Raw genomic sequence first — 57,671 nt, 5'->3', positions numbered from 1 at the left:
TACAGTTGTATTAAAAGATGCTGGAGCTTCTAAATTAGGAGTTGTTAAAGCAGTTAAAGAATTAACTGGTTTAGGTCTTAAAGAAGCAAAAGATTTAGTAGATGCTGCTCCAACTAATGTTAAAGAAGGAGTTTCTAAAGATGAGGCTGAAGGTCTTAAGAAAGCATTAGAAGAGGCTGGAGCTGTAGTTGAGCTTAAATAAGCTATAACTAAGGTCTAAAAGCTAGGTTTAGGTCTTGAGATTCGCTCTCAAAGACCTAAACCCTTTTTCGTATAAGAAAATTAATATTTTATTTATTTTCACATACAACTTAATCAATACGAAGAAAAAAATTAAACTGTCTTTCCTGGTTTATTTTAAAGATGTATTGGTTATTAAAAAAGGAAGTATTGTTACAACGGTGTATTTACACAAAAAATTACTTTTTTTAAATCAAAATTTTATCCATTGATGATTGCTAATCAGACTGAAAGATTAAATTTTGCTTCAACAAAAAACATTCCACAATATCCAGATTTTCTAGATATTCAAGTGAAATCGTTTAAAGATTTTTTTCAACTAGAAACAAAATCTGATGAAAGAGGCAACGAAGGACTGTATAATACCTTCATGGAAAATTTTCCAATAACTGATACAAGAAATAATTTTGTGTTGGAGTTTCTTGATTACTTTGTTGATCCACCTCGATATACTATCGAAGAGTGTATTGATAGAGGTCTAACACACAGTGTCCCTTTAAAGGCTAGGCTTAAGTTATATTGTACAGATCCAGAACATGAAGATTTTGAAACTATAGTACAAGATGTTTATTTAGGCACAATACCATATATGACTCCAAGCGGTACTTTTGTTATCAATGGAGCTGAACGTGTTGTTGTATCTCAATTGCATAGATCGCCAGGGGTATTCTTTGGACAATCTTTTCATGCTAATGGTACTAAACTATATTCTGCTAGAATTATTCCTTTTAAAGGATCATGGATTGAATTTGCTACCGATATCAATAACGTAATGTATGCGTATATCGATAGAAAGAAAAAATTACCTGTTACCACTTTATTTAGAGCTATCGGATTTGAAAGAGATAAAGATATCTTGGAAATTTTTGACCTTGCTGAAGAAATTAAAGTATCTAAAACGGGTATCAAAAAATATGCTGGAAGAAGACTTGCTGCACGTGTTTTAAACACTTGGCATGAAGATTTCGTTGATGAAGATACTGGTGAAGTGGTTTCAATTGAACGTAATGAAATTATCCTTGATAGAGATACAATTCTTGACAAAGATAATATCGAAGAAATAATTGAAGCAGACGTTAAAACAATTCTTTTACACAAAGAAGACAATAACGCTACTGACTATACGATTATCCACAATACGTTACAAAAAGATCCAACAAACTCTGAAAAAGAGGCTGTTGAACATATTTACAGACAATTACGTAACGCGGAACCGCCTGATGAGGAAACGGCTCGTGGTATTATAGATAAATTATTCTTTTCTGATCAGCGTTATAACTTAGGTGAAGTTGGTCGTTACAGAATGAACAAAAAGTTAAACCTTGATATTCCTATGGAAAAACAAGTTTTAACAAAAGAAGATATCATTACTATTGTTAAATATTTGATTGAATTAATCAACTCAAAAGCTGAGATTGATGATATTGATCACTTATCAAACCGTCGTGTTAGAACCGTTGGTGAGCAGTTATCAGCACAATTTGGTGTTGGTTTAGCTCGTATGGCTAGAACAATTCGTGAGCGAATGAATGTTCGTGATAACGAGGTGTTTACACCTATTGATTTGATTAATGCTAAGACATTATCATCGGTTATTAATTCTTTCTTTGGAACCAATCAGTTATCACAGTTTATGGATCAAACGAATCCATTGGCTGAGATAACACACAAACGTCGTTTATCTGCCCTTGGTCCTGGAGGTTTATCTAGAGAGCGAGCTGGTTTCGAGGTTCGTGACGTTCATTATACGCACTACGGAAGACTTTGTCCTATTGAAACCCCTGAAGGGCCAAACATTGGTTTGATTTCATCTTTAGGAGTATATGCTAAAGTTAACGGTATGGGATTCATTGAAACACCTTACCGTAAGGTAACCAATGGTGTGGTAGATTTAGAGTCAACTCCTGTTTATTTGAGTGCTGAGGAGGAAGAAGGAAAAATGATTGCTCAGGCTAATATTGAAATGGACGCTACTGGTAAAATTACCGCAAGTAATGTTATTGCTCGTGAGGAAGGAGACTTCCCTGTAGTTGAGCCAACCGTAGTTCATTATACCGATGTTGCTCCAAATCAGATTGCTTCTATTTCAGCTTCTTTGATTCCTTTCTTGGAGCATGATGATGCGAACCGTGCATTGATGGGATCAAACATGATGCGTCAGGCTGTTCCATTGTTACGTCCAGAGGCTCCAATTGTTGGAACAGGACTAGAAAGACAAGTTGCTTCTGATTCAAGAGTATTAATTAATGCTGAAGGTAGTGGAACTGTTGAATATGTTGATGCTGATAAAATCACTATCAAATATGACAGAACTGAGGAAGAGCGTATGGTTAGTTTTGAATCAGACGAAAAAACGTATCAATTAATCAAGTATAGAAAAACCAATCAAAGTACTTGTATCAACTTAAAACCAATCGTTAGAAAAGGGGATAGAGTTGAAAAAGGACAAGTATTGTGTGAAGGGTATGCTACTCAAAATGGCGAATTGGCTATCGGAAGAAACTTGAAAGTGGCATTTATGCCATGGAAAGGATATAACTTCGAGGATGCGATCGTAATATCTGAAAAAGTAGTTCGTGATGATATTTTTACTTCATTGCACATTGATGATTATACATTAGAAGTTCGTGATACTAAATTAGGTAACGAAGAGTTAACAAATGATATTCCAAACGTTTCTGAAGAAGCTACAAAAGATTTAGATGAAAACGGAATGATTAGAATAGGAGCAGAGGTTAAGCCTGGCGATATTTTAATTGGAAAGATTACACCAAAAGGAGAGTCAGATCCTACACCAGAAGAAAAGCTTTTAAGAGCTATCTTTGGGGATAAAGCAGGAGATGTCAAGGATGCTTCATTAAAAGCTTCTCCATCGTTACATGGTGTGGTTTTGGATAAAAAATTATTTGCGAAAGCTGTAAAAGATAAGAGAAAACGTTCGAAAGATAAAGAAGACGTTGATAAATTAGAGAACGAGTTTGAAGTTAAATACAATGAATTAAAAGACAAATTAATTGAAAAGTTATTTGTTATCATTGACGGAAAAACTTCACAAGGCGTTATGAATGATTTAGGTGAAGAAGTATTGCCAAAAGGTAAAAAGTTCACTAAAAAAATGTTACAAGCTGTTGAAGATTTTGCTCATTTAACAAAGGGGCAATGGTCTACAGATGATCATACTAATGCTATGGTAAATGACTTAATTCACAACTATAAAATCAAATTAAATGATTTACAAGGTTGGTTAAGAAGAGAGAAGTTTACTATTACTGTGGGAGACGAATTACCATCAGGTATTTTGAAACTTGCTAAAGTTTACATCGCTAAGAAACGTAAGTTGAAAGTGGGTGATAAAATGGCTGGACGTCACGGAAATAAAGGTATTGTAGCAAAAATCGTTCGTCATGAAGATATGCCATTCTTAGAAGACGGAACACCAGTAGATATCGTATTGAATCCACTTGGAGTACCATCTCGTATGAATATTGGTCAGATTTATGAAACTGTATTAGGATGGGCTGGACAAAAATTAGGTCAAAAATATGCAACACCAATTTTTGATGGAGCTACGATTGATCAAATTAATGCACTAACAGACGAAGCAGGAATTCCGAGATTTGGTCATACTTATTTGTATGATGGAGGAACAGGAGAACGTTTCCATCAAGCAGCAACAGTGGGTGTTATCTATATGTTGAAATTAGGACACATGATTGATGATAAAATGCACGCACGTTCTATTGGTCCATATTCATTAATTACGCAACAACCTTTAGGAGGTAAAGCGCAATTTGGAGGTCAACGTTTTGGAGAGATGGAGGTTTGGGCACTTGAAGCTTATGGAGCATCAAGTACGCTAAGAGAAATCTTGACTGTTAAATCGGATGACGTTATTGGTAGAGCTAAAACTTACGAAGCAATCGTTAAAGGAGAAACTATGCCAGAGCCAGGATTACCAGAATCATTCAATGTATTGATGCATGAATTAAAGGGACTTGGATTAGACATCAGATTAGAAGAATAAATTTATCCCGGGAGCGGCTTTGGTTGCTCCCTTTATAACGCTTTTCATAAATCGAAAGTATTCATATCATGACAAGATTAAAAGATAAAAATACCGTTAAAAGATTTAACAAAATCACGATAGGACTAGCTTCGCCAGAATCTATTTTGGCAGAATCTAGAGGTGAGGTTTTAAAACCAGAAACCATTAACTATCGTACCCACAAACCAGAAAGAGATGGTCTTTTCTGCGAAAGAATTTTCGGTCCAGTAAAAGATTATGAGTGTGCTTGTGGAAAATATAAAAGAATTCGCTACAAAGGCATTGTTTGTGATCGCTGTGGTGTTGAAGTAACAGAGAAGAAAGTGCGAAGAGATAGAGTAGGACACATCAATTTGGTTGTGCCAATTGCTCATATCTGGTATTTCCGTTCGTTGCCAAACAAAATTGGTTATATTTTGGGCTTACCTTCTAAGAAATTAGATATGATTATTTACTACGAAAGATACGTAGTAATTCAAGCTGGTATCGCTAAAAATGCTGATGGTGAGTCTTTACAAAAATTAGATTTCTTAACAGAAGAGGAGTATCTAAATATTTTAGATTCACTTCCAATGGAGAATCAATATTTAGATGATAATGATCCAAATAAATTCATCGCTAAAATGGGTGCTGAGTGTATTATGGATTTATTAGCTCGTACTGATTTAGACGAACTTTCTTACAGTCTTCGTCATGCAGCTAATAATGAAACGTCAAAACAACGTAAGACAGAAGCATTAAAGCGTTTAAATGTTGTAGAATCATTCCGTGAGTCTAACAATAATAGAGAAAACCGTCCTGAATGGATGATTTTGAAAGTTATTCCAGTTATTCCACCAGAATTACGTCCGTTAGTGCCACTTGATGGAGGTCGTTTTGCAACTTCCGATTTAAATGATTTATACAGAAGAGTTATCATTCGTAATAACCGTTTAAAAAGATTAATGGAGATTAAAGCTCCAGAAGTTATCTTAAGAAATGAGAAACGTATGTTACAAGAGTCTGTTGACTCGTTGTTTGATAACACGCGTAAAGCTTCTGCTGTTAAAACAGAATCAAACAGACCATTAAAATCTTTATCAGATTCATTAAAAGGTAAGCAAGGTCGTTTCCGTCAAAACTTATTAGGTAAACGTGTGGATTATTCTGCTCGTTCTGTAATTGTTGTTGGACCAGAAATGAAATTGTTTGAATGTGGTTTGCCAAAAGATATGGCAGCTGAACTCTACAAACCATTCGTTATTCGTAAGTTAATCGAAAGAGGAATTGTTAAAACAGTTAAGTCTGCTAAGAAAATTATCGACAAAAAAGAGCCAGTTGTATGGGATATTCTTGAAAATGTAATTAAAGGACATCCTGTATTATTGAACCGTGCTCCTACGTTACACCGTTTAGGTATTCAAGCATTTCAACCTAAGTTAATTGAAGGAAAAGCTATCCAATTACACCCATTAGTATGTACGGCATTCAACGCCGATTTCGATGGTGACCAGATGGCGGTTCACTTACCATTAGGACCAGAAGCTATTTTAGAGGCACAATTATTAATGTTGGCTTCTCATAATATTTTGAATCCAGCAAATGGAGCTCCTATTACAGTACCTTCTCAGGACATGGTACTTGGTCTATATTATATGACCAAAGAACGTTTATCAACTCCAGAGAAGAAAATTTTAGGTCAAGATTTGACTTTCTATTCTGCTGAAGAGGTTAACATTGCGTTGAATGAAGGGAAATTAGAATTGAATGCTCGTGTGAAAGTACGCGCTAAAGATTTTAATGAAAATGGCGAATTGGTTTATAAAATTATTCAAACTACAGCGGGTAGAGTACTGTTTAATGAGGTAGTACCTGAAGCTGCAGGATATATTAATGAGGTATTAACTAAGAAATCATTACGAGATATTATTGGTAAAATCTTAGCGGTAACTGATGTTCCTACTACAGCAGCTTTCTTGGATAACATGAAAGATATGGGATATAAGTTTGCATTCCGTGGAGGATTATCATTCTCATTAGGAGATATTAGAATTCCTGAACAAAAAGAGAAATTAATCGCTGATGCACGTGAGCAAGTAGAGGGAATTTCTATGAACTATAGTATGGGTCTTATTACCAATAACGAACGTTACAACCAAGTTATTGATATTTGGACATCTGCTAATGCTCAATTAACAGAACTTGCGATGAAAAATATCCGTGAAGACCAACAAGGTTTCAACTCGGTATATATGATGCTTGATTCTGGAGCAAGGGGTTCTAAAGAACAGATACGTCAGTTAACTGGTATGCGTGGTTTGATGGCTAAGCCTAAAAAATCGACTGCTGGTGGTGGTGAAATTATTGAAAACCCTATTCTTTCTAATTTTAAAGAAGGTCTTTCGATTTTAGAGTACTTTATTTCAACTCACGGTGCACGTAAAGGTCTTGCGGATACGGCTCTTAAGACTGCCGATGCAGGTTACTTAACACGTAGATTACATGACGTATCTCAAGACGTTATCGTAAATTCTGTTGATTGTGGTACATTGAGAGGTATTGAAGTTTCTGCTTTAAAGAAAAACGAGGAAATTGTTGAAACTTTAGGAGAGAGAATTTTAGGACGTGTTGCTTTACAAGATGTAGTTAACCCATTAGATTTAGAAGTTTTAGTTCATGCAGGTGAGCAAATTACTGAAGCTATTGTTAAGAAAATTGAAGCGTCTCCAATCGAAAGAGTAGAAGTACGTTCTCCATTAACATGTGAAGCTACAAAAGGTATTTGTGCGAAGTGTTATGGAAGAAACTTGGCTACAGGTAAGATGACTCAGAAAGGTGAAGCTGTTGGAGTTATTGCAGCACAATCAATTGGTGAGCCAGGTACACAGTTAACACTACGTACATTCCACGTTGGAGGTGTTGCTGGAGGTATTTCTGAAGAGTCTAGTATTATTACTCGTTTTGCAGGTAGATTAGAAATAGAAGATTTAAAAACAGTTAAGGGTGAAGATGCTGATGGAAACACTGTTGATATTGTAATTTCTCGTTCTACTGAGTTAAAATTAGTTGATGCTAAAACAGGAATCTTATTAAATACACACTATATTCCTTACGGTTCAAGTATTTTTGTTAAAGACGGTGACGTTGTTGAAAAAGGTACGACAATCTGTAAATGGGATCCTTATAATGGAGTTATTGTTTCTGAATTTACTGGAAAAATTGCTTATGAAGATTTAGAGCAAGGACAATCGTTCTTAGTTGAAATCGATGAACAAACTGGTTTCCAAGAGAAAGTAATTTCTGAAGGTAGAAATAAAAAATTAGTTCCAACTTTATTGATTTATGGTAAAGATGGCGAATTAATTCGTTCATACAACTTGCCAGTAGGGGCTCACCTTATGGTAGATGATGGAGAAAAAATTAAGGCAGGTAAGATTTTAGTTAAGATCCCACGTCGTTCTTCTAAAGCGGGAGATATTACAGGAGGTTTACCAAGAATTACGGAGTTGTTAGAGGCTCGTAATCCTTCAAACCCGGCAGTAGTTTCTGAAATTGATGGCGTTGTAACTTTTGGAAAAATTAAGAGAGGTAATCGTGAAATCGCTATCGAGTCTAAATTTGGTGAAGTGAAGAAATACTTAGTAAAACTTTCGAACCAAATCTTAGTTCAAGAAAACGATTACGTTAAAGCAGGAACTCCACTTTCTGACGGAGCAATTACTCCAGAAGATATCTTAAGAATTCAAGGCCCATCAGCTGTTCAACAGTATTTGGTAAATGAAATTCAAGAGGTATACCGTTTACAAGGGGTAAAAATCAATGACAAACACTTTGAGGTGGTTATTCGTCAAATGATGCGTAAAGTAAGAATTGTTGATCCAGGAGATACTTTATTCTTAGAAGATCAATTAGCTCATACTAGCGATTTCCTTGTTGAAAACGACAAATTATATGGAATGAAAGTGGTAGAGGATGCAGGTGACTCGGAAAATTTAAAACCAGGTCAAATTATTTCTCCACGTCAGTTAAGAGATGAAAATTCGTTATTAAAACGTAATGATAAAAACTTAGTAGAGGCTCGTGATGTTATTACAGCAACTGCTACTCCAGTACTTCAAGGTATTACGAGAGCATCGTTACAAACGAAATCATTCATTTCTGCGGCATCGTTCCAGGAGACAACTAAGGTATTAAACGAGGCTGCAGTTGCAGGAAAAGTAGATACTTTAGAAGGATTAAAAGAAAATGTTATTGTAGGTCACAGAATCCCAGCTGGTACAGGTATGAGAGACTACGACAATACAATAGTAGGTTCTAAAGAAGAATACAATGAATTAATGGCTACTAAAGAAGAGTTTAACTACTAATTAGTTTCCTTATTTGAATACTAAGCCTAACAGATTTTTCTGTTAGGCTTTTTTTTTACCCAAATTATACTTATTCTTGTAAAAGAATTTTAGACACTGTCTATATAAAGTAAATAATAACATGATATAAGTTTGATAAAGGTTTTAAAACTTTAGCTACTTATATGTTTTAAAAATTTGAAAAACACATGGAAAATAATAATCAACAGGGGCAAATAAACATTGAGTTAGATGAGCAAACAGCTGAAGGAATCTATTCCAACCTAGCAATTATAAACCATTCTAATTCTGAGTTTGTGGTAGATTTCGTAACGATTATGCCTGGAGTACCAAAAGCGAAAGTGAAATCGAGAATTATTTTAACGCCTCAACACGCAAAACGTTTGTTGAAAGCATTAGGAGAAAATATTCATCGTTTTGAAAGTGCTCATGGAAAAATTGAAGAAGGAGAACAACCTCCAATTCCTTTAAATTTTGGCCCAACAGGGCAAGCTTAATAACCAAAAGTCTCGTATATTGCGAGACTTTTTTAGTTAATTACCTATGAAATTAGTAAAAGCAAATACCGAACATATTCCAATTGTTATCGACTTAACCAAGAAAATTTGGCCTGTAGCTTATGGCGAAATCTTGTCAATAGCACAATTAGATTACATGATAGAAAAGTTCTACAACGAAACTGCTTTGCAAGAATTAATGCGAAAAGGTCACGTTTTTTATTTGGCACAAGATGATAAGGATAAGTACTTAGGTTTTCTTTCCTATGAAATTAACTGCGAACCACAAAAAACAAAAATCCATAAAATTTATGTCTTACCTGAAACACAGGGAACAGGTTTAGGCAGACAGTTTTTTGAATTGGTAAAAGATAAAGCCATAAAAAACCATCAAAACGCTATTTTCTTAAACGTAAACAAATATAACAAAGCTGTAAACTTTTATACCAAATTAGGCTTCTCAAAAGTAAAAGACGAAGTAATTGATATAGGAAATGGTTATGTGATGGATGACTATGTGATGGAGATAATAATTTAAATTTATAAGATTATGGATTTTCGTATTTTGGATTTTCGTATTTTGGATTGAGACGGGTTTATTTATTAAATTGCTTAACTGGTACAGTTTGTATAATAAAGGTTTTTTTTGATATTTTTATCATATAGCTTACCTTTCGCTAACTTATATTGATAAAAATATTTCCTTTCACTTAAGGGTGCTTCAAGTTCTGAATTAAATTGCGAAAAAGAAATACGAATATCTTGTTCGTCCTAACTTTTTAAATCAAATTTCTCTAACGATTTCGCTCCCCATAATTTCTCTTCCCAGTAAACTTACTTTTATTATTTGGTAAACTTGCTTCTTCCGTTTTGCTTGACGGAGCAATCAATTGGTTTAATTCGGTAATTTCTTTATCGGATAATTCACGGTATTTGCCTACAGGTACATCTAATGAAATATTAATGATACGCGTTCGTTTTAAAGCGGTTACTTCGTAATCTAAATATTCACACATTCTGCGAATTTGTCTGTTCAAACCTTGCGTTAAAATAATGCGGAAAACGTATTTACTAATTTGTTCTACTTTACATTTCTTGGTAATCGTTTCCAAAATCGGAATTCCGTTTGCCATTCGGTCGATAAAACGATCCGTAATTGGTTTGTTTACGGTTACGATATATTCTTTTTCGTGGTTGTTTCTCGCACGTAGAATTTTGTTTACAATATCGCCATCATTCGTCATAAAAATCAAACCCTCGCTGGCTTTATCTAAACGACCAATAGGAAAAATACGCTCTGGATAATTGATGAAATCAACAATGTTGTCACGCACGCTTAAATTAGTCGTACATTCAATTCCAGCGGGTTTGTAAAACGCTAAATAAATAGGTTTCTCATTTTTCTGTTGTACTAATTCACCATTCACACGAACTTCATCACCAGGAGCAACTTTAGTGCCCATTTCTGGAACTTTTCCATTAATAGTCACTCTTCCTTGCTCAATTAATCGATCGGCTTCTCTACGAGAACAAAAACCTGTTTCTGATAAATATTTGTTGATGCGTATCGTGTTTTCTTCCATGTGGCAAAGATAGTACTTTTAGAGAATAGAAGAAAATACGTTTTCCTAATATCTAAGGTGTTTTGTTTAAAGGAATAGTTTGAATTTAGATGATATTTACTTCGGCTTCAATTGCAATACCAAATCTATCTAAAACGGTTTGTTGGATGTTTTTTGCTAATCCAACGATTTCTTTTCCTGTTGCGGTTCCATAGTTAACCAGGACTAGTGCTTGATTTTTATGAACTCCAGCATCACCAAAACGTTTTCCTTTAAAGCCTGCTTGTTCAATTAGCCAACCTGCAGGAACTTTGACTTCGGTTTGTGATACTGCATAGTGAGGCATTTCGGGGTGAAGAGCTTTTGCTTTCTCATAAGCTTCTTTTGTAATAATAGGATTCTTGAAGAAACTTCCACTATTCCCTAATTCTTTTGGATTAGGTAATTTACTTTGTCTAATTGCAATCACAGCATTACTAACGTCTTTTAATGTGGGGTTTTGTACGTTTTGCTGTTGTAATTCCGTTTCGATAGCGCCATAGGTTGTAGAAACTTTGTGATTTTTTTTAGTTAGTTTAAAACAAACGGAAGTAATAATGAATTGATTTTTCAATTCGTTTTTGAAAATGCTTTCTCGATATTCAAACTTACATTGTTCGTTAGTAAAAGTTTTAATTTCTAACGTTTTTAAGTTTAAAGCTTCGCAGGAGTACATTGTATCTTTAATTTCTACACCATAAGCACCAATATTTTGAATTGGAGTTGTGCCGACATTTCCAGGTATTAATGACAAATTTTCAATTCCGCCGAAATTTTGATCAATGCACCACAATACAAACTCGTGCCAGTTTTCTCCAGCTTGCGCTTTTACAATAACAAAATCATCGTTTTCTTCAACAATATCTCTTCCTTTTAAATTAACGTGAACTACTAATTTTTCGATGTCTTGCGTTAATAACATATTGCTTCCGCCACCCAAAATAAAAATATCGTTGTTAGCCGTCAACACTTCTTTTAATTCGTCAATAGAACTTGCAGATACAAATTGCTTCGCTTTAGCGTCAATCCCGAAAGTGTTATAATTTTTTAGAGAGAAATTGGTTTGAATATTCATGGTAGAATAATTTTTTTTCAAATGTAGTATTATGAACTTTAAATCGGAAATATTTTATAGGATTGATGTGTTTCTTTAATAATCAGCTCCGTTCTTTCGGCATGCGTATCTGAGATAAAAATTTGGCCAAAGACAGCATCATTAACCATGGTTACAATTTTTTGCACACGTGTTTCATCTAGTTTATCGAAGATATCATCGAAAAGGAGAATAGGTAATTCGCCACTTTGCTTTTTTATGAACTCGAATTGTGCCAGTTTTAATGCAATCAAGAATGATTTTTGTTGGCCCTGCGAACCAAATTTCTTTATAGGAAAACCGTCTATTTCAAAGAATAGATCGTCTTTATGAATTCCAACGCTAGTATATTGCATTATTCGGTCTTTTTGGATTGCCTTTACTAAGAGATCCATCAAATCGTTTTCAAATAATTGACTATCGTATTTTAGAGCAACTTTTTCATTTCCACCTGAAATATTAGAGTGGTGTTTTTCAAAAATCGGAATAAAATCGTTTAAAAATTGTTTTCTTTTTTTGAAAATTAATTGTCCAATCTCGCTTAATTGTTCGTTGTAAATGGATAAATTATCTCCATCAAAAGTTTGATTAAGAGCGAAGTATTTCAAGAGTGCATTTCGTTGGGCTATAGTTTTTTGGTATTGGATCAACAGCTGTAAGTATTGGGTGTCTAAAGTTCCAATGACACTATCAATAAATTTTCTACGTGTTTCACTTCCTTCAACTATTAAATCGGTATCCGAAGGTGAAATAATTACTAAAGGAATTAGACCTAAGTGTTCTGAGAGTTTTTCATAGATCTTACCGTTACGCTTGATGGTTTTTTTTTGTCCTTTTTTTAAACTGCAAACAATTTTTTCTTCTTTCTTGTTCTTTTCTAATAAAGCATCAATTACAAAAAAATCTTCACCATGTTTGATATTTTGAACGGCTAGTGGGTTGAAGTAGCTTTTGCCATACGCTAAATGATAAATAGCATCTAAAATATTGGTTTTTCCTACCCCATTTTTTCCAACAAAACAATTGATTTTACTATCAAATTCGAATTCGATTTGACTTAAATTTTTATAGTTAAGTAAAGATAACTGTTTTAAAAACACAATAAAAAGAGTTGTGAAATGACTAAAAATAAGACTTCTTGCAAAAGTAAATTGAAATTCTTAAAAATATATACAAAAATGGTTTTTAATTTTAATAAAAATTATATTTTTGCACCACATTAAATTTAAAATAAATGGCAACATATAACAAAAGAGGATACAAAGCTCCAAAACCAGAAGAAGCGAAAGTTGAAAATGAATTTGAAGAAGTGATTGATGCTAAGGATAGTACAACAGCTGAAGTTTTCAATGCATTAGATGAAACAGCTTCAAAAACTGAGGATTGGGTAGCTAAGAATCAGAAAATCATTTTAGGAGTAGTAGGTGCAATTGCCATTTCTACTTTAGGGTATTTGTTATACAACCGTTTTGTTGCTGAACCAAAAGAAGAAAAAGCGGCTAATGAAATTTTTCAAGCACAACAATATTTTCAACAAGCGGTTGATGCAACTGCTAAGCCAGACTCATTGTATAATTTAGCTTTGAAAGGCGGGGAAGGTAAACTAGGTTTTGTTGGTGTTGCTGAGCAATATGCTGGTACAGATGCAGGAAATTTGGCTAATTACTACGCGGGTATTTCTTATTTGAACTTGGGTGATTTTAAAAATGCGATCACTTATTTAGAGAATTTTAAATCGGACGATGCAATTTTACAACCTTTAGCACTTGGTGCAATTGGAGATGCTTTGTCTGAAACGAATAAAGTTGAAGATGCTATTGCTTATTACATGAAGGCAGCTGAAGCAAATGAAAATGATTTTTCGACACCAAGATATTTATTTAAAGCGGCACAATTATTAGTAACTTCTGGAAAAAAAGCAGAAGCGCATAAATTGTTTGTAACGATTAAAGAGAAATATGAGACTTCCAAAGAAGGAATGAATATTGATGCTTTCATTGCAATGACAGAATAAGAATGGCAACAGAGAATAAAAATTTATCCAATTACGATAAAAACACAATCCCAAGCGCGAAAGATTTTCGGTTTGGGATTGTTGTTTCAGAATGGAATGAGCAAGTAACTGAAGGTTTGTATAATGGAGCTTTCGCTGCTTTAACAGATTGTGGTGCATTACCGGAAAACATTATTCGTTGGAATGTGCCTGGAAGTTTCGAATTGATTTTTGGAGCTCGTCAAATGCATGAAAAATTGGAGCTAGATGCTGTAATTGTAATTGGTTGTGTAATTAAAGGGGAAACCATGCATTTTGAGTTTGTATGTGAGGGTGTTACGCAAGGTATGAAAGATTTAAATCTTTTATATGATGTGCCAACTATCTTTTGTGTTTTGACCGATAACAATATGCAACAATCATTGGATAGAAGTGGTGGAAAACACGGAAACAAAGGGGTTGAGGCTGCTATTGCTGCAATTAAGATGGTAGATTTGAATAGAAAATAAAAGGATTTCCTTTAAAATCAATATATTAATCCCGATTAGCCATCGGGATTTTTTTGTTAACAAAAATTTGGAGATTAAACCCATAAAAATCCCTAAATTTGAAAAAAATAATGTGTTATGTTTAAGTTTGGAAGAGGGTCATTTAAATTGCCACAAAATAAGAGGTTTAACTATACGCCGCGCCATTATCAGGGCAAGGAAGTAGAAAACCCTTTTGATTTCGATTCAGCGATAAGAAGAGATCGAGAATCGGTTAATTACAATGATTTTAGAGCACATTGGAGTGAGGCAAGAAATAACAGTCGACATAGAGGCAATCGTCAATTTAACATGCGAATTTTAATTATTGTATTGGTATTATTATTAATCTTCATGTATATTATTGATTTTGATTTGTCTATTTTTAGAAGAAAATAATGGCAGCAAGTATAATTCAACTTTTACCTGATCATGTTGCCAATCAAATTGCAGCTGGTGAAGTGGTACAACGTCCAGCTTCTGTTGTGAAAGAGTTGTTGGAAAATGCTGTTGATGCTAAATCCTCCGACATTAAATTAATTGTTAAAGAAGCCGGAAAAACCTTAGTTCAAGTAATTGATAATGGTTTGGGAATGAATACGACCGATGCGCGTTTGTGTTTCGAGCGTCATGCTACCTCTAAAATTCGAAAAGCAGAAGATTTATTTGATTTGCATACCAAAGGTTTTCGTGGTGAAGCATTAGCGTCTATTGCTGCGATTGCGCATGTGGAATTAAAAACAAAGCAAGATCAAGAAGAGCTAGGAACACATATTGTAATTGAAGGAAGTAAATTGGTTACTCAAGATGTTGCGGTTTTACCAAAAGGAACTTCGTTTGCGGTTAAAAATTTATTTTTCAATATACCAGCCCGAAGAAATTTTTTAAAATCGGAGACGGTAGAATTTCGTCATGTGATGGATGAATTTCAACGTGTTGCAATGGCACATCCTTCGATTTCGTTTACTTTGATTCATAATGGAAGTGAATTATACAATTTACCGAGTTCCAATTACCGTCAACGAATTGTGAATATTTTCGGCGGAAAGACTAATGAAAAGTTAGTGCCAGTTTCGGAAGAAACCGAATTGATTACTATCTCCGGATTTGTAGGAAAACCCGAATTTGCCAAAAAAAGTAGAGGAGAGCAGTTTTTCTTTGTAAATGACAGATATATCAAAAGTGCTTACTTGCATCATGCGATTATGAGTGCTTATGACGGTTTGTTAAAAGAAGGCAATCAACCTAGTTATTTCTTGTATTTGCAAGTACCGCCTCATACAATAGATATTAACATACATCCGACAAAAACGGAAATTAAATTTGATGATGAACATTCGTTATATGCGATTTTGCGTTCGGCTGTGAAACATAGTTTAGGGCAGTTTAATGTTGCTCCCGTTTTAGATTTTGAACGCGATGCTAATTTAGACACACCTTACGAATACAAAAACAGAGAAGCGGATTTTCCGACTATTCAAGTGGATTCCAATTTCAATCCATTTGCTACTGAAAAGTCAAGTTCGAAACCTTTGTCTTCTTTTGGAAGTTATAAAAAGGAAACCACTACGGCTAGTTGGGAAAGTTTGTATGTTGGGCTAAAGCAAGACACACAAGAAATAGAGAGTTTTTCATTTGAAAGCGAAGAAGTTACGAGTAAATTATTTGATGATGATGTAATAGAAACTAAAACTACTTCTACCTATCAAATTCATAAAAAGTATATTGTTAGTGCTATAAAATCGGGAATGTTGGTCATTGATCAAGGTAGAGCACACCAACGTGTTTTATACGAACAATTTCTGACTAATATTACGGTTCAAAAAGCTTCGAGTCAGCAATTATTATTCCCATTGGAATTGTATTTTTCCTCAGATGAGATGATTTTATTAAAAGAATTGCAATCCTCTTTAGAAAATACAGGATTTGTTTTTGATGCTTTCAATGCTGATTCGATTCAAGTTTCGGGATTGCCTATTGGAATGGCAGAAAGCGAAGTTTCTATAGTTTTAGAAGAGTTGATTGGGAATCTACAAAATGAAATTCCAGAAAGTAGTTTTTCGCAAAGTGATAGCATTGCTAAATCCATGGCAAAAAGTATGGCTGTAAAAACTGGAACGTATTTAACCGAAAAGGAACAAGAAAATTTAGTAAATTCGTTATTTGCATGTAAAGAACCTAATGTTTCGCCTTTTCAAAAACCAACTTTCATTACCTTAACGGTAGAAGATTTAGATAAAAAATTTGCGATATGATGAATAATATGACCGATACTGTTAAGCAGTTATTGATAATTAATGTTTTGTGTTTTATTGGGGCTTATGTTGTACCACAATCAAGCGACTTATTGGCTCTGTATTATTTTGAGAGTGATAAATTTCAATTTTGGCAGCCTATTACGCATATGTTTATGCATGGAAGTTTGATGCATATTTTCTTTAATATGTTTGCTTTGATTTCTTTTGGAAGTGCATTAGAGCATTTTTGGGGAGCTAAGAAATTTTTATTTTTTTACTTTTCTTGCGGAATTGGAGCAGCTTTAATTCATTCAGGAGTAAATTACTATGAAATTCATTCCTTATTAAATCAATTGCAAAATACGGTAATTACACCCACAGACATTCATTTGATTTTAAATACGGACTTTGTTAGCGGAACTCAATTCCAAGGGCAATTGTTGTATGAAAATGCACAGGCTACTTTTGATAAATTAAATTTAAATGGCGACGATTTTAGAATTCTTTTTGATGCTGCTATAAAAAATCAAACAGCAGCTGTTGGAGCCTCAGGAGCAATATACGGTTTGTTAGTGGCATTTGCCTTTATGTTTCCTAATGCGGAGTTGATGATGATGTTTATTCCAGTTCCTATCAAAGCCAAATATTTTGTACCTGTAATTGTATTATTAGATTTGTTTTCTGGAGTAACTGGATTTAGTCTTTTTGGTGGTAATATTGCCCATTTTGCTCACGTTGGTGGTGCTTTAATTGGTTTTATTATGATGTGGTATTGGAAGAAAAATCAGTTTAATCAGAACCGTTGGGATAGATGATAGTATTCCGTTTGCAGTCGCAGTGTTCCGTTCCTCTTGTTGCACTTTAGTATCATCTTAGCTTTATTATTACACAGAGACTCAAGTTTTGAACTTGAACTTGATTTGAAAATTTAGATTATGAACATTTTAGACGATTTAAAACTACAATATAGAACAGGTGGCATGTTGCAAAAGTTAATTTTTTGGAACATCGGTTGCTTCTTGTTATCGTTAGTGTTATTTTATAGTTTTTCAATAGGGAAATTTGAAATTCCGTATTGGATTGCCTTATCGTCTGATTTAGGAACGTTTATTAAAACACCTTGGACATTAATTACGTTTAATTTTTTTCACTACGGATTTTTTCATTTGATTTTTAATTTGCTTGTACTTCATTTTTCAGGGCGATTGTTTTCAACTTATTTCACAGATAAACAATTGCTTGGTGTTTATGTTTTAGGTGGTGTTTTTTCTGGAATTACCTTTGTGCTTTCGTATATTATTGTTGGGAGAGCAGGTTTGTTAGTTGGAGCCAGCGGTGCTATTATGGCGATTTTGCTAAGTGCCACCACTTACGCTCCTTTTATGTTGTTACGTATTCCTTTGTTTGGAATTGTAAAACTTTGGCATGTAACTTTTGTAATTTTATTACTTGATTTAATTCAATTGCCGTTAGACAACACTGGTGGTCATATAGCGCATTTGGGTGGTGCACTTTTTGGTTTTCTTTATATCAAGTTGTTACAATCGGGAACCGATTTGAGTAAAGCAATTTCGATGATTTTAGATTTTTTTGTGAATGTTTCCAAACCTAAGAAAAAAACTCCTTTCAAAAAGGTACATCGCAATACTGCAAAAAAAGCTGTAAATTCGTTTCAAGACAATAAAGACCTAACGCAAAAACAGATTGATGATATTTTAGATAAAATTAGTAAATCGGGTTATGATAGTTTAACGAAAGAAGAAAAGGAATTTCTCTTTAAAGCTGGAAAATAAATGCGCGAACAAACTTGGTTAAGTAAAATAATGTTCTTTTTTAATATAGTATTAACTGTATTGACTTTTCTTGCTTATTTGTTGCCATTTTTAGCTCCTAAAGCTTTTCCATTCTTAAGTGTTTTAACACTTATTTTGCCTTTGTTTTTGATTCTAAACTTTTTCTTTTTTATCTATTGGTTATTGCAGTTTAAACGATATATGTTGCTGTCGGGATTGGTTTTGTTATTAGGAATTACTTTTATTAATCGTTTTTACAAATTTTCGGAAACCAATCTACCAAAAGAAGAAAGTGATTTTACTCTGATGAGTTATAATGTTCGTCTTTTTAATTTGTATGAATGGCTTCCTAAAGCGGATGTACCCGAACAAATTTCAAAATTGATTGATGAGAAAAATCCAGATATATTATGTTTACAGGAATTTTCTCCAAATGAGCGTGTAAATACTTCTATGTTTCCACATAGTTTTGTGAAGTTGTATGGTGGAAAAAACAAGTATGGTCAGGCGATTTATTCCAATTTTAAGATTATAAATAAAGGAGAAATTCAATTTCCAAATTCGAGTAACAATGTTATTTTTGTTGATTTGTTGAAAAATCAGGATACGTTACGTGTATATAGTATGCATTTGCAGTCTATTAAAATTAGTACAGACATACATGAAAAATTAGATGAAGAAAAATCTAAGTTTATTTTTAAACGTATAAGTGAGGCTTTTGCCATACAACAGCAACAAGCTGAAATGATTAAAGCCCATTTTGACACTTGTGATTATCCAAAAATTATTTGTGGAGATTTGAATAATAGTGCATTTTCATATGTGTATAGAACCATAAAAGGAGATATGAAAGATGCTTTTGAAGACGCTGGAACAGGATTTGGTAAATCGTATAACTTTAAATATTATCCAGCTCGAATAGATTATGTTTTTGTAGAAAAATCAATAGAAGTGAAACAATTTAAGACTTTTGATACCTTTTTTCAGAGTGATCATTTTCCTCAAACTACGCGACTTAATTTAATAGAAAAGGCAGAGAAATAATTTAAAGTTTTTGATTTTTTAAATATTCAATGGCATATCGCCCTTCATTAAAAAGTAAATCTAAAATGCTAAGGTTATTGATGAAACCATGTTTTTCTTCAAAAACTTGTGTGTATTCTTCTAGTTTGGTTGTGTCTTTTTTTCCGTTAGTCAAATGTCTAAAATCGATATAATTTGGAACTTCGTGAAAATATTCTGTTGTTTTTTCTGTTGCTATTTTAATTCCCAAACTATCATTTACCAATTCGAAAATTTCTAAATTTAAATCCATTAGAAATTCTTGTTTTTTCTCAAATAGTGGGCGAAAATCATCTTCAAAATATTCAAAGAAAGGGGAGGTTCTATAAGCTGCTTCTAAAGATTTGAAATGGTTTTTTTGCCATCCAAAATCATTTTCAATGCGTACGTCTTTATATTTCTGATGTCTATCGTTTGTGTGTTTGATAGGAATATTTAACAACTGAACTCCGTTAGGGCTGTAGATATACATCCTATTTCTGTTGGTTTGTTTTTGAAAATTATCTTCCATTTCAAACGTAACCGAATCTGCTTGAAGCATTGCAATATAATGGCTGATTGATGGGAAATAAGTGGGATGTATAAGTATGTTTTTCATGATGCGATATTCGTTCTTTTAAAAACACGAATTTCACTAACAACACGAATTGATTTGTGTAAATTAGTGAAATTCGAGTGATAATTTGGATTAAGCTTCTTGTTTCTTCTTTTTCTTATTTCTAAAATAATCAAATGCGAAATAAACTCCCAAAGCAATTAAGAAATATTGGAAATATGATTTTGGTTGACCATCTCCTCCAACAGTTGTGAACAGTCTGTCCCAACGGATTTTATTTGCAATTCCTTTTCCATTAGAATCCCAACTCATCCAAATAAAAACAGGCTTTCCTACTATGTGATTTTCGGGTGTATAGCCATAATATCTTGCGTCTAAAGAATTATGACGATTGTCTCCCATCATCCAATAATAATTTTGTTTGAATGTGTATGAAGTAGCTATTTGTCCATTAATTCTAATTTCATTACCATTTACTTTTAAATCATTTCCTTCATATTCAGAAATTATTTTTTTGTAAAAGGGTAGCGATTTTCTATCTAATTTTACTGTAGCACCAGCTTTTGGAATGTAAATTGGCCCAAAATTATCACTATTCCACTTGTTTGTTGTTGCTATTCTACCATCTTTGAAGTCAGGGAAAATACCATCTTCGGCTTCTTGATTAATCTTTCGTTCAATAGAAGCCACTCTTGCATCCTCTTTTAGTTTTTCATATTTGTCAAAAGTTAAATTCCCATAAAAAAATGACAATGAGTAATTTAGCTCTAGTTTTCGGTATAGATCTTGGTCTATATTACCCAATACATATGATTTTAAACTATCTCTAGAAAATTCTTGAAAAGCGTAATTCTTTGTTAACTCTTCTTTTATCTGAGGTTTGTCCCAGATTTCATTTTTAATTTCAAATACTGAAGAACTTTCTCTGATATCATATTCGGTTATGATTTCTTCTGCACTATTTGCTTTTAATTTAATTTTATATAAATATTGAGGTTTCGCTCTTTCTGGGAGTATTAACTCTTTGCCATTTATAAAAACGATTCCGTCTTTAATTTGTAAAGAATCGCCCGCTATTCCCACGCATCGTTTTACATAATTGGTTTTTTTATCAATAGGTTTATTTACTCTTATATTGCTTGGATTGTACATATTGTCTAGAGTATCGCTTGGCCAATTGAAAACTACGATATCATTGTTTTTTATTTCTTGAAATTTTGGAAATCTAAAATAAGGAATCTGTGGTTTTGGGAGATAAGATAAGGTTCCGACTAGAGGAATTGAATCATGAACCATTGGTGCAGCAATTGGTGTCATTGGAGTTCTAGCTCCATAATGAAATTTACTAACAAATAAGAAATCTCCAATTAATAATGATTTTTCTAATGAAGATGTTGGAATAACAAAAGGCTGAATAAAATAGGTGTGAACTAAAGTAGCTACAACAATAGCAAAAGAAAGCGATCCTAAGGTGTCCATGGTTTTATTAGGCGCTTTCAAGTCACGATTGGCATGATATGTTGTCACTTGGGTATAATTTACATATGCTATATAAAGTCCTAGTGTAACAACCCCAAGTATCATGTCTGTAGTAGATTTTTTACCAAAGGTTCGTAAGGTTTCAATCCAAATGATTGGAAACATAAATAAGTTAATCACAGGAATGAATAATAGTAATATCCACCATTTTGGGCGGTTAATAAGCTGCATTAATACAATTCCATTGTATACAGGGACAAATGCTTCCCATGCTTTTCTATCCGCTTTTACATATAATTTCCAAGTTCCAATTCCATGAATTACTTGAACTAATAAGATAAAGAGTAACCAACCTGATATTTCCATTTTTAATATCGTTTACTTGTTAAATTGTATAATTTTTTATTTAGGATAAACCTAAAACATCTTTCATAGTGAAAACACCTTCTTTACCTACTAACCATTCAGCAGCGACAACAGCACCTAAAGCAAAACCTTCTCTGCTATGTGCAGTGTGTTTTATTTCTATTTGATCTACATTACTATCATAGAATATGCTGTGAGTACCAGGTACGTTTTCGATGCGTTTTGCTTCAATATGGATTTCATTACTAATTGGAGTTTCTAATGTCCAATTAGAATAATCTGTATGCTTGATAACGCCTTCAGCTAATGTTATTGCTGTTCCGCTTGGTGCGTCTAATTTTTGAGTATGGTGAATTTCTTCCATTGAAACATTGTATTGTTTCAAATTTGCCATCATTTTTGCTAAATATTCATTTAATTCAAAAAAGATATTTACACCTAAACTAAAGTTAGAGCCATAAATGAAACTTCCCTTTTTTTCTGTGCATAAGTCAACCATTTTTGGATAATCAGCAAGCCAACCTGTTGTTCCTGAGATTACTGGAATTCCAATGTTTAGACACGCTGAAATATTGTTAACGGCACTATCGGGAACGCTAAAGTCAATGGCTACGTCTGCACTTGATAAACCTTCAAAAGTACTGCTTTGATCTTTTTTCAATACAATTTCATGGCCACGTTCTAAAGCTATTCTTTCAATAACTTTTCCCATTTTTCCATATCCTAATAATGCTATTTTCATGAATTTTATTTGGTTTTAAACGCTAAAATGAATTTATTTCAATTTATTAGTTTTTATTGTGTTGTAAAAGTTACCAAATTATTTGTTAAAAGTATAGGTTAAAGTCATGCCATAATTAAATTTAAAGTCAATTTGATTTTGGTTAACTTCTGGTTTCAAAGATAAATTGTCATTTACGTTGAATTGCGTGAGATGTGCATCAACATTAGCATCAATAATATTTAGAATATAAATGCCTGCAGTAATAAGTGCCGATAAATCTCTATTTCTTTGATGAAATTGTTGTGCTCTTATTAGACGATCATTGTCTAGATTTCCATATATTGGATGTGGGTTAGAGGGATCGTAAGTGCCGTCGAGCCTTCTTTTGTATTCATCTCTATACTCATGATACTTTTTTTGGTTCCATGTATAGGAATAAATTCCAATCCCCATTCCAATGTACACAATAGGCATTTTCCAATATTTTTTATTGTATGCTTGACCTAATCCGGGAACTAACGCAGAAAAAAAAGCTGCTTTTGCTGGAGCATTTGGGTTCAGAACACTTCTAGTTGTATCGGCTGGGCGCAACGACAGCACTTCTTGCGAATTACCTTCAAAACACAAAAAAATAAAGCAAAATGATATTATAAAGCGTAAGGTATTCACTAAGAGTTGATTAATTTTAAAATGCGATTAAAATCTTCTTCTGAATGAAATGGAATTGTAATTTTTCCTTTACCATTTCCAGCTACTTTAACCTCTACTTTAGTACCAAAATAGTTAGCGAAAACTTTTTTGTCTTCTTCATCAATATCGAAAGAATTGGCTTTTGAAGGATTAGCAGTTTTTGGTTTTAAGCTGTCTTGATAATTTTTAACTAAAGCTTCTGTTTCTCTAACAGAAAGATTTTGAGAAACTACTTTTTGATAAATGTCACTCTGAATGTCCTGGTTTTCAATGTTGATTAATGCTCTACCATGTCCCATTGAAATAAAACCATCTCTCATACCTGTTTGAATGATTGGATCTAGTTTTAACAAACGTAGATAATTCGTAATGGTAGAACGTTTTTTACCAACACGTTCGCTAAGTTCTTCTTGTGTTAAATTAATCTCTTCAATTAATCTTTGATAAGAAATAGCAACTTCAATTGGATCTAAATCATGACGTTGGATGTTTTCTACCAAAGCCATAACTAATGATTCATTGTCATTAGCCAATCGTATGTATGCTGGAATTGTTTTAAGGCCTATTAGTTTAGAAGCACGTAAACGACGTTCTCCAGATATCAATTGGAACGTATTAAAGTCGAGTTTTCTAACTGTAATAGGTTGGATTACACCAAGTTCTTTTATAGATTTTGCTAATTCTTGTAGGGTTTCTTCATTGAAATTTGTTCTCGGTTGAAACGGATTAATTTCAATCGATTCAATATCTAATTCAATAATATTTCCTACAACTTTATCTGCATTTTTATCCTCAACTGATTTAATGTCATTTTCAGGATCTTTCAATAAAGCCGATAATCCTCTTCCTAAGGCCTGTTTTTTTATCGCTTTTGTCATCTTCTATATTATTGATTTTTTTTAATAATTTCTTCGGCTAGATTAATGTAGTTAGTTGCTCCTTTGCTAGTAGCATCGTAATTGATGATACTTTCACCAAAGCTAGGTGCTTCACTAAGTTTAATGTTTCGCTGAATTACGGTTTCAAAAACCATATCATTGAAGTGTTTCTGAACTTCTTCAACAACTTGATTAGACAAACGAAGGCGAGAGTCATACATGGTTAAAAGTAATCCTTCAATATCTAGGTTAGGATTATGAATTTTTTGTACACTTTTAATTGTGTTTAGCAATTTCCCAAGTCCCTCTAAAGCAAAATATTCACATTGAATAGGAATGACAACGCTGTCAGCAGCTGTTAAGGCATTTAAAGTTAATAATCCTAACGAAGGTGCACAGTCTATTAAAATATAATCGTATTTATCTTTTACTTTTTCCAATGCTGTTTTTAGCATGTACTCTCGATTTTCCTTATCAACCAATTCAATTTCAATAGCAACCAGATCAATGTGAGCAGGAATTACCCAAACATTAGGTGCCGAACAAGAAATTGTAGCTTCTTCAGGAGTTGCACTGTGTTCTAGTACTTGGTAAGAACCAATTTCTACACTTTCTACATCGATTCCAAGACCTGAACTAGCATTTGCTTGTGGATCAGCATCAATTAAAAGTACTTTTTTTTCTAGTACACCAAGAGAAGCGGCTAGATTAACAGACGTGGTTGTTTTTCCCACTCCGCCTTTTTGATTGGCAATTGCAATGATTTTACCCATTTGATATTTAAAAAATTTAAGTCGTAAAAATACAATTATTTATGGTTTTTTCAAGGCTAATTTGTTAACATTGGGTTAAAGTGTGTTATAACTGATTTATAGCCAGAAAAATAAGGAAATAAAAATGTTTTTGAAATGAAAAAAATGTACTGTTTGCTATTCTTTAGTAATTATTTTTATGATATTTTTCTTACTATTTTTTTTATTTTTATTTTTGGACGAATACCTGTTTTTTTCTCATCAATTACACTTTATTTTGTTTCTTTTAAAGCTTTTTTAGTGTTCTGAAATTTCGCTATAGTGGGTGCCTTCTAGCATGATTTTAGTAATATTTTTATTTCAGTTTTGAAGTATTTTTTCTTATTTGGAATCTTAGAATGAAATCAAATTTGATTCAATTTGTTTGCTGCAGCAATTAATGTTTCATCGGTTTTAGCGAAACAAAAACGAAGCATGTGTCTATCCGTATTATCATTATAAAAAACCGAAATCGGGATGGAAGCAACACCATGATTTACAATTAATTCTTTAGCAAAATCCACATCGTTTTTGTTCGAAATTTGATTGTAGTTTACCACTTGAAAATAAGTGCCATCACAAGGCATTAATTTAAAACGACTGTTTTCTATTAGATTTTGAAATAAATCGCGTTTGCGCTGGTACATTTTGGAAACTTCACTAAAATCAACCACATCTAAGTATTCCGAAATAGCATGTTGCGAAAAACTATTTACACTGAACACTAAAAATTGATGCACTTTCTTCATTTCGAACATTAAATGTTCAGGAGCAATTAAATAGCCCACTTTCCAACCCGTAACATGCAACGATTTTCCAAAAGAAGAAGCTATAATGGTTCGTTCTACTAATTTTGGACGCATATTAAATGAAATATGCGGTTGCGAAAACGTAATATATTCATAAACTTCGTCTCCCAAAATAAGAATTTGAGGATGTTTTTCTAAAATGGTTTCTAAAGTTTCAAAATCTTGTTCCGTCCAAATTCTACCTGTAGGATTGTGTGGATTATTGATGACAATCATTTTCGTTTTAACCGAAATCGCGCTTTCAATTCGGTTGAAATTGGGCGTGTAATCATCGTTTAATGAAACACGAACGGGTTTTCCACCGGCAACTAAAACCGAAGGCTCGTAACTGTCATAACTTGGATCTAAAATCAATGCTTCATCACCCTGATTTACAAACGTGTTAATCGCAGTAAAAACGCCTTGTGTAGCGCCAGCGGTAATCAACATTTCAGTTGCGGTATTGACTTCTCTACCGTATTGTTTTAAGGTTTGATTCGCAATTTTTTTCAATAACGAAGGCAAACCCGCCATTGGCGTATATTGGTGAATATTGTCTCGAATAATACGTTCCGAAATTTGCAACAAACGTTCGTCTTCAGGGAAATTGGGAAATCCTTGCGATAAATTTATAGCACCGTGCTGGTTCGCTAATTGCGACATAACGGAAAAAATACTAGTGGTGATGTTAGGTAGTTTTGACATGAAACAAAAATATAAAAAATATACACGCTCTAATTTCTTCAAATTACTTTATTTTGTGATTTAATTCTGAGATTTTGAAGATAAACATCCTAACACCGATGGAAATTGAGCGAGAAAAAGTCCTAAACGCTTTAGCTCGAATTCCTAATTTGAAGCATACGTACGAAGTAATCGTTTCTGGAATTGGTCGTGAAAGTACAGCTAAGGCAATGATGCAATTGCCAACACACGATATTTGTGTGTTAATGGGTTTTGCTGCCATTGTTGGAAAACAAACCAACTTACCCGATGATTTGCACTTAGGAAGGCCGGTCGAAATTACAAATGCATCATTATACGGCTATGAAGGCGGTTTGTTTGAAAATGGAAAACCTATTATCACAGATCCAAAATTAAATTTACCGTGCTTATCCTCTTTAACTTCCGATAAGTTTGTAAGAACAACCAATTTAGCCGAAAAAACGGTTGTAAATATGGAAGATTACACTTTTATGTATTTGAAGAAACATCAAGACTTTATCGTGCGTATCATCTCCGATTTTTTACCTCACGAAACCGAAATTGACTTTTTTGAGGAAGTAAAAAGTATTGATTTTTTAGAAGGAGTAGAAGCCTTAGAAAGTTTAGTTATTCAAAAATAGTTGTTTGTTTTTAAATTAACATAATAGTACGATTTTTGTGACTTTGGTTCATTATTTTTGCAAAAAAAATAGCATTTATGATACGTACTTTTTTAACTTTTTTGCTTTTAGCTCAAATTACTTTTAGTTTAGGACAAGCTAAATTGCATCGAATTGCATTTGATAGTAATTCAGATTTCAAAAGCTTTTTTCAAGCAACATCTAATTTCTATCCTTTGGTAAGTGCACATCGAGGAGGACCAACAACTTTCTTTCCTGAAAATTGCATTGCTACTTTCGAGAATACAATTCGTAAGGTACCAGCTGTTATTGAAACCGATATCGCATTAACTAAAGATTCAATTTTAGTAATGATGCATGATAATACTTTAGACCGAACTACAACAGGAACTGGACCAATTAATTCATATACCTACAAGGAATTACAAAGTTTATTTCTAAAAGATAATGAGGGAAATGTAACGTCCTATAAAATTGAAACGTTAGATGAAGTTTTAAAATGGGGTAAAGGAAAAGTGGTTTATACTTTAGATGTAAAAAGAGGGGTGCCATTTAAAATGATTGTTGATGCGGTAAGAAGAAATAAAGCGGAAAATTATTCCATAATCATAACGTATAATGCCAATCAAGCAGCTGAGGTAGCTAATTTAGCTCCTGATTTACTACTATCTGTATCAGCAAGAGGTAAAGATGACATAGAACGTTTACAAAACATGGGGGTCAAAACTGAAAATATGCTTGCTTTTGTAGGTACTTCTTTCCCAAAAACAGAAGTTTTAACTTACATGAAAACGCAAGGAATTACCTGTATTTCAGGAACTATGGGTAACATAGATAAAAGTGCAATTGCAAATGGTAATCATGTTTATTTAGACATTGTAAAAGCCGGTGTAATGATTATTTCAAGTGATAGACCAGTAGAGGTAGCGCAACAAATGGAAATTTATATCAAGGAAGAGAATTTGAATACGCCATTTATTAACTTGAATTAATTATTGCTATTGTTTTTTTCTTTGTGTGCGTTACATACTAATTTTTAGTTTTTTTAATAAAAAATTAAATTTATTTGGATTTTTGAAAAATTTAACGAAATCTTTGCATCAGAAAATTAATAACCTTTTAAAACGAAGAAAAATGTTTGTATTCAAATCATTACCTCAAAGCAATTCATCAGTAGGAACTGGTGTGGCTCTTCTTCGTGGCTTAACGCAATCATAGATAAAAACAACATATATGAAAAAGCCCGAAGACATTTAGTTTCGGGCTTTTTTTTGTTTATTCTAGAACCTTCAAAAAATTTTCCCGAAACGTTTTCAAAATTTTGCAATGTGCTAAGTATGCCTATTTGGTTTACTGCAGTTCATTGTTATGAATCATTTTTAAAATTATCATGGGAAATAAACTATCTGGGAAAGACTTAATTAAATTAGGCTTCCCAAAAAATAATGCAATAAATATTGCCTTAGGGCAAATTAATAGATATCGAAAAAGAGAAAAAAAGGAAAGTATTTTAACCGAAGCGAAACAAGTATTACTTCATCCAGAACAATTCAAAGGAGATGGTACTTGGGGAAAAGTAGCGGAAGGTTTAATCAATCCGGTTCAAGTAAAGTTTAACGAATTAAAAACTACTCGAGTGCCTTTTTCCATCTTTGGAGAAAACGAAATTGACGAACAAGCAAAGTTTCAATTGTACGATGCTTTAAAATTACCAATTGCAGTTAAAGGTGCCTTAATGCCCGATGCACATTCTGGTTATGGATTGCCAATTGGTGGCGTTTTAGCAACCGAAAATGCAGTGATTCCGTATGGAGTTGGAGTAGATATTGGTTGTAGAATGAGTTTGTCGATTTTCGATTTACCAGCGTCTTTTTTCAAAGGAAAAGACCATCAATTACAAGCCATTTTGAAAGATAATACCAAATTTGGAATGAGTGAAACGCATAAAACGAAAGCAGATCACGAAGTATTTTATCGAGACGAATTCAAAACCATTCCATTGCTTAAGCAACTGTTAGACAAAGCTTACAAGCAGTTAGGTTCATCTGGAGGAGGAAACCATTTTGTGGAATTCGGTATTGTGAAATTAGACAATCCATTACCAGAATGGAAATTGGAAGCCAAAGAGTACGTTGCGGTTTTATCGCACAGTGGTTCAAGAGGATTGGGTGCCAATATTGCCAAGCATTATACGTATTTGGCAAGTAAGCAATGTCCGTTACCAAAGAATGTGCAACATTTAGCTTGGTTGGATTTGAACACGCATGATGGTCAAGAATATTGGATGGCTATGAATTTAGCTGGAGACTATGCTAAAGCGTGTCACGAAGATATTCATAGAAGATTGGCTAAAGCATTAGGAAAACGTATTGTGGTAACTATTGAAAATCATCACAATTTTGCTTGGAAAGAACTAGTAGATGGTAAAGAATGTATCGTGCATCGAAAAGGGGCAACTCCAGCGGCCAAAGGACAATTGGGAATTATTCCCGGTTCGATGACTGCACCAGGATTTATTGTAATGGGTAAAGGAAATGAAGATAGTTTGCAATCGGCTTCACATGGGGCGGGTCGTTTGTTTTCGAGAGCGAAATGTAAAGCTACTTTTACGCAAAGTCAGATTAAAAAAGTCTTGGCGGATAATGATGTGACGTTGATTGGCGGAAATATTGATGAAGCGCCGATGGCATACAAGAATATTCATACTGTCATGAATTTACAAACCGAATTAGTAGAGGTGTTAGGGACTTTCACACCGAAAATTGTTAGAATGGACCGATAAGATGGAGAAGATCATTCAAATTACCTCAGGGAGAGGGTCTGCAGAATGTACTTGGGTAGTAGCACAAGTATTGAAAAAAGTGTTGCAAGAAGCAGAAGCACTTGGCTTAGTAGCGACTGTCTTGCAACGCGAAGCAGGTTCGGAAAATGGGACGGTAGCTTCGGCTATGGTTCAAATTACAGGAAATGAAGCGGAAGAGTTTGTAGCTTCATGGGTAGGAACCATTCAGTGGATTGGAAAAAGTACGTTTCGAAAGTTTCACAAGCGAAGCAATTGGTTTATTGGAATCTTTGAAGGGGATACAATTCAATCGAATACTTTTTCTGAAAAGGATATTCAATATCAAGCTATACGAAGTTCGGGAGCGGGTGGACAGCATGTGAATAAAGTGAGTTCGGCGATTCGAGCGACACATGTGCCAACAGGAATTAGTGTGGTGAGTATGGATTCACGTTCGCAACATCAGAACAAGAAATTAGCGACTGAACGTTTGTTACTCAAACTAAATGAAGCTCAATTGAATCTTTTGAAACAACAATTTCAAACTCAATGGACAAATCAATTAGCGGTAGAACGAGGAAATCCGATACGAACTTTTGAAGGTTCTGATTTTAAGAAACTCAAAGTAGAAAAGAAATTTAAAGCTGTGCGACAGCAATTAAAAAACGAATTAAAAAATGAAAAATATAGATAAATACTTGTTTCAGGCTTTGGATAACTATCCTTATTCCTTGGAAGAAACCATTGAGTCTTTAGATTATGCCATGTCATACGATTCTAAAAATACAACAGCATTATGTTTGTATGGAAGAATTCAAACAGAGCAATTGCAAAATTATGAGGAAGCAAAACGTTATTTTCAAGAAGTTTTGGCAATTAATATGGATGCCGTAGCAGTATATCCTTATTATATTGAAACCTTACTTTTAAATGAGGATTATGAAGAAGCTTCTAAGTTAATTGACTTTGCTTTAACCGTGAAAGGGATTAATAGGATGGTAATTCTTCTCAAGAAAGTCCAATTATTAGAGCGTCAAGCAACTATTAAAGCAGCTTTAAAATTAATAGATGAGGTTAAATGGAATACATTTACCAATGAAACATACGAAATCGATGAGGTTGAAAAACGTCTAAGAGCAAAAAAAGAACTTTTGAAACCAAAGAAAAAAGAGAAGTCTGAGAAATCTAAAAAGAAAAGAAAAATAAGAAACTAATTTTTAAGGATAAAATATTTTGATTATTCGAATGTAAGTTTTTACCTTTAAATTTAATATCTAAACATTACACAATGAATATCTTAAAAACCATTTCCTTCTTCGCGATATTGAGTTTGGGATCTTGTGCTTCAAACAAAGAGCAGGTTGATTTAGTAGTCAAAAATGCCAAGGTTTATACTGTAAATGATTCTTTTGAAATAGTTGAGGCTATTGCTATTCTGGATGGGAAAATTATTTTTACGGGCACAACTCAAGATTTAGACAGTAAGTTTGAAGCCAAAGAAACAATTGATGCTAAAAATCAATTTGTTTATCCGGGTTTTTATGATGCCCATGCCCATTTGTATCGTTTTGGACTCGATATGCAAATTGTGGATTTAAAAAACACCAAAAGTTTTGATGAAATTATTGAACGTATTGTAGCGTTTCAAAAGGAAAAGAAAACAGCCTTTATTCAGGGTAGAGGATGGGATCAGAATGATTGGTCAATTAAGGAGTTTCCTTCTAGAGCGAAATTGGATGAGTTGTTTCCAGATATTCCTGTGGTTTTAACAAGAATTGATAATCATGCGATGCTTGTAAATGGAAAAGCACTCGAGTTAGCGGGAATTACCACACAAACCAAAATTGAAGGAGGACAAATTGAAGTGATTGGAGGAGAAATGACTGGTATTTTAGTTGATAATGCTATGGGTTTGGTGAGTGCTATTATTCCAGAACCTAATAGACAAACTAAGATTCAGGCTTTAGTTGATGCTGAAAAAAATGTTTTTAATTATGGAATAACCACTATAAATGAAGCGGGTTTAGATCGAGAGATTATTGAATTAATTGATAGTTTACAAAAAGCAAATGTTTTGGATTTGAACATTTATGCAATGGTTAAAACGTCTAAAGAAAACTTAGATTATTACACCAGAAAAGGAATATATAAAACAGACAAGTTAAATGTTCGTTCTTTTAAATTCATGGGGGATGGTGCTTTAGGTTCAAGAGGCGCTTGTTTGCATTTGCCTTATTCAGATAAGCCTAAACAGTTTGGTGCTTTGTTAAAACCCATTGAGGCGATTGAAAGCATTGCAAAACAAATTGCAAATTCAGATTATCAAATGAATTCGCATGCTATTGGTGATTCTACCAATACAGTATTAATGAAAATTTATACTGATGTTTTAAAAGATAAACCGAACAGGAGATGGCGTATTGAACACTCGCAAATTATGAGAGAAACAGATTTCGATTATTTTGCGAGGGGAATTATTCCTTCTGTTCAACCAACACATGCTACTTCAGATATGTATTGGGCAGAAGAAAGAGTTGGAAAAGATCGAATAAAACATTCCTATGCGTATAAAAAAATATTGCAAAAGGCAGGTTTAGTGGCGTTAGGGACTGATTTTCCTATTGAAGAGGTCAATCCAATGCTTACTTTTCATTCAGCGGTAGCCAGAAAAGATTTGAATAATTATCCTGCCAATGGATTTCAAATGGAAAATGCTTTAACTCGAGAAGAAACATTGAAAGGAATGACTATTTGGGCTGCATACTCCAACTTTGAAGAGCAAGAAAAGGGAAGTTTAGAAGTTGAAAAATGGGCGGATTTTACAATTTTTTCAGAAGATATCATGACAATACCAATTGCAAAGGTACCCTATATTTTACCAACTCAAGTTTTTATTAAAGGAAAGAAAGTAAAATAGCGGTTACGGAAGTTACACATGAATGATGAATTTAAATAATAAAACCAGCTGTAAAGCTGGTTTTTTGTTGGTATATTGATTAAATGAGGTTTACTCCTCCAATAAAACCTCTAATATCGTAATTGCGGCATCGCTAATTTTAGTTCCAGGACCAAAAACAGCTACTGCTCCAGTGTCGAATAAGAATTGGTAGTCTTGTGCTGGGATAACGCCACCAACAATTACCATAATATCTTCTCTTCCATATTTTTTTAGTTCTTCAATCACTTGTGGTACTAAAGTTTTGTGTCCCGCCGCTAACGAAGAAACGCCTAAAATGTGTACGTCGTTTTCCACCGCTTGTTTTGCAGCTTCTTGTGGCGTTTGGAATAACGGACCAATGTCCACGTCAAATCCAACGTCGGCATAACCTGTTGCTACAACTTTCGCACCACGATCGTGACCGTCTTGTCCCATTTTCGCAATCATAATACGAGGACGACGCCCTTCTTTCTTCGCGAAAGCATCGGCTAATTGTTTTGCTTTTTCAAAACTTTCGTCGTTTTTAATTTCTTTACTATACACGCCGCTAAAACTTCTAATTTGTGCTTTATATCTTCCAAAAACTACTTCTAAAGCATCACTAATTTCGCCTAATGTAGCTCTGTTTCGTGCTGCTTCTACTGCTAAAGATAGTAAATTTTCACCACCATTTTTAGCGCTCTCGGTTAATTTTGCTAAACATTCGGCAACTTTAGCATTATCGCGAGTCGCTTTAATTTGGTCTAAACGTTCAATTTGTTGTTTGCGCACCATTTGGTTATCCACATCCAAAATATGTAATGGATCTTCTTTTTCCAAACGGTATTTGTTCACTCCAACAATGATATCTTGACTACTGTCGATACGGGCTTGTTTGCGCGCAGCCGCTTCTTCAATTCTTAATTTTGGAATACCCGCTTCAATCGCTTTGGTCATGCCGCCTAATGCTTCTACTTCTTCAATTAGTGCCCAAGCTTTCTCAGCAATTTCAGCTGTTAAACTTTCTACATAGTAACTTCCTGCCCAAGGATCCACCGTTTTGCAAATTTTGGTTTCTTCTTGTAAAAAGATTTGGGTATTACGAGCAATTCGAGCGGAGAAATCGGTTGGTAAAGCAATCGCTTCGTCCAAAGCATTCGTATGTAACGATTGCGTTCCTCCAAAGGCTGCTGCCGCTGCTTCAATAGCAGTTCGAGCTACGTTATTAAAAGGATCTTGCTCGGTTAAACTCCAACCCGAAGTTTGGCAATGCGTTCTTAAAGCTAATGATTTTTCGTCTTTTGGATTGAATTGTTTTAATAGTTTTGCCCAAAGCATACGACCGGCACGCATTTTTGCAATTTCCATAAAATGATTCATTCCAATCGCCCAGAAAAACGATAGGCGAGGAGCGAACGTATCAATATCCATTCCCGCTGCTAAACCGGTACGAATGTATTCCAAACCATCTGCTAAAGTGTAAGCTAATTCAATATCTGCAGTAGCTCCCGCTTCTTGCATGTGGTAACCCGAAATCGAAATCGAGTTGAATTTTGGCATGTTTTTACTCGTATATTCGAAAATATCCGCAATAATTTTCATTGAAGGCGTTGGTGGATAAATATAGGTATTTCGCACCATGAATTCCTTCAAAATATCATTCTGAATCGTTCCCGACAATAGGTTAGGAGCAACGCCTTGTTCTTCTGCTGCTACGATGTAGAACGCCATAATAGGTAAAACCGCACCATTCATCGTCATCGAAACCGACATTTCACCCAACGGAATTTGGTCGAAAAGTACTTTCATATCTTCCACCGAGTCAATCGCAACTCCAGCTTTTCCAACATCACCAACAACTCTTTCGTGGTCTGAGTCGTAACCTCTGTGTGTAGCTAAATCGAAGGCAACGGATAAACCTTTTTGTCCAGCTGCTAAATTTCTTCTGTAAAAAGCATTACTTTCTTCCGCAGTAGAAAATCCCGCATATTGACGAATCGTCCAAGGTCGGCGAACGTACATGGTTGCGTAAGGTCCGCGAAGATTTGGTGCAAAACCAGCTCCAAAACCAAGATGTTCTAAAGTAGCAATATCTTCTTTAGTGTAAGTTGATTTTACTTCAATTCCTTCGGCAGTTGTAAACTTTTGTTTCAAGTTTAACGTTTCAGGTTTCAAGTTTTTGGATTTCTCCAAAGTTAAATGTTGTATGTTTTTTCTCATAGTTATAAAACTATTTTGGGTATTTTTTGGTGCTTCTAGATGTATGAAAGCAACTTAATATTTTTATTTCTTTATTGTGTTCGTCAATTTCAAAAATTAATATAAAAGGAAAAACTTTTAGAGGAATCGACCTATATGATTTATATTTAATTTGGAAATGAGGATTTATACTTAAAACTTTATATGCTTCTTCAAGTTCTTCCAAGAATCTGATCACAATCTCAATAGTTATGGCTTCATAAAAGTCGGTAATTTTTTCAATATCATTAATTGCTAATGGCGAAACAATAACCTTATATTCCATATTTTTTCTTCAATCTGTTTATTGATTCTTCTCCTGAAATGAAGTCTTCTTTTGGTTGATTGGCTCTAAAATCCAATAACTTTTTATCTTCGTCAGATAAAGTATTATCATCAAATTCAATTCCAATTGAAGGATTCTTCAAATAGTTTTCGGTTCGTTCTCTAACTTCATCAATTTGCCATTGTGGAATTTGATATTCCTTGGAAGTTGGAAGAATAATAACTTCTACTTCTTCTGCATTAAAATCTTCAGGTAAAGTAATGTTTACTTGATGATTTTTTACTTTTACAAATCTTCTAATTGCTTCCATGGTCTTCTTTTTCTGAAAGTTACGAAATTATTCTGAAGCTAATCGTTCTTGTTCTAATTTTTCAGCCAAACGTTTTTCGATAATCGGTGTGATTAGCGTTTTTCTGGCGTTTTGTTTTACGAAAGGATACAATTCCAAGTCGTTTTTCATTTGGTCGTTTTTGTTTGGATACTTGTTGGTTCCCAATAAAACTTCTTTCCCTGAATCGAAAAGTTCTTGTTCTTTTTGAGCGCTTTCGTTGATTTTTCTTTGGATAGTTCCATCAATTAATTGCGAAATCAAACCGCCATTTTTCTCGATGTCTTTGAATAATTCCAAGGCTTTTTCGGCTAATTGTTCTGTTAACGTTTCAATATAATAAGCACCATCAGCTGGATTATTTACTTTATCGAAATAACTTTCGTGTTTTAAAACTAACAATTGGTTTCTCGAAATTCTATCGCCAAACTCGTTGTCTTTGTGATAAATGGCATCGTAAGCTAAATTCGCAACTGCATCAGCTCCACCTAAAATGGCAGACATACATTCGGTAGTCGTACGCAACATGTTTACGTTGTAATCGTATAAGGTTTTGTTGCGTTTTGTTGGAGTTGCTATGATATGACAATCAAAATTATGATTGTATTCTGATGCTAATGTATTGAATAAAATGCGTAACGCTCTTAGTTTAGCAATTTCAAAAAAGTAATTTGTTCCAACAGCTACTTCAATTGTAATCGGTTGGTTAATAGCTGGAATTCTATTGAAATATTCGTTTGCTTGTGCTAAAGTGTAAGCCAATTGTTGTACGATATTCGCGCCAGCATTTTGATAAATTCCGCTTGAAATAGTTAAAAACGGGACAGTTGTTTTTGAAGCTATTGTATTAAGCTTTTCGAAATCTTTTTCAAGGTTTTCAAACCAATTTCCGTCCTTTGCTAATTGTTCGATTGGGTCATTTTGAATAAAAATGTTGGCTTTATTTTTTGATGCAAATTCATTAATTTTATTTGAAAATTCAACAGAAAGAAAAGGTAAATCGAAATAATAATTCACATTTTCTAACGGAAGATTTTGCATCAATTCTTCAATAGAAACAGAATCATTTTCTAAAGTAAAACGAACGCTTTCTGCTCCTCTTTGTAATGTTTCTAGCGCACGAGCATTCGATTTTTTTACTTCGTGAACAAAAATATTTTGAACTATTGAAAAAGGTTTTGCAGATGAAATAGCATTTGAAGCAATCGAATCTTCATCGTTATGATAAAAAGGTTTTACTTTAATGCCTTCTGGACTTTCCCAAACTAAGGTTTCGTTGTAATCAGCACCTTTTAGTTCGTATTGAATTTGTTGCTTCCATTGTTTAGAAGAAACGGCTTCAAAATCGGAAAATAAATTGTTATTAGCCACGAATTATATGTTTAATTGTTACTAGTTGTTTTTTCGGCAGCAGCTTTCTTTTCGTCTTCAAATTCGATGATATAGATGTCTTCGTTATCGCGTTTCATGAAATATTTCTCGCGCGCATATTTTTCGATTCGGTCATCGTTTTTCAATTCTTTGATTTTTGTGCTGTCTTTTTTGATTTCAGTTTTATAATACTGAATATTATTTTCAATTTCTTCAATTTCCTTATCTAAAACACGATGTTCTAAATAGGAATAATTGTCAAAGAAAAGCATCCAAACCGTAAAAAGAATTAATACCAAAATGTAGCGATTCATAATGAACGCTAAAAAAGGATATTTGGCAATTAAATTCTTTATTTTTGTCATTATGCAATTCTTTGGTTGATTACGGCACGCACTACATCAATAGCTACCGTATTGTATTTGTCATTTGGAATAATGATGTCAGCGAAAGCCTTTGTAGGTTCAATAAATTGCTCATGCATGGGTTTTAATGTGGTTTGATAGCGATTCAAAACTTCTTCCATGTCACGACCACGTTCTGCAATATCACGTTTTAAACGACGAATTAAACGTTCGTCTGAATCTGCGTGAACGTATACTTTGATATCAAACATATCTCTTAATTCGGGATTCGTTAAAATTAAAATTCCTTCCACTATCATTACTTTTCTTGGATGTGTGATGATTTTATCGTCAGTTCTATCATGTGTAACGAAAGAGTAAACGGGTTGTTCAATTGTTTTTCCAACTTTCAAATCTTTAAGATGGGCTACTAACAATTCGAAATCAATGGCTCTAGGATGATCAAAATTTATTTTAGTGCGTTCCTCATAACTCAAATGGTGTGTTTCTTTATAGTAAGAGTCTTGAGAGATGATGCCTACTTCTGTTGCAGGTAACTCATTCATAATCTGATGAACAACTGTTGTCTTTCCACTTCCGGTACCACCGGCAATTCCAATAATTAGCATATAAAAGGTTGTCTTTTTTAATTTTAGCAAAAATAGAAATAATATTCTAAGTGTTTTTTGTTTTTGGTTAGAAAGTTTGTGCTTAATCGGCTAAAAAATATAGTTTGAATAGTACTGAAGATTTATTTCAAAAAAAGAATTGATTTGTTTGGAACAATAGAAATTAGTCCTATATTTGCACTCACAAATTCGGGGTGTAGCGTAGCCCGGTTATCGCGCCTGCTTTGGGAGCAGGAGGCCGCAGGTTCGAATCCTGCCACCCCGACAAAACCTTCTTGAAACTTCAGGAAGGTTTTTTTATTTCAAAAAACTATACACTTATAGTTAAAACTAATTCAATTTTAAGAAATAATTTTAATTAAAAACTTACATTTGCTACTCTTAAAAGATTAAAAGTTATGTCAGATACAATCGAAAAAGTAAAATGTTTAATTATAGGTTCTGGTCCAGCAGGTTATACTGCAGCAATCTATGCGGCTAGAGCGAATATGAATCCAGTTTTATATCAAGGACAGCAACCTGGAGGTCAGTTAACAACAACTAATGAAGTTGAAAATTTTCCTGGATATCCTGATGGTGTAACCGGACCTGAAATGATGGTTCAGTTGCAAGAGCAAGCAAAACGTTTTGGTTCGGATATTCGTGATGGTTGGGCTACTAAAGTAGATTTCTCTGGAGCTATTCATAAAGTTTGGATTAATGATACGATTGAAATCCACGCAGAAACGGTAATTATTTCTACTGGAGCATCCGCTAAATATTTAGGATTAGCATCGGAGCAACATTATTTAAAATTAGGTGGTGGTGTTTCAGCTTGTGCTGTTTGTGATGGATTTTTCTATAGAAATCAGGAAGTGGTAATCGTTGGAGCAGGAGATAGTGCTTGTGAAGAAGCACATTACTTATCTAAATTATGTAAAAAAGTTACGATGTTGGTTCGTAGTGATAAATTTAGAGCTTCTAAAATTATGGCAGAACGTGTACAGAAAACGGAGAACATCGAAATTTTAATGCATACGGAAACGGAAGAAGTTTTAGGTGATGGACAAGTGGTGACAGGAGTAAAAGCTAAAAATAGAGCTACAGGAGAAGTTATTGAAATTCCAGCAACAGGATTTTTCGTAGCGATTGGTCACAAGCCAAATACTGATATTTTTGCAGATTATATTACGTTGGACGAAACAGGCTATATTGTAAATGTACCAGGAAGTTCAAAAACAAATGTACCAGGTGTATTTGTTGCAGGTGATGCGGCAGATCATGTTTATCGTCAGGCAATTACAGCTGCGGGTACAGGTTGTATGGCTGCCTTAGATGCAGAACGTTATTTAGCTTCGAAAGGGTAATTATTAACAACATAAAAAAGCTCCTTTTTTTAAAAAAAAGGAGCTTTTTTATGTTGTTTCGTTACTTATCTGTTATTTTCTTTTTTGTAAAGGGTAGCGTTATCAGTAAACTTTCCAATAGTTATTTTGGGTTCTCCAAATAATTCGAGTTGGGATTTTCCAGAAGACTCAATGTGGATTTCTTTACTAACACTTGTTGCACATTTTGAATAACTTTCAATGTCAATTTCAAGATTTTCTATTGCGAATTTTTTAGCTGTTAAATCGGAATTATTATCAAGTCTAAATTTTGCATTGGTAGTAGTTCCTTCAACAGTAGCGCTACTTTTTTGATACATGTCAATTTTGGTATCTGTAGCAGTAATTAGAGCTTTTAATTCACTGTTTTTACTTAATTCTAAAGTAGTGTTCTCAGATTTAACATTTATTTCTGCTTCTGATTTGTCATCTAGAATTAAGGAGAAATTTTTTGATTTTACGTTGAGAAAAGACTTAGATTCGTTGTAATTTTTGATTGTTATATTCGTTACATCTAAATCAGCTAGCGCTTTTAAAACGGTTTCGTTTCGTGCAATAATTAATTTTAGACTGTCTGAATAGTTTATTCTTACCGAAAATTTTTTGAAGCTAATTGCTTCTTTCAAAGCATTAATTCTTAATGTATTTCCTGAGACTTCATAATTGATAATTTCGTGAAGATTATCATCCGCCTCTATTTCTAATGAAGTTTGTTCTCCTTTTACTAATAAGACTTCGAAATTATCATTTACTTCAATATTTTCAAAGCTTTTCAATTCTTTGAGTGTTATAGTAACTATTTTAGATCCTTTTATTTTATCTTTTTTTTGACAAAAGGATGACGAAGTTGCAATGAACGCAACAAGTAAAAAGAGGATTTTTTTTAACATTATTAGTTGTATTTATTCTACAAATATAAAAAAACATCGGTGTAAGTTCCGATGTTTTTAAATTATATTATTGCTTCTATCATAGCAGCTATGAAAGTAAATACAAATTCTATTATTTGAATGACTAGCTTTATCATGAGAATAGTTTTTAGTTTAGTTGATTGCAGTGTAAAATTAAATATTTTTAAAGGTTTGAATATTAATAATTTGTTAAAAATTTTTCAAACAGTCTGTTCTTAATTTCCATCTACGCTTCCTCCAGAAGTTTCTTCTTTTTCGATTGATTTTGGAGCTTGAACATATTCTATTGTACTTCCGCTAGAAGCCTTGGCATCTAATTTTAAAATAGGCTTAACTCGAGTTGTACTTCCGCTAGTTGATTGTGAATAGACATCATTTGCGGCTAATTCATTTGCGTCAATTTCACTTCCACTTGATGAGGCAGTTGTTAGCTTTAAGGCTTTACCTGCAACGGTAATATTGCTTCCGCTTGACGATTCACAACTTATGCTTTCGTATTCTAGTTTGGCATTGATTTCACTACCACTGCTAGATTTTATAGCTAATGATGTGCCTCTTAATGTGTTTTTTGTGTTTATTCGAGATCCGCTGGTACTCTCCAATCCTGAAATTGTATTCATTCGAATTCTTACATCAATCGATGAAAGGGTATTAATGTTGCCTTCCATTTTAACAATTAAAGTTCCGTTTTCAACCTTAGTAATCACATATTGCAATAGATTATCATCGGTTTCTACTTCTACTGCATTTGGTGTGCCTTGTTCTACAAGTAAATTAATACCTGTACTTACAGTAACTTTCTCAAATGACTCTTTAATTGTTCTTTTTTCTGTTACTACATTACCACTTCCTTCAATTCCGTCTCCAAAATTTAGATTGGTATTGCAGGAAAAAAAAGACAATGAAATGATAAAGAGAAATAGTTTAATAGCTGTTTTCATAATCGATTAATTTTGGATTAGTTATTTTTTTGTGTCAATTTCGATTTTAACATTTTGAGTTTCCTTTTCACTCTTTTTTTTGATTAAGATACCATTGGAGTCAAAAATTATAGTAGACGAATCTTCATTTGTATTTTCATTGTTTTCTGAATTATTATTAGGGAAACAATTCAAACATTTGATTTTATCAGATTCCACTTGAAAAATTGGATTCTTGGTGTCGTATTCGTTTTCGTCGAAAAAGTCATAATCACTGCTATCGTAGTTGCTATAATGTTCGTCTGTTTTAAAAATAGTTCCTTTTGGTAAGAATAAATAGATTTCAACTTCTTGACCTCTGAATTTATTTTCTACTGCTGTTAGTAAGTAATTATCTAGAATAATGGTATTTCCATCAATCTTGTAATTGTATTTAATTTTTTCAGCACGTGTTTTTGCTTGTGAAGTTGATTTTCCATTCGCTAGTTTTTCAATTAACATGTATGGAGTAGCTTCATCAGTGTATTTGATTTCAATAGACACATTATTCGAATAAATGATTTCATTATTCCCTTCGTCTTGGGTTATTTTGAAATCGTGATTTCTGTAATTGCTTTTTGAATAGAAATCATTGTTTTTAAATTTAATATTTAGTGTATCTTTTGGTGTAATTGAAATGAGTTCTTTTTGAACAGATTTTCCCTCAAATGCTAATTGAGAAGCTTCGTTAATTCCTAATGAAATGATGATCCCTACCGCAATAATCCAAACGGCTAATAAGCTATACTTTACATAATTACCAATAGATCTTAAATTGTTTACCATTAATTTTAAACCTAAAATTAGTAAGAAAAATAAAGGGATGCCAAATCCAAGAAGCAATAAAATTCCTTGAACCCATAGGGGTGTTTCTAATCCAATTGGCGTATTGATATGATTTAGTATGTAATTATCAGGCATTGTGGATGAAAATATCATGATGATGCTTGTGATAATAATTCCAATTAGACCAATTCCAGAGAAAAAGATGATAAAAGAACCGATTAGTTTTGCGAATACTTTGAAGATGGTAGAAATGACCTCCTCAATGGTAGATCCAATTCTTGTAGCACCTGATTTAGCTGTATTTGCAATCTTTTCATGATCGATATTACTAAATTTCGAAGCAATATCGTCAAAACCTTCCTTTACTTTTTTTTCGATATTTGAAATGGTTATAGGTTCGCCTTTCATTTCTAATTTCTGAGTTGTGGTAACCGCTTCAGGAACTAAAATCCACAAAACGATGTAAACAAATAAACCCGTTCCAAATCCGAAGAATAAAATCACCATGATGATGCGTAACCATAGTGTATCAATTCCTAAATAGTGACCCAAACCAGCCATTACGCCACCAAGCATGCCGTTTTCTTTATCACGATACAATCGCTTTGAAGGATAATAGAAATTAGTAGAAGAAGCGGTAGATTGATATGTTGTCTTCTCATCATCTATTTTATAATCTTCAGGCTGTCCCATAATCGAGATTACTTCTTCAATTTCGGTTAATCCGACAACTTGTTTCTCATTTTTTAAACGCTCTTGGAAGAGTTCAGCAATACGGCTTTCAATATCTTTCATGATTTCGTCTCTTCCATCAGGCGAAAGTGAACGTTTCACCGCATCAAAATAACGCGATAATTTTTGATAGGCATCTTCGTCGATGTGAAAGAAAAAACCTCCTAAATTTATACTTATTGTTTTGTTCATGACCTTTAGTTTTGACTTGTTATTATGTTTACTGCATCTGATAATTCTTTCCAGGTGCCATTTAATTCTTGTAAAAATTCTTTGCCTTCATCGGTTAAACCGTAATATTTTCTTGGTGGTCCCGATGTGGATTCTTCCCAACGATAATTTAATAATCCATCGTTTTTTAGCCTTGTTAGTAGTGGATAAACGGTGCCTTCCACAACTAGTAGTTTAGCATTTTTTAGCGTATCCAATATTTCAGAAGTATATGCATCTTTTTCTTTTAATACGGATAAGATACAAAATTCCAAAACACCTTTTCGCATTTGTGCTTTAGTGTTTTCAATGTTCATAATTCCCTTTGTTTTTTTTAATTAGACTGTTCATTTTTTGATTCTTTTTGCTTTCGCAGTGATTGATTTGATGATTGAAAATTAGATTACCTATTATTTTCTTATACAAAGATAAGTCTAAAAGAAGGTATTATGTTACGCATAGTACTTATATTTAACAAAAAATTAACAAATAAAAAATAATAGGAATGCATAGTATTTTTTGTATTTTTACAACAAAATCAATAGAATATGCAGTTTACACCATCAAAATTAAATGCTTTTATGTTTTTCAAATTACCTTCTGCTTTTTGGAGCGGGGTAAGAGTAAAGTCAATTTCACCAGAGGTTTGTGAGGTTACCGTAAAGCACCGTTGGTTCAACCAGAATCCTTTTAATTCCATGTATTTTGCTGTACAAGCTATGGCAGCCGAATTTACAACTGGTGCTTTAGTTATGTTTCAAATAAAGCAAAGTAAAAAAAGCATTTCGATGTTAGTAGCTCAAAATAAAAGTGTCTTTACAAAAAAGGCAACAGGAAGAATTACTTTTACTTGCAATCAAGGAAACTTAATAAAAGAAACGATTCAAAAAGCTGTAGCTACTAATGAAGGGCAAACCATTTGGTTAACTTCTATTGGTAAGAATGAAAAAGGAGAACAAGTTTCTGAAATGCAATTTGAGTGGACAATTAAAGTTAGAGGTTAAAAGTTTCAAGTTTCACGTTCTTTAATCACTCGATATCTGAAACTTGAAACGCTTAGTAACAGCAAACCAAACTAATCCTAAACATAAGTTAATTAACTTTCATTACCGATTTTTTGATAGTAAATTTGATGAAAAAGGAAAAGAAAATGACGGTTTTAATTACAGGAGCTACTGGGCTAGTTGGACAAGAATTGGTAAGTTTATTGCTTCAAAATGGATTTACGGTTCATTATTTGTCTACTTCAAAATCAAAATTGGTTTCGCAAAATAATTACAAAGGTTTTTATTGGAATCCCAAGACATCTGAAATCGATTTGAATGCTTTAACAGATGTTGAGGTTATTGTACATTTAGCTGGAGCAAGTGTTGCCAAGAAGTGGACGCCTTCTTACAAGCAAGAAATTATTGAGAGTAGAGTTCTTTCTACACGACTTTTATATAAAGCTCTTCAAAAAAATTCGCATCAAGTGAAACATATCGTTTCCGCATCTGCTATTGGTATATACCCAAACGATTTAAATTACATTTATCATGAAACTGATGATAGGGTAGATAATTCGTTTCTAGGTAATGTAGTGCAACAATGGGAAGATGAAGTGAATCAATTTGAGAAACTGCATATTAAGGTAGCTAAAATTAGAATAGGAATCGTTTTAGCGAAAAATGGTGGAGCTTTATTAGAAATGGCGAAACCAATTAAAATGGGTGTTGGGGCAGCTTTTGGTTCTGGGGAGCACTACCAATCTTGGATTCACATTCAAGATTTGGTTGGCATTTTCCAATTCGTTATTGAAAATCAGTACTCTGGAGTTTTTAATGGTGTTGCACCCTATCCAGTAACGAACTCTGAACTTACAAAGACTATTGCCAAAACTTTAGGGAAACCATTGTTCCTTCCCAATATTCCACAATTTGTCATGAGAATTATGTTGGGCGAAATGCATCAGATTTTATTTTCAAGTCAACATGTAAGTTGTAGAAAATTACTTGATTTGAAATATCAATTCAAATTTGCTTCTCTTGAAAGAGCTTTAAATGATTTATTAAAATAAAAAAAAACCGCCATTTTATTGGCGGTTTTGGTTTTATTGTTTTGTTGCTTTTAATTTTACAACTAATTCAATTTCATCATTCACAAACTTGTCTTTTAAATCATCAAATATAGATTTTGAAGCATAGTTTACATTCCAAAGTGTTCTGTTAATTTGAAAGGCATCAGAAGTTAATGTCATATTGTTTCCTTCGTAAGCAACAGTTGCTGGAAATGTAACGGGTTTAGTAACTCCTTTTAAAGTTAAATTTCCATTTACGTTAGCTTTCCCGTTTTCAGATGTGATAGAAGTAATTTCAAACATCCCTTCTGGGAATTTACTTACATTAAAGAAGTGATCTTCTCCTTCTTTGTCACCTGTACCTTTTAAATGAGCCTCTAAATCTTCTTTTCCGTCACCTGCTTTTAAATCAGTTACCACAATCGAATTCATATCGATTACAAATTTACCGCTTTGAATGCTGTCATTCTTAACCGCAACTTCTCCTGATTTTAAACTGATGGTTCCGTTGTGTTTTCCTGCAGGTTTAGAACCAATCCACTCAATGACTGAAGCTGTTGTGTCTACCACAAATGTTGTACTTTCTGCTGATGCAGTTGCAACTTCACCAGCTTCACCAGCTTCATTTTTTTCTCCTTTACAAGCTACATTCATTGTGATTGTAGCCAAAACGAATAAACTTAAAATGCTTTTTTTCATGATATAATTTTTTTGTTTGTCACAAACTTACTTCTAAACTTAATTTAAATCTCTTAAAAAGTTGCTAAAATTTATCTTTCAATTAATTTGCTGACAATTTGACATTTTACAACTTTTGGCAATACATTTGCAATCGCATTTACTAAAGTCACAATGTTTAAAAAAATATTTAAAAATATGAGTCAAGAAAGTACTGAAAACATCGATAAGGAAAACATTAATATTGAGAATGTTTCAGAAAATCAAGAGATTAATGCTCCAGAGCTTACAGTTGAAGAGCAATTACAAGAAGAATTAGCGAAAGAGAAGGATAAGTTTTTGAGACTTTTTGCTGAATTTGAAAATTATAAAAAGCGTACTGCTAAAGAACGAATTGATTTATTTAAAACGGCTAATCAAGAGGTTTTACAAGCAATGTTACCTGTGTTAGATGATTTCGATAGAGCTTGGGCGCAAATTTCTAAATCTCAAGAGGAAGCTTTAGTGACAGGAGTTCAATTGATACATGATAAATTGAAATCAACTTTAGTCTCTAAAGGGTTAGAAGAAGTTGAAGTAAAAGCAGGAGATGCTTTTGATGCTGATTTTGCAGAAGCGATAACACAAATTCCAGCCCCATCAGATGATTTGAAAGGAAAAATTGTTGATGTGATTGAAAAAGGATATAAATTAGGTGATAAAATAATTCGTTTCCCAAAGGTTGTGATTGGAAATTAGTTTCCAATCACAACCTTTTGTAGAAACGCGTTTCATCGCGTTTTAATTATTTATAACAATATTTTAAAATGAAAAAAGATTTTTACGAAATATTAGGCATCACTAAAAGCGCTACTCCTGAGGAAATTAAGAAAGCGTATCGAAAGAAAGCAATCGAATTTCACCCGGATAAAAATCCAGGAAATAAAGAAGCTGAAGAAAATTTCAAATTAGCAGCTGAGGCGTATGAAGTTTTGAGTGACCCTGACAAAAAGGCTCGTTATGATCAATACGGACACCAAGCATTTGAAAATGGTGGCTTTGGAGGCGGTCATCATATGAATATGGACGATATTTTCAGTCAATTTGGTGATATTTTTGGAGGTGCTTTTGGAGGCGGAGGTTTCTCTGGTTTCGGAGGTGGTTTTGGTGGCGGTGGCCAACGCAGAGTTAAAGGAAGTAATCTTCGTATTAAAGTAAAATTAACTTTAGAAGAGATTGCGAATGGAGTTGAAAAGAAAGTAAAAGTTAAACGCAAAGTTCAAGCTAAAGGTGTTACTTACAGAACGTGTCCAACTTGTAATGGTTCGGGACAAATTATGAAAGTAGCCAATACTATTTTAGGTAGAATGCAAACCGCAACTACATGTCATGTTTGTAGTGGTTCTGGTCAAATTTTGGATCAAAAACCTGCTGGAGCTGATGTACAAGGAATGTTGTTAGAAGACGATACCGTTTCAATCAAAATTCCAGCTGGAGTTGTAGATGGAATGCAATTAAAAGTCGCTGGTAAAGGTAACGAAGCACCAGGAACTAATAGTATACCAGGGGATTTAATTGTTGCTATCGAAGAAGTCGAACACGAATTTTTAAAGCGTGAAGGCGAAAACTTACATTACGATTTATATATTAGTTTTGCAGAAGCGGCTTTAGGTGTCTCTAAAGAAATAGATACTGTTTCAGGAAAAGTACGAATTAAATTAGAAGAAGGAATTCAATCGGGTAAAATTCTTCGCTTAAAAGGAAAGGGGATTCCAAGTTTGAATTCATATGGAAATGGGGACTTATTAGTTCATGTAAATGTTTGGACACCAAAAGTTTTAAATAAAGAACAAAAGCAGTTTTTTGAGAAAATGCTTACAGATGAAAATTTCATTCCGAAGCCTGAAAAGTCAGATAAATCTTTTTTTGAAAAAGTTAAAGATATGTTTTCATAATTAAATAAATATTAATACATTTGAAACTCACTTTCTTAGGAAGGTGAGTTTTTCTTTTTCATAGCAATTTTTCCCATCCTTTAGCAATAAAGGGTGGGTTTTTTTTGTAACAAAATCAGTATATTTACTACTTATTAATAACAAAAATTCATTCTTTTTCACATATGAGCAACATTCTCGAAGTACAAAATGTAGTGAAGCAATATGGCGATTATACCGCTTTAAATAATGTTTCCCTTCAAGTTCCAAAAGGTAGTATTTACGGACTTTTAGGTCCAAATGGTGCTGGAAAAACCTCTTTAATCCGTATTATTAATCAAATTACTATGCCTGATAGCGGTATTGTATTTTTAGATGGTGAAAAGTTACATCCTGAACATGTAAAGCACATTGGCTATATGCCTGAAGAACGCGGTTTATACAAAACCATGAAAGTAGGAGAACAATGTTTGTATTTGGCTCAACTAAAAGGAATGTCCGAAGCAGAGGCTAAAAAACAATTGAAATATTGGTTTGAAAAGTTCGAAATTCAAGGGTGGTGGGACAAGAAAATTCAAGAACTTTCAAAAGGGATGGCACAGAAAATTCAGTTTATTGTAACGGTTTTGCACCAACCTAAATTATTGATTTTAGACGAACCATTCTCAGGTTTCGATCCAGTGAATGCGAATTTAATCAAAGATGAAATCATCGAACTAAATAAAAAAGGAACTTCTGTAATTTTTTCTACACATCGAATGGAATCGGTGGAAGAAATGTGTGATTACATCGCATTGATTCACAAATCAAATAAATTAATTGAAGGAAAATTAGATGATGTGAAACGCCAACATCGAACGAATACTTATCAAGTCGGAATTGTTACCAATAACATCGAAGGTTTAATGTTGCAGTTGACACATAAGTTTACCTTAAATCAAACCAATTTCAAATCGTTAAACGATGATTTAAAATTAGAAGTGCATTTGGGTCAATACCATTCAAATGACTTGCTTTCCATCTTAACTCAATTCGGACAAGTGACCCATTTTGTGGAAAAAATACCAACTGTTAACGATATTTTCATTCAAACTGTAAGTCAATAATTATGAGCGTATTATCTTTAATTATCAAAAGAGAATTTATTGCAAAAGTGCGCAATAAATCATTTATCGTAATGACTTTTTTAGGTCCGTTATTGATTGTGGGAATGACGTTTTTAATTGCGTATTTATCAAGTGTAAATAAAGGCGATATTAAAACTATTGGAGTTCATGATAGTGCCAATGTGTTTGTAAATGATTTTAAGAATTCAGAAGATATTAAATATGTAAACCTTTCAAATTTGTCTTTTGATAAGGCAAAAGATTCATCTAATAATGCTTTTGAGGGGTTAATTTATGTTCCAGAAGTTCAAAATATTTCAGAATTAGCCACTAAAACAACGTATATTTCAGATGATAGTCCAAAAATGGATTTCTTAATGAATTTACAAAAAGTCATTGATACTAAATTAAATAAAGAAAATCTGAAGAAGTTAGGTTTTGATGCAGATACAATTGAGAAAGCTAAAATCAAATCAGAGGTGCAATTTGCAAAATTTTCTGGTGAAGATGGATTAAAATTCTTAAATGAAATCAAAATCGGAATAGGTTTCGCTTTCGGATATTTAATTATGATGTTTATCATTATCTATGGAAATATGGTAATGCGAAGTGTTATCGAAGAAAAGACAAATCGTATTATTGAAATTATCATTTCTTCAGTAAAACCATTCCAATTGATGATGGGAAAAATCATTGGAACTTCATTAGCGGGTATTTTACAATTCTTAATTTGGATTGTATTAGGAGTTATTCTAATGTTTTCGTTGTCAGCTGTTTTAGGTGGTCAACAAGAAGCCGTTGCAACTGCTCAAGTTTCAGCTGAGCAGGCGGAAGTTGCTATGAGTTTTGTGGATAAATTACAACTGTATATAGCTGAAATTCCTGTGGCATCTATATTGATAGGTTTTGTAATTTTCTTTATTGGAGGTTACTTTTTATACAGTTCGTTTTACGCTGCCATTGGAGCCGCAGTAGATTCGGAAACCGATTCACAACAGTTTTTAATGCCTATCATTATGCCGCTAATGTTAGCGGTTTATGTTGGGTTTTTGACGGTAATGAATGACCCTCACGGAACAGTCGCAGTGGTCTTCTCTTTAATCCCATTAACTTCGCCAATTGTGATGTTGATGCGAATTCCATTTGGTGTCCCATTATGGCAATTAACACTTTCTGTAGTTTTATTGTATGGAACGTTTATCTTTGTAGTCTGGTTTGCGGCAAAAATCTACCGAGTTGGGATTTTAATGTACGGAAAAAAACCAAGCTGGAAAGAATTATACAAGTGGTTGAAATATTAAAAGAGGTTATGAGTTTATGTGTTTATAAGTTTAAGAGTTTTTCCCCTTTTAAACTTTTAAACTCTCGCCTTTTAAACTAAAAAAAATGAGTAAAATCCTTATTATAGAAGACGAAGCGGCTATTCGAAGAGTGTTAGTAAAAATACTCTCTGAAGAAAATGATTCGTATAAAGTAGAAGAGGCCGAAGACGGTTTACAAGGAGTCGAAAAAGTCAAAAATGAAGATTATGACTTAATTCTATGTGATATCAAAATGCCAAAAATGGACGGTGTTGAGGTGTTAGAAGCGGTAAAGAAAATAAAGCCAGAAATTCCAATAGTGATGATTTCGGGTCATGGCGATTTGGATACGGCTATTAATACCATGCGTTTAGGGGCATTTGATTACATTTCCAAACCGCCCGATTTGAATCGTTTATTGAATACGGTTCGAAACGCATTAGACAAAAAACAATTAGTTGTAGAGAACAAAATCTTAAAAAAGAAAGTTTCTAAAAACTACGAAATGATAGGAAATAGCGAAGCTATCAATCACATTAAAACGATGATTGAAAAAGTCGCTCCAACCGATGCCCGAGTTTTAATTACAGGTCCAAACGGAACAGGAAAAGAACTAGTAGCACATCAATTGCATGAAAGAAGTGAGCGTTCATCAGCTCCTATTATTGAGGTGAACTGTGCGGCTATTCCCTCTGAATTAATTGAAAGTGAATTATTCGGTCACGTTAAAGGTGCTTTTACTTCGGCTGTAAAAGATAGAGCAGGTAAGTTTGAAGCTGCTGATGGTGGAACAATTTTCTTAGATGAAATTGGTGATATGAGTTTATCAGCTCAAGCAAAGGTTTTACGTGCTTTACAAGAGAATTTGATTCAACGTGTGGGTGCTGATAAAGACATTAAAGTCAATGTTCGTGTGGTTGCTGCTACCAATAAAGATTTGAAAAAAGAAATTGAAGAAGGTAGATTCAGAGAAGATTTGTATCATAGATTAGCGGTAATTTTAATAAAGGTTCCTGCTTTGAATGATAGGAGAGATGATATCCCTGAGTTAATTGAGCATTTTGCTGCTAAGATTGCTTCAGAGCAAGGGACTTCTCCAAAATCATTTTCAAAATCGGCAATCAAATTATTACAAGAATACGATTGGACAGGAAATATCCGTGAATTGCGAAATGTAGTGGAACGCTTGATTATTTTAGGTGGTAACGAAATTTCAGAACAAGATGTAAAACTGTTTGCGAGTAAATAAACTTTGTAAAATGTAAAAGGTTGCCTATTGACCATTACCCTTTACCTATTACCATAAAAAAATGCAATTAAAAAAAATAAATCCTAACCTACAGAAAGCACTTATCGAAAACGATTTTATTGAAGCCAATGAGTTGCAGGAAGCGACATTTTCAACCATTAAAAGTGGTGTGGATGCGGTGATTCAAGCGCCAAAGAGTTCAGGAAAAACGATTACTATTCTGATGAATGTGATTCAGAAAATGGAAAAGCCAGTCGGTGAAAGTACACGTGCTTTAATTTTAGTTCAAGACAAAGAAAAAGTACTTGAAGCAGTTGAACTCTTCAAAAAATTGAATCGGTATAACAACTTAAGAGTTTTTGGTGTTCATGAAAAAGGCGATATCGATTATGACAAAAACCAAATTTCATTAGGAATGGACGTATTAATTGGAACACCCATTCGTATTAACGACATGTTTTCATCAGCAGGATTCAATATGACTACGATCAAAATGTTTGTAGTGGATGATGTGGAGGAAATGTTGCGCAAACGCGAAGATGCTATTATCCAACGACTTTCTATGAGTGCTGAGAAAACCCAACGTTTATTTTTCTGTTCACAAATTACAGAGCGAGTAGAAATTTTAGCCGACAGAATAATGATTGAGCCACTTTTCTTCGAAATGGAAGATGACGAATAAAAAAACGCCTGAAGTAATTCAGGCGTTTTTAGTTTTATTTCATTTGATCTAAACCTCTTTTTCTTAGTAGTGGTTCAGTACTAGGTTCGGCACCTCTAAAACTTTTGTAAAGTTCCATTGGATCTTCCGTTCCTCCTTTTTCTAAAACATTTTTTCGGAATGATTTTGCGTAATCTTGATTGAATAATCCGTTTATTTTGAATACTTCAAAAGCATCTGTGTCCAAAACTCCAGACCAGATATAACTATAATATCCAGCTGAATAACCACCAGCAAAAATATGATTGAAGTACGTACTTCTATATCTCGGAATAATAGTGCTTGGTAAGTTAATTTTATTCATAGCTTCTTTCTCAAAAGTTTCAGCGTTAACCGAAATATTTCCTTTTTGAGTGTGGTATTGCATGTCTAAAAGAGAAGCCGCTAAATATTCTGTTGTTGCAAATCCTTGATCAAAAGTTCCTGCTTTTTGCATTTTTGCAATTAACGCTTCTGGGATCACTTCTCCTGTTTTATAATGTTTCGCATACATTTTCATTACCTCAGGTTCAGCAGCCCAGTTTTCCATAATTTGAGATGGTAATTCTACGAAATCTCTTGGAACACTTGTACCTGCAATACTTTCATAAGTTACGTTTGATAATAATCCGTGTAAAGCGTGTCCAAATTCATGGAAGAATGTACTTACTTCATCAAAAGTTAATAAAGCTGGAGCGTTTTCTGTTGGTTTAGTAAAATTACAAACAATTGAAACTACAGGGGCAACACGTTTACCATTTTCCATTTTTTGAGTTCGGTACGATGTCATCCAAGCTCCACCTCTTTTAGAAGCTCTTGGGTGAAAATCCATATATAAAATTCCAATATGAGAACCATCAGCTTCGGTAACTTCCCAAACGGTTACATCTTGGTGGTATTTAGGAACATCATTTAACTGTTTGAACTGTAATCCATATAAATTTTTACAAACGGTAAAAACCCCTTCTCTTGTTTTTTCTAAACTAAAGTAAGGTTTCATTTCTTGTTCGTCTAAATCAAAACGCTCTTTTCTTATTTTTTCAGCGTAGTATCTCCAATCATAAGGTTGTACCTCATCTTTGATTCCATCTTTCAGCATCATTTCTTTGATGTCAGCGGCTTCTTTGTTTGCCATATTTAAAGCAGGAGTCCATAAATCCATCAATAATTTAGTTGCGGTTTCAGGATTTTTAGCCATCGATTTTTCTAACACATAATCTGCATGTGTTTCATAACCTAGAAGTCGCGCTTTTTCACTTCTTAAATTTGCAATTTGGATCGCCAATTCTTTGTTGTCTTTGTCGTTATTGTTGTTTGCTCTCATTTGGTAAGCGTTCCAAATTTCCTTACGCAATTTTCTGTTCGAACTGTATTGTAAAAAAGGCATAACACTTGAATTTGATAAAGTAAATACCCATTTTCCAGCTTTGCCTTTTGCTTTAGCATCATTAGCCGCGGTTTCAATTAGTTCATTTGGTAATCCAGCTAAATCTTTTTTGTCAGTGATTACTAATTCATACGAATTGGTTTCAGCCAAAATATTTTGTCCGTATTTTAAAGTGGCTACTGCCATTTCAGCATTGATTTCTCTTAATCTCTTTTTGCTATCTTCCGATAAGTTAGCACCACTTCTGACAAAGTTTTTGTAAAGATTTTCAAGTGTTTTAGCTTGCTCTTTGTTTAATTTGAAGTTTTTTTGATTGTTCCAAACGGTTTTTACTCTTTTGAATAAAGCGTCATTCAAATAAATATTGTCACTGTGCGCGGATAGTTTCGGAGCCAATTCTTTTGCAATGGACTGAATTTCTTCATTAGTATTCGCACTATTTAAGTTGTAAAAAACCGTACTCACTTTAGCTAGTAATTTACCCGAATTTTCCATAGCTAAAACCGTGTTGTCAAACGTTGGTTTTTCTTTGTTGGTAACAATGGCGTTGATTTCGGCTTCTTGTTTTTTAATTCCCTCTAGAATAGCAGGTTTAAAATGTTCGTTTTTGATTAAGTGAAAAGGTGGGACCTGATAAGGTGTTGTATACGTTTCAAAAAACGGATTCATAGTAGTTTTGTTTTTGTCTTGTGAATTAACCGTTACAGCAGTAGTGAGTGCTGAAAATAATAGTATTGTTTTGATTTTCATTTTGTGAAATTTAAAACGTAAAAATAATAGATTTCGAGATGGAAGTCTAAAACTTAACTATATTTTATGAAATATAATGGTAGCATTTCGAAATCTAATTTTTAAAACTATCTTTGCACCTTCAAAAATCTAAGTAAAAAGACTTTACACTTTTTACTTCTAACTTTTTACTTTAAAAATGATTACAGTTAACGATATTGCCGTAGAATTTGGCGGAACCACTCTTTTTAGCGAAGTAACTTTTGCCATTAATGAAACCGATAAAATTGCCCTTATGGGGAAAAATGGAGCAGGAAAATCTACGCTTTTAAAAATTGTTGCAGGAGTAAATAAACCAACTCGCGGTGTAATTTCGGCGCCAAGCGATGCTGTTATTGCTTATTTACCGCAACATTTGTTAACAGAAGATAACTGTACGGTAATGGAAGAAACATCAAAAGCGTTTGCTTCGGTGTTGAATATGAAAAAAGAAATTGACGAAATCAATGAACAATTGACTATTCGTACCGACTATGAAAGCGATGACTACATGAAATTAATTGAAAAAGTTTCGGAATTATCTGAAAAGTATTATTCAATTGAAGAAGTAAATTACGAAGCGGAAGTTGAAAAAATATTGAAAGGATTAGGATTTGAAAGAGAAGATTTCAATCGTCCAACAAAAGAGTTTTCTGGTGGTTGGAGAATGCGAATTGAATTGGCAAAAATCCTATTAACGAAACCCGATTTAATTCTTTTGGATGAGCCAACGAATCACTTAGATATGGATAGTATCGAATGGTTAGAAGAATTTTTAATTACGCAAGCCAAAGCGGTTATGGTAATTTCTCACGATAGAGCATTTGTAGATAACATTACAAATCGTACTATAGAAGTTACAATGGGTAGAATTTATGACTACAAAGCTAAATATTCACACTATTTAGAATTGCGAAAAGACAGACGCGTTCACCAACAAAAAGCATATGAAGAGCAGCAAAAATTCATTGCCGATAATCAAGCTTTTATTGAACGTTTTCGAGGAACTTTTTCTAAAACCGAACAAGTGCAATCACGTGTTAGAATGTTAGAAAAAATTGTTCCTATAGAAGTAGATGAAATTGATACTTCGGCTTTAAAGTTGAAGTTTCCACCATCAGCTCGTTCAGGTCAATATCCTGTAATTGTGAAGGATTTAGAAAAATCATACGGTGATAAATTAATTTTTAAAGACGCTAATTTAGTTATAGAACGCGGTCAAAAAGTAGCTTTCGTTGGTAAAAATGGTGAAGGTAAATCAACCATGATTAAAGCTATCATGAAAGAAATTGAAATTAATGGAGGTTCTGTAGAAATTGGTCACAATGCTCAAATTGGATATTTTGCGCAAAATCAAGCGGCTCAATTAGACGAAAACGCAACTATTTTTGAAACGATTGATAGGATTGCTGTCGGTGATGTTCGTACACAAATCAAAAATATCCTTGGTGCCTTTATGTTTCAAGGTGATGATATTCAAAAGAAAGTGAAGGTGCTCTCTGGAGGAGAAAAAACGCGTTTAGCAATGATTAAGTTATTGTTAGAACCCGTGAATCTTCTGATTTTAGATGAGCCATCCAACCATCTAGATATGAAAACGAAAGACATCATCAAAGATGCTTTACGTGATTTTGATGGAACTCTAATTTTAGTTTCTCACGACCGTGATTTCTTAGATGGTTTAGCAGAAAAAGTATTTGAATTTGGAAATAAACGTGTGAAAGAGCATTTCGAAGACATTAAAGGCTTCTTAGCGCATAAGAAAATGGATTCATTAAAAGAGATCGAAAAATAAATAATTAAACAACAGTTAAAAGCTCCGATTGGAGCTTTTTTATTTTTTATTGGATTCTTATATTTGATATATTTGCTCATATCAAGCAATAAATATATGAAATTTAGCTACTTATTAATCGCATTTGTTTTTTTCTCTTGTGGTACAAATAGTACCAAGATAGTTTGGACTCCTTATGATGAGACGCCCGAGATTGAGCGTTTGGCAACTAATGAAAATGAAAGAATGCGCTTTAAACTCATTCAGTCTAATAATTTAGATAAAAATGATATTTTTAAATCCATTCACAAACAAATAGAAAATTTTGGTGAAGAAGAATACAAAACGCTTCTTCCTTACATTTTGGATAAAGATATTTTGACGATTCAAAGTAATATTGATGCTAAAAAATTAAACTATGAAAAGTTAACCAAATGGTATTTGTATCGTATTTTGAAGTTTGAAAGTAATCGGGAGACTTTTCTGAATGCGATTCTTTCAATTAATGCAAATGCAGTAGCAGAGGCGAAATTGCGCGACAAAAATCGTACTAAAAGTAACTCACATCCAATTTATGGAATGCCTGTTTTATTGAAAGATAATATCAATACAAAAGAAATGCCCACTACCGCTGGTGCAGTTGTATTAAAAAATAATACTACTAATGACGCTTTTATTGTTGACCAATTAAAAAACAAGGGAGGTATTATTTTGGGTAAAGTTAATTTAAGTGAGTGGGCTTATTTCCTTTGCGATGGCTGTCCTAGTGGTTATAGTGCATTAGGAGGGCAAACGTTAAATCCTTATGGAAGAACAATTTTTGATACCGGAGGATCCAGTTCAGGAAGTGGTGTAGCAGTAGCAGCAAATTATGCAGTAGCTGCTGTGGGGTCTGAGACATCTGGTTCTATTATCTCACCATCAAGTCAAAATTCTATTGTGGGACTTAAACCAACCATAGGTAAAGTTAGTAGAACTGGTATTATTCCCATTTCATCTACATTGGACACCGCTGGACCCATGGCGAAAAATGTGATCGATACTGCCATTTTGTTATCTGCTATTATGGGGTATGATTCTGAAGATACCACTACAGTTCGTTCACAGGATGATATTTCGTGGGATAAATTTTCAGAGAATGCATTAAAAGGAAAACGTATTGGTGTTTTTAAAGCTTATTTGAGTAATCCTATTTATCAAAAAACAATAGCTAACTTAAAGATGCAGGGCGTTGAAATTATTGAAGTTGAATCTCAAAATGTAAATTTTAATGGGTTTGTCACTTTTTTGAATGCAGATATGAAAGTGGACTTGCCTAAGTATTTGAAATCGTATTCTTCGGTTTATGAAAATTTTAAAACAGTTGATGATATTGTTACTTTTAACAAACAAGACAGCATTTTGAGAATTCCTTATGGACAAGCTTTGTTTGAAGGAATTGTGGCAGAAACAATTTCTGAAGAGGACTTTGCAAAATTGAAGGGAACCTTTTATAGTGAAGCTGTTTCTTTTTTTGAGACTCCAATGAAAAAGCATGATTTAGATGCTATTGTATCTATAAATAATTACAATTCGGGTCATGCTGCTATGGCAAAATATCCTTGTTTGGGTGTTCCTATGGGGTACAGTGATACTGGAGAGCCAGTTGGGATTACTTTTATTGCAAGACCTTTTGAAGAAGAAAAACTATTACAAATTGGATATGCTTTTGAAAAATTAAATCCAGTTAGAATAGCTCCGAAAGGATATAATTGATTCTTGATTATTTAATTCTTCGTAGACAAGCTGTAATTAATCAAAGTTTTATAAAATCTAGGAAAACCAATAGTG

Annotated in this window: 52 protein-coding genes and 1 tRNA gene (2 of these 53 cut by a window edge); 30 read left to right on the top strand and 23 right to left on the bottom strand. The window is 33.4% G+C overall.

The genetic code is table 11. The features are described 5' to 3' along the window. The 5 genes from rplL to BUE95_RS00780 all read left to right on the top strand — a co-directional run. Positions 1-202, top strand: partial view of a 50S ribosomal protein L7/L12 gene (gene rplL, locus BUE95_RS00800; protein ID WP_026724869.1) — the 3' portion only. It extends 170 nt beyond the left edge of the window; the window shows 202 of its 372 coding nt (coding positions 171-372); the start codon falls outside the window, past its left edge; its stop codon occupies positions 200-202. A gap of 249 nt (positions 203-451) precedes the next feature. Continuing rightward, positions 452-4,264, top strand: a complete 3,813-nt coding sequence (gene rpoB / locus BUE95_RS00795; protein ID WP_073580530.1) for a DNA-directed RNA polymerase subunit beta — start codon at positions 452-454, stop codon at positions 4,262-4,264. A 68-nt stretch (positions 4,265-4,332) separates the two neighbouring features. After that, entirely contained in the window at positions 4,333-8,631 is a 4,299-nt protein-coding gene (rpoC, locus tag BUE95_RS00790; RefSeq protein ID WP_073580528.1) for a DNA-directed RNA polymerase subunit beta', read from the top strand. A 188-nt stretch (positions 8,632-8,819) separates the two neighbouring features. Further along, positions 8,820-9,128, top strand: a complete 309-nt coding sequence (locus tag BUE95_RS00785) for a DUF3467 domain-containing protein (protein WP_073580526.1) — start codon at positions 8,820-8,822, stop codon at positions 9,126-9,128. A 46-nt stretch (positions 9,129-9,174) separates the two neighbouring features. Continuing rightward, the gene (locus BUE95_RS00780; protein ID WP_073580524.1) at positions 9,175-9,666 is read left to right on the top strand and encodes a GNAT family N-acetyltransferase; all 492 of its coding nucleotides are present in this window, start codon (positions 9,175-9,177) and stop codon (positions 9,664-9,666) included. Positions 9,667-9,922: 256 nt separating this feature from the next. Here BUE95_RS00780 and rluF read toward each other — a convergent pair whose 3' ends face one another. The 3 genes from rluF to recF all read right to left on the bottom strand — a co-directional run bounded on the left by rluF (position 9,923) and on the right by recF (position 12,922). Then, positions 9,923-10,711, bottom strand: a complete 789-nt coding sequence (rluF, locus tag BUE95_RS00775) for a 23S rRNA pseudouridine(2604) synthase RluF (protein WP_073580522.1) — start codon at positions 10,709-10,711, stop codon at positions 9,923-9,925. Positions 10,712-10,796: 85 nt separating this feature from the next. Continuing rightward, on the bottom strand, positions 10,797-11,825 hold the full coding sequence (murB, locus tag BUE95_RS00770; RefSeq protein ID WP_262494356.1) for a UDP-N-acetylmuramate dehydrogenase: 1,029 nt from the start codon (positions 11,823-11,825) through the stop codon (positions 10,797-10,799). A 17-nt stretch (positions 11,826-11,842) separates the two neighbouring features. Beyond that, positions 11,843-12,922, bottom strand: coding sequence for a DNA replication/repair protein RecF (gene recF / locus BUE95_RS00765; RefSeq protein ID WP_073580518.1), 1,080 nt, complete (start codon positions 12,920-12,922; stop codon positions 11,843-11,845). Positions 12,923-13,056: 134 nt separating this feature from the next. On the opposite strand from recF, the gene BUE95_RS00760 reads away from it, so the two are divergent. The 7 genes from BUE95_RS00760 (at position 13,057) to BUE95_RS00730 (ending at position 19,416) form a co-directional block, all read left to right on the top strand. Next, a complete protein-coding gene (locus tag BUE95_RS00760; protein ID WP_073580516.1) occupies positions 13,057-13,836 on the top strand; it encodes a tetratricopeptide repeat protein in 780 nt (259 codons plus the stop codon). A 2-nt stretch (positions 13,837-13,838) separates the two neighbouring features. Continuing rightward, the gene (gene ribH / locus BUE95_RS00755; RefSeq protein WP_073580514.1) at positions 13,839-14,324 is read left to right on the top strand and encodes a 6,7-dimethyl-8-ribityllumazine synthase; all 486 of its coding nucleotides are present in this window, start codon (positions 13,839-13,841) and stop codon (positions 14,322-14,324) included. Between the two features lie 117 nt (positions 14,325-14,441). Continuing rightward, positions 14,442-14,741, top strand: a complete 300-nt coding sequence (locus tag BUE95_RS00750; protein WP_073580512.1) for a hypothetical protein — start codon at positions 14,442-14,444, stop codon at positions 14,739-14,741. Continuing rightward, positions 14,741-16,597, top strand: coding sequence for a DNA mismatch repair endonuclease MutL (gene mutL, locus BUE95_RS00745; RefSeq protein WP_073580510.1), 1,857 nt, complete (start codon positions 14,741-14,743; stop codon positions 16,595-16,597). Before BUE95_RS00750 ends, mutL begins: the two co-directional genes overlap by 1 nt. Further along, positions 16,597-17,394: a rhomboid family intramembrane serine protease gene (locus BUE95_RS00740; RefSeq protein ID WP_073582328.1), complete on the top strand. Its 798-nt coding sequence runs from the start codon at positions 16,597-16,599 to the stop codon at positions 17,392-17,394. The genes mutL and BUE95_RS00740 overlap by 1 nt, the downstream gene beginning before the upstream one ends. A 120-nt stretch (positions 17,395-17,514) precedes the next feature. Next, positions 17,515-18,372: a rhomboid family intramembrane serine protease gene (locus BUE95_RS00735; RefSeq protein ID WP_073580508.1), complete on the top strand. Its 858-nt coding sequence runs from the start codon at positions 17,515-17,517 to the stop codon at positions 18,370-18,372. Continuing rightward, positions 18,373-19,416, top strand: coding sequence for an endonuclease/exonuclease/phosphatase family protein (locus tag BUE95_RS00730; RefSeq protein WP_073580506.1), 1,044 nt, complete (start codon positions 18,373-18,375; stop codon positions 19,414-19,416). Between the two features lies 1 nt (position 19,417). Here the strand turns inward: BUE95_RS00730 and BUE95_RS00725 are convergent, their stop codons facing one another. The 7 genes from BUE95_RS00725 to BUE95_RS00695 form a co-directional block, all read right to left on the bottom strand. After that, on the bottom strand, positions 19,418-20,032 hold the full coding sequence (locus BUE95_RS00725) for a WbqC family protein (RefSeq protein ID WP_073580504.1): 615 nt from the start codon (positions 20,030-20,032) through the stop codon (positions 19,418-19,420). Positions 20,033-20,122: 90 nt separating this feature from the next. Then, entirely contained in the window at positions 20,123-21,835 is a 1,713-nt protein-coding gene (gene lepB, locus BUE95_RS00720) for a signal peptidase I (protein WP_073580502.1), read from the bottom strand. A gap of 40 nt (positions 21,836-21,875) precedes the next feature. Next, entirely contained in the window at positions 21,876-22,577 is a 702-nt protein-coding gene (dapB, locus tag BUE95_RS00715; RefSeq protein ID WP_073580500.1) for a 4-hydroxy-tetrahydrodipicolinate reductase, read from the bottom strand. 78 nt (positions 22,578-22,655) lie between these two features. Further along, positions 22,656-23,228 carry a DUF5683 domain-containing protein gene (locus BUE95_RS00710; RefSeq protein WP_084530206.1) on the bottom strand — a complete coding sequence of 191 codons (573 nt, stop codon included), beginning with the start codon at positions 23,226-23,228 and terminating at the stop codon, positions 22,656-22,658. Next, a complete protein-coding gene (locus tag BUE95_RS00705; RefSeq protein ID WP_073580498.1) occupies positions 23,228-24,127 on the bottom strand; it encodes a ParB/RepB/Spo0J family partition protein in 900 nt (299 codons plus the stop codon). The genes BUE95_RS00710 and BUE95_RS00705 overlap by 1 nt, the downstream gene beginning before the upstream one ends. Before the next feature lie 8 nt (positions 24,128-24,135). Beyond that, positions 24,136-24,900, bottom strand: coding sequence for a ParA family protein (locus BUE95_RS00700; protein ID WP_073580496.1), 765 nt, complete (start codon positions 24,898-24,900; stop codon positions 24,136-24,138). A 383-nt stretch (positions 24,901-25,283) separates the two neighbouring features. Beyond that, a complete protein-coding gene (locus BUE95_RS00695; protein ID WP_073580494.1) occupies positions 25,284-26,411 on the bottom strand; it encodes a methionine aminotransferase in 1,128 nt (375 codons plus the stop codon). Positions 26,412-26,485: 74 nt separating this feature from the next. Between BUE95_RS00695 and BUE95_RS00690 the strand changes: the two genes are divergently transcribed. The 6 genes from BUE95_RS00690 (at position 26,486) to BUE95_RS00660 (ending at position 32,751) form a co-directional block, all read left to right on the top strand. Continuing rightward, positions 26,486-27,052 (top strand): hypothetical protein, encoded by a 567-nt coding sequence (locus tag BUE95_RS00690; RefSeq protein ID WP_234977614.1) that lies wholly within the window; start codon positions 26,486-26,488, stop codon positions 27,050-27,052. Positions 27,053-27,129: 77 nt separating this feature from the next. Continuing rightward, a complete protein-coding gene (locus tag BUE95_RS00685) occupies positions 27,130-28,044 on the top strand; it encodes a glycerophosphodiester phosphodiesterase family protein (protein ID WP_073580490.1) in 915 nt (304 codons plus the stop codon). A 398-nt stretch (positions 28,045-28,442) separates the two neighbouring features. Then, positions 28,443-29,834, top strand: a complete 1,392-nt coding sequence (locus BUE95_RS00675) for an RtcB family protein (protein ID WP_073580486.1) — start codon at positions 28,443-28,445, stop codon at positions 29,832-29,834. Between the two features lies 1 nt (position 29,835). Continuing rightward, entirely contained in the window at positions 29,836-30,528 is a 693-nt protein-coding gene (gene prfH, locus BUE95_RS00670; protein ID WP_073580484.1) for a peptide chain release factor H, read from the top strand. Continuing rightward, complete coding sequence (locus BUE95_RS00665; protein WP_073580482.1) at positions 30,512-31,048, top strand: tetratricopeptide repeat protein; 537 nt, start codon at positions 30,512-30,514, stop codon at positions 31,046-31,048. Before prfH ends, BUE95_RS00665 begins: the two co-directional genes overlap by 17 nt. 74 nt (positions 31,049-31,122) lie before the next feature. Further along, positions 31,123-32,751: an amidohydrolase gene (locus tag BUE95_RS00660; RefSeq protein ID WP_073580480.1), complete on the top strand. Its 1,629-nt coding sequence runs from the start codon at positions 31,123-31,125 to the stop codon at positions 32,749-32,751. A gap of 90 nt (positions 32,752-32,841) precedes the next feature. On the opposite strand, the gene scpA is transcribed toward BUE95_RS00660, so the two are convergent. Genes scpA through udk form a run of 6 tightly spaced genes read right to left on the bottom strand, consistent with a single transcriptional unit; the run spans position 32,842 to position 37,947 of the window. Continuing rightward, positions 32,842-34,971, bottom strand: coding sequence for a methylmalonyl-CoA mutase (gene scpA, locus BUE95_RS00655; protein WP_073580478.1), 2,130 nt, complete (start codon positions 34,969-34,971; stop codon positions 32,842-32,844). A gap of 10 nt (positions 34,972-34,981) precedes the next feature. Further along, positions 34,982-35,275 carry a type II toxin-antitoxin system RelE/ParE family toxin gene (locus tag BUE95_RS00650; RefSeq protein WP_073580476.1) on the bottom strand — a complete coding sequence of 98 codons (294 nt, stop codon included), beginning with the start codon at positions 35,273-35,275 and terminating at the stop codon, positions 34,982-34,984. After that, positions 35,265-35,585, bottom strand: coding sequence for a hypothetical protein (locus tag BUE95_RS00645; protein WP_073580474.1), 321 nt, complete (start codon positions 35,583-35,585; stop codon positions 35,265-35,267). Before BUE95_RS00645 ends, BUE95_RS00650 begins: the two co-directional genes overlap by 11 nt. Before the next feature lie 27 nt (positions 35,586-35,612). Continuing rightward, complete coding sequence (locus BUE95_RS00640; protein WP_073580472.1) at positions 35,613-36,974, bottom strand: methylmalonyl-CoA mutase subunit beta; 1,362 nt, start codon at positions 36,972-36,974, stop codon at positions 35,613-35,615. Positions 36,975-36,985: 11 nt separating this feature from the next. Then, positions 36,986-37,339, bottom strand: a complete 354-nt coding sequence (locus tag BUE95_RS00635; RefSeq protein ID WP_073580470.1) for an FtsB family cell division protein — start codon at positions 37,337-37,339, stop codon at positions 36,986-36,988. Next, positions 37,339-37,947, bottom strand: a complete 609-nt coding sequence (gene udk / locus BUE95_RS00630; RefSeq protein ID WP_073580468.1) for a uridine kinase — start codon at positions 37,945-37,947, stop codon at positions 37,339-37,341. The genes BUE95_RS00635 and udk overlap by 1 nt, the downstream gene beginning before the upstream one ends. A 190-nt stretch (positions 37,948-38,137) precedes the next feature. Between udk and BUE95_RS00625 the strand changes: the two genes are divergently transcribed. Both BUE95_RS00625 and trxB read left to right on the top strand, forming a co-directional pair. Further along, positions 38,138-38,212 (top strand) — tRNA-Pro (locus tag BUE95_RS00625). A gap of 133 nt (positions 38,213-38,345) precedes the next feature. Continuing rightward, positions 38,346-39,293, top strand: a complete 948-nt coding sequence (gene trxB, locus BUE95_RS00620) for a thioredoxin-disulfide reductase (protein ID WP_073580466.1) — start codon at positions 38,346-38,348, stop codon at positions 39,291-39,293. Positions 39,294-39,358: 65 nt separating this feature from the next. Here trxB and BUE95_RS00615 read toward each other — a convergent pair whose 3' ends face one another. The 4 genes from BUE95_RS00615 to BUE95_RS00600 form a co-directional block, all read right to left on the bottom strand. Continuing rightward, on the bottom strand, positions 39,359-40,201 hold the full coding sequence (locus BUE95_RS00615) for a GIN domain-containing protein (protein ID WP_073580464.1): 843 nt from the start codon (positions 40,199-40,201) through the stop codon (positions 39,359-39,361). 236 nt (positions 40,202-40,437) lie between these two features. Next, entirely contained in the window at positions 40,438-41,163 is a 726-nt protein-coding gene (locus BUE95_RS00610; RefSeq protein ID WP_084530205.1) for a head GIN domain-containing protein, read from the bottom strand. A 21-nt stretch (positions 41,164-41,184) separates the two neighbouring features. Next, positions 41,185-42,891 (bottom strand): PspC domain-containing protein, encoded by a 1,707-nt coding sequence (locus BUE95_RS00605; RefSeq protein ID WP_073580460.1) that lies wholly within the window; start codon positions 42,889-42,891, stop codon positions 41,185-41,187. Between the two features lie 5 nt (positions 42,892-42,896). Then, on the bottom strand, positions 42,897-43,226 hold the full coding sequence (locus BUE95_RS00600; protein ID WP_026724567.1) for a PadR family transcriptional regulator: 330 nt from the start codon (positions 43,224-43,226) through the stop codon (positions 42,897-42,899). A gap of 231 nt (positions 43,227-43,457) precedes the next feature. Between BUE95_RS00600 and BUE95_RS00595 the strand changes: the two genes are divergently transcribed. Together BUE95_RS00595 and BUE95_RS00590 are read left to right on the top strand one after the other, a co-directional pair. Next, positions 43,458-43,913: a DUF4442 domain-containing protein gene (locus BUE95_RS00595; protein ID WP_073580458.1), complete on the top strand. Its 456-nt coding sequence runs from the start codon at positions 43,458-43,460 to the stop codon at positions 43,911-43,913. Between the two features lie 128 nt (positions 43,914-44,041). Beyond that, positions 44,042-44,965 (top strand): TIGR01777 family oxidoreductase, encoded by a 924-nt coding sequence (locus BUE95_RS00590; protein ID WP_084530204.1) that lies wholly within the window; start codon positions 44,042-44,044, stop codon positions 44,963-44,965. Between the two features lie 33 nt (positions 44,966-44,998). Here the strand turns inward: BUE95_RS00590 and BUE95_RS00585 are convergent, their stop codons facing one another. Further along, entirely contained in the window at positions 44,999-45,664 is a 666-nt protein-coding gene (locus BUE95_RS00585; protein ID WP_073580456.1) for a YceI family protein, read from the bottom strand. A 153-nt stretch (positions 45,665-45,817) separates the two neighbouring features. Here BUE95_RS00585 and BUE95_RS00580 point away from each other — a divergent pair, with 153 nt between their 5' ends. The 6 genes from BUE95_RS00580 (at position 45,818) to BUE95_RS00555 (ending at position 51,894) form a co-directional block, all read left to right on the top strand. After that, positions 45,818-46,381: a nucleotide exchange factor GrpE gene (locus BUE95_RS00580; protein WP_073580454.1), complete on the top strand. Its 564-nt coding sequence runs from the start codon at positions 45,818-45,820 to the stop codon at positions 46,379-46,381. A gap of 68 nt (positions 46,382-46,449) precedes the next feature. Then, a complete protein-coding gene (gene dnaJ, locus BUE95_RS00575; RefSeq protein ID WP_073580452.1) occupies positions 46,450-47,577 on the top strand; it encodes a molecular chaperone DnaJ in 1,128 nt (375 codons plus the stop codon). Positions 47,578-47,741: 164 nt separating this feature from the next. Beyond that, positions 47,742-48,662, top strand: coding sequence for an ABC transporter ATP-binding protein (locus BUE95_RS00570; protein ID WP_073580450.1), 921 nt, complete (start codon positions 47,742-47,744; stop codon positions 48,660-48,662). A gap of 2 nt (positions 48,663-48,664) precedes the next feature. Beyond that, positions 48,665-49,963 (top strand): ABC transporter permease, encoded by a 1,299-nt coding sequence (locus BUE95_RS00565; RefSeq protein ID WP_073580448.1) that lies wholly within the window; start codon positions 48,665-48,667, stop codon positions 49,961-49,963. Positions 49,964-50,048: 85 nt separating this feature from the next. Next, complete coding sequence (locus BUE95_RS00560; protein ID WP_073580446.1) at positions 50,049-51,212, top strand: sigma-54-dependent transcriptional regulator; 1,164 nt, start codon at positions 50,049-50,051, stop codon at positions 51,210-51,212. Between the two features lie 61 nt (positions 51,213-51,273). Beyond that, positions 51,274-51,894, top strand: a complete 621-nt coding sequence (locus BUE95_RS00555) for a DEAD/DEAH box helicase (protein ID WP_073580444.1) — start codon at positions 51,274-51,276, stop codon at positions 51,892-51,894. Positions 51,895-51,928: 34 nt separating this feature from the next. Here the strand turns inward: BUE95_RS00555 and BUE95_RS00550 are convergent, their stop codons facing one another. Then, positions 51,929-54,049, bottom strand: a complete 2,121-nt coding sequence (locus BUE95_RS00550; protein ID WP_073580442.1) for a M3 family metallopeptidase — start codon at positions 54,047-54,049, stop codon at positions 51,929-51,931. 178 nt (positions 54,050-54,227) lie between these two features. Between BUE95_RS00550 and BUE95_RS00545 the strand changes: the two genes are divergently transcribed. Together BUE95_RS00545 and BUE95_RS00540 are read left to right on the top strand one after the other, a co-directional pair. Further along, the gene (locus BUE95_RS00545; protein ID WP_073580440.1) at positions 54,228-55,862 is read left to right on the top strand and encodes an ABC-F family ATP-binding cassette domain-containing protein; all 1,635 of its coding nucleotides are present in this window, start codon (positions 54,228-54,230) and stop codon (positions 55,860-55,862) included. Between the two features lie 96 nt (positions 55,863-55,958). Further along, positions 55,959-57,596: an amidase family protein gene (locus BUE95_RS00540; RefSeq protein WP_073580438.1), complete on the top strand. Its 1,638-nt coding sequence runs from the start codon at positions 55,959-55,961 to the stop codon at positions 57,594-57,596. An 11-nt stretch (positions 57,597-57,607) separates the two neighbouring features. On the opposite strand, the gene BUE95_RS00535 is transcribed toward BUE95_RS00540, so the two are convergent. Then, positions 57,608-57,671, bottom strand: the final stretch of a protein-coding gene (locus BUE95_RS00535; protein ID WP_143165206.1) for a leucine-rich repeat domain-containing protein. The gene runs 473 nt beyond the window's last position; 64 of the gene's 537 nt are visible here — the last part of the coding sequence; the start codon falls outside the window, past its right edge — the gene reads right to left on this strand; it ends in the stop codon at positions 57,608-57,610.

The sequence above is a fragment of the Flavobacterium cucumis genome (genome assembly GCF_900148835.1).
Taxonomy (GTDB): Bacteria; Bacteroidota; Bacteroidia; order Flavobacteriales; family Flavobacteriaceae; genus Flavobacterium; species Flavobacterium cucumis.
The sequence above is the reverse complement of the archived record's forward strand: the minus strand, read 5'-3'. Positions and strand labels throughout refer to the sequence as shown.

Bases quoted from the DNA above. Each gene is read 5' to 3' on its own strand.
- BUE95_RS00610 (WP_084530205.1), bottom strand. From the start codon at position 41,163: ATGAAAACAGCTATTAAACTATTTCTCTTTATCATTTCATTGTCTTTT.
- BUE95_RS00685 (WP_073580490.1), top strand. From the start codon at position 27,130: ATGATACGTACTTTTTTAACTTTTTTGCTTTTAGCTCAAATTACTTTT.
- BUE95_RS00730 (WP_073580506.1), top strand. From the start codon at position 18,373: ATGCGCGAACAAACTTGGTTAAGTAAAATAATGTTCTTTTTTAATATA.
- scpA (WP_073580478.1), bottom strand. From the start codon at position 34,971: ATGAGAAAAAACATACAACATTTAACTTTGGAGAAATCCAAAAACTTG.
- BUE95_RS00660 (WP_073580480.1), top strand. From the start codon at position 31,123: ATGAATATCTTAAAAACCATTTCCTTCTTCGCGATATTGAGTTTGGGA.
- BUE95_RS00750 (WP_073580512.1), top strand. From the start codon at position 14,442: ATGTTTAAGTTTGGAAGAGGGTCATTTAAATTGCCACAAAATAAGAGG.
- BUE95_RS00555 (WP_073580444.1), top strand. From the start codon at position 51,274: ATGCAATTAAAAAAAATAAATCCTAACCTACAGAAAGCACTTATCGAA.
- BUE95_RS00725 (WP_073580504.1), bottom strand. From the start codon at position 20,032: ATGAAAAACATACTTATACATCCCACTTATTTCCCATCAATCAGCCAT.
- BUE95_RS00695 (WP_073580494.1), bottom strand. From the start codon at position 26,411: ATGTCAAAACTACCTAACATCACCACTAGTATTTTTTCCGTTATGTCG.
- BUE95_RS00760 (WP_073580516.1), top strand. From the start codon at position 13,057: ATGGCAACATATAACAAAAGAGGATACAAAGCTCCAAAACCAGAAGAA.
- prfH (WP_073580484.1), top strand. From the start codon at position 29,836: ATGGAGAAGATCATTCAAATTACCTCAGGGAGAGGGTCTGCAGAATGT.
- BUE95_RS00570 (WP_073580450.1), top strand. From the start codon at position 47,742: ATGAGCAACATTCTCGAAGTACAAAATGTAGTGAAGCAATATGGCGAT.
- BUE95_RS00585 (WP_073580456.1), bottom strand. From the start codon at position 45,664: ATGAAAAAAAGCATTTTAAGTTTATTCGTTTTGGCTACAATCACAATG.
- BUE95_RS00550 (WP_073580442.1), bottom strand. From the start codon at position 54,049: ATGAAAATCAAAACAATACTATTATTTTCAGCACTCACTACTGCTGTA.
- BUE95_RS00700 (WP_073580496.1), bottom strand. From the start codon at position 24,900: ATGGGTAAAATCATTGCAATTGCCAATCAAAAAGGCGGAGTGGGAAAA.
- BUE95_RS00780 (WP_073580524.1), top strand. From the start codon at position 9,175: ATGAAATTAGTAAAAGCAAATACCGAACATATTCCAATTGTTATCGAC.
- BUE95_RS00740 (WP_073582328.1), top strand. From the start codon at position 16,597: ATGAATAATATGACCGATACTGTTAAGCAGTTATTGATAATTAATGTT.
- BUE95_RS00705 (WP_073580498.1), bottom strand. From the start codon at position 24,127: ATGACAAAAGCGATAAAAAAACAGGCCTTAGGAAGAGGATTATCGGCT.
- trxB (WP_073580466.1), top strand. From the start codon at position 38,346: ATGTCAGATACAATCGAAAAAGTAAAATGTTTAATTATAGGTTCTGGT.
- BUE95_RS00600 (WP_026724567.1), bottom strand. From the start codon at position 43,226: ATGAACATTGAAAACACTAAAGCACAAATGCGAAAAGGTGTTTTGGAA.
- BUE95_RS00605 (WP_073580460.1), bottom strand. From the start codon at position 42,891: ATGAACAAAACAATAAGTATAAATTTAGGAGGTTTTTTCTTTCACATC.
- BUE95_RS00580 (WP_073580454.1), top strand. From the start codon at position 45,818: ATGTTTAAAAAAATATTTAAAAATATGAGTCAAGAAAGTACTGAAAAC.
- BUE95_RS00540 (WP_073580438.1), top strand. From the start codon at position 55,959: ATGAAATTTAGCTACTTATTAATCGCATTTGTTTTTTTCTCTTGTGGT.
- BUE95_RS00650 (WP_073580476.1), bottom strand. From the start codon at position 35,275: ATGGAATATAAGGTTATTGTTTCGCCATTAGCAATTAATGATATTGAA.
- mutL (WP_073580510.1), top strand. From the start codon at position 14,741: ATGGCAGCAAGTATAATTCAACTTTTACCTGATCATGTTGCCAATCAA.
- BUE95_RS00595 (WP_073580458.1), top strand. From the start codon at position 43,458: ATGCAGTTTACACCATCAAAATTAAATGCTTTTATGTTTTTCAAATTA.
- dapB (WP_073580500.1), bottom strand. From the start codon at position 22,577: ATGAAAATAGCATTATTAGGATATGGAAAAATGGGAAAAGTTATTGAA.
- rpoC (WP_073580528.1), top strand. From the start codon at position 4,333: ATGACAAGATTAAAAGATAAAAATACCGTTAAAAGATTTAACAAAATC.
- BUE95_RS00565 (WP_073580448.1), top strand. From the start codon at position 48,665: ATGAGCGTATTATCTTTAATTATCAAAAGAGAATTTATTGCAAAAGTG.
- dnaJ (WP_073580452.1), top strand. From the start codon at position 46,450: ATGAAAAAAGATTTTTACGAAATATTAGGCATCACTAAAAGCGCTACT.
- ribH (WP_073580514.1), top strand. From the start codon at position 13,839: ATGGCAACAGAGAATAAAAATTTATCCAATTACGATAAAAACACAATC.
- BUE95_RS00735 (WP_073580508.1), top strand. From the start codon at position 17,515: ATGAACATTTTAGACGATTTAAAACTACAATATAGAACAGGTGGCATG.
- BUE95_RS00645 (WP_073580474.1), bottom strand. From the start codon at position 35,585: ATGGAAGCAATTAGAAGATTTGTAAAAGTAAAAAATCATCAAGTAAAC.
- BUE95_RS00675 (WP_073580486.1), top strand. From the start codon at position 28,443: ATGGGAAATAAACTATCTGGGAAAGACTTAATTAAATTAGGCTTCCCA.
- rluF (WP_073580522.1), bottom strand. From the start codon at position 10,711: ATGGAAGAAAACACGATACGCATCAACAAATATTTATCAGAAACAGGT.
- BUE95_RS00615 (WP_073580464.1), bottom strand. From the start codon at position 40,201: ATGTTAAAAAAAATCCTCTTTTTACTTGTTGCGTTCATTGCAACTTCG.
- BUE95_RS00590 (WP_084530204.1), top strand. From the start codon at position 44,042: ATGAAAAAGGAAAAGAAAATGACGGTTTTAATTACAGGAGCTACTGGG.
- BUE95_RS00665 (WP_073580482.1), top strand. From the start codon at position 30,512: ATGAAAAATATAGATAAATACTTGTTTCAGGCTTTGGATAACTATCCT.
- BUE95_RS00545 (WP_073580440.1), top strand. From the start codon at position 54,228: ATGATTACAGTTAACGATATTGCCGTAGAATTTGGCGGAACCACTCTT.
- BUE95_RS00560 (WP_073580446.1), top strand. From the start codon at position 50,049: ATGAGTAAAATCCTTATTATAGAAGACGAAGCGGCTATTCGAAGAGTG.
- BUE95_RS00635 (WP_073580470.1), bottom strand. From the start codon at position 37,339: ATGACAAAAATAAAGAATTTAATTGCCAAATATCCTTTTTTAGCGTTC.
- BUE95_RS00785 (WP_073580526.1), top strand. From the start codon at position 8,820: ATGGAAAATAATAATCAACAGGGGCAAATAAACATTGAGTTAGATGAG.
- udk (WP_073580468.1), bottom strand. From the start codon at position 37,947: ATGCTAATTATTGGAATTGCCGGTGGTACCGGAAGTGGAAAGACAACA.
- lepB (WP_073580502.1), bottom strand. From the start codon at position 21,835: ATGGAAATATCAGGTTGGTTACTCTTTATCTTATTAGTTCAAGTAATT.
- rpoB (WP_073580530.1), top strand. From the start codon at position 452: ATGATTGCTAATCAGACTGAAAGATTAAATTTTGCTTCAACAAAAAAC.